General features: G+C 43.5%; 40 protein-coding genes, 1 tRNA gene, 2 rRNA genes and 1 pseudogene. 22 read left to right on the top strand and 22 right to left on the bottom strand.

The window, feature by feature from the left end:
* From F6K37_RS03955 to F6K37_RS03945, 3 genes and pseudogenes are all read right to left on the bottom strand, one after another.
* Positions 1–180, bottom strand: a pseudogene (locus tag F6K37_RS03955) (GNAT family N-acetyltransferase); the annotation flags it as partial.
* A gap of 187 nt (positions 181–367) precedes the next feature.
* Positions 368–802 carry a response regulator gene (locus tag F6K37_RS03950; protein ID WP_008191647.1) on the bottom strand — a complete coding sequence of 145 codons (435 nt, stop codon included), beginning with the start codon at positions 800–802 and terminating at the stop codon, positions 368–370.
* Positions 803–893: 91 nt separating this feature from the next.
* Positions 894–2,021 carry a sensor histidine kinase gene (locus F6K37_RS03945; RefSeq protein ID WP_287248291.1) on the bottom strand — a complete coding sequence of 376 codons (1,128 nt, stop codon included), beginning with the start codon at positions 2,019–2,021 and terminating at the stop codon, positions 894–896.
* Between the two features lie 117 nt (positions 2,022–2,138).
* Between F6K37_RS03945 and F6K37_RS03940 the strand changes: the two genes are divergently transcribed.
* From F6K37_RS03940 to F6K37_RS03930, 3 genes are all read left to right on the top strand, one after another.
* Entirely contained in the window at positions 2,139–2,285 is a 147-nt protein-coding gene (locus tag F6K37_RS03940; RefSeq protein WP_008191642.1) for a hypothetical protein, read from the top strand.
* A 97-nt stretch (positions 2,286–2,382) separates the two neighbouring features.
* Positions 2,383–3,882: a sensor histidine kinase gene (locus tag F6K37_RS03935; protein ID WP_008191640.1), complete on the top strand. Its 1,500-nt coding sequence runs from the start codon at positions 2,383–2,385 to the stop codon at positions 3,880–3,882.
* 174 nt (positions 3,883–4,056) lie between these two features.
* Positions 4,057–4,620 (top strand): Uma2 family endonuclease, encoded by a 564-nt coding sequence (locus tag F6K37_RS03930; protein WP_008191638.1) that lies wholly within the window; start codon positions 4,057–4,059, stop codon positions 4,618–4,620.
* A 215-nt stretch (positions 4,621–4,835) separates the two neighbouring features.
* Here F6K37_RS03930 and rbsK read toward each other — a convergent pair whose 3' ends face one another.
* The 4 genes from rbsK to F6K37_RS03910 all read right to left on the bottom strand — a co-directional run bounded on the left by rbsK (position 4,836) and on the right by F6K37_RS03910 (position 8,248).
* Entirely contained in the window at positions 4,836–5,765 is a 930-nt protein-coding gene (gene rbsK / locus F6K37_RS03925; protein ID WP_008191635.1) for a ribokinase, read from the bottom strand.
* Between the two features lie 337 nt (positions 5,766–6,102).
* A complete protein-coding gene (locus F6K37_RS03920; RefSeq protein WP_287248288.1) occupies positions 6,103–7,194 on the bottom strand; it encodes a phosphotransacetylase family protein in 1,092 nt (363 codons plus the stop codon).
* A gap of 37 nt (positions 7,195–7,231) precedes the next feature.
* Positions 7,232–7,606, bottom strand: coding sequence for a type IV pilus biogenesis protein EbsA (gene ebsA, locus F6K37_RS03915; RefSeq protein ID WP_008191631.1), 375 nt, complete (start codon positions 7,604–7,606; stop codon positions 7,232–7,234).
* A gap of 234 nt (positions 7,607–7,840) precedes the next feature.
* Positions 7,841–8,248 (bottom strand): thiol-disulfide oxidoreductase DCC family protein, encoded by a 408-nt coding sequence (locus F6K37_RS03910; RefSeq protein ID WP_008191629.1) that lies wholly within the window; start codon positions 8,246–8,248, stop codon positions 7,841–7,843.
* Between the two features lie 1,421 nt (positions 8,249–9,669).
* Between F6K37_RS03910 and F6K37_RS03905 the strand changes: the two genes are divergently transcribed.
* Positions 9,670–11,358: a potassium channel family protein gene (locus F6K37_RS03905; protein WP_008191625.1), complete on the top strand. Its 1,689-nt coding sequence runs from the start codon at positions 9,670–9,672 to the stop codon at positions 11,356–11,358.
* A gap of 154 nt (positions 11,359–11,512) precedes the next feature.
* Here F6K37_RS03905 and F6K37_RS44470 read toward each other — a convergent pair whose 3' ends face one another.
* Complete coding sequence (locus tag F6K37_RS44470; protein WP_353736720.1) at positions 11,513–11,905, bottom strand: hypothetical protein; 393 nt, start codon at positions 11,903–11,905, stop codon at positions 11,513–11,515.
* 502 nt (positions 11,906–12,407) lie between these two features.
* Between F6K37_RS44470 and F6K37_RS03895 the strand changes: the two genes are divergently transcribed.
* Positions 12,408–12,791 (top strand): DUF2780 domain-containing protein, encoded by a 384-nt coding sequence (locus F6K37_RS03895; protein WP_008191623.1) that lies wholly within the window; start codon positions 12,408–12,410, stop codon positions 12,789–12,791.
* A gap of 208 nt (positions 12,792–12,999) precedes the next feature.
* Here F6K37_RS03895 and F6K37_RS03890 read toward each other — a convergent pair whose 3' ends face one another.
* Together F6K37_RS03890 and F6K37_RS03885 are read right to left on the bottom strand one after the other, a co-directional pair.
* A complete protein-coding gene (locus F6K37_RS03890) occupies positions 13,000–13,824 on the bottom strand; it encodes an MBL fold metallo-hydrolase (protein WP_287248284.1) in 825 nt (274 codons plus the stop codon).
* A 38-nt stretch (positions 13,825–13,862) separates the two neighbouring features.
* On the bottom strand, positions 13,863–14,087 hold the full coding sequence (locus F6K37_RS03885; protein WP_131827029.1) for a hypothetical protein: 225 nt from the start codon (positions 14,085–14,087) through the stop codon (positions 13,863–13,865).
* Between the two features lie 453 nt (positions 14,088–14,540).
* Here F6K37_RS03885 and F6K37_RS03880 point away from each other — a divergent pair, with 453 nt between their 5' ends.
* Together F6K37_RS03880 and ruvA are read left to right on the top strand one after the other, a co-directional pair.
* A complete protein-coding gene (locus F6K37_RS03880) occupies positions 14,541–15,308 on the top strand; it encodes a sucrose-phosphate phosphatase (RefSeq protein WP_287248282.1) in 768 nt (255 codons plus the stop codon).
* A gap of 415 nt (positions 15,309–15,723) precedes the next feature.
* Positions 15,724–16,359, top strand: coding sequence for a Holliday junction branch migration protein RuvA (gene ruvA / locus F6K37_RS03875; RefSeq protein ID WP_008191617.1), 636 nt, complete (start codon positions 15,724–15,726; stop codon positions 16,357–16,359).
* A 247-nt stretch (positions 16,360–16,606) separates the two neighbouring features.
* On the opposite strand, the gene F6K37_RS03870 is transcribed toward ruvA, so the two are convergent.
* Entirely contained in the window at positions 16,607–19,504 is a 2,898-nt protein-coding gene (locus tag F6K37_RS03870; protein ID WP_287248279.1) for a hybrid sensor histidine kinase/response regulator, read from the bottom strand.
* A 575-nt stretch (positions 19,505–20,079) separates the two neighbouring features.
* On the opposite strand from F6K37_RS03870, the gene F6K37_RS03865 reads away from it, so the two are divergent.
* The 3 genes from F6K37_RS03865 to F6K37_RS03855 all read left to right on the top strand — a co-directional run bounded on the left by F6K37_RS03865 (position 20,080) and on the right by F6K37_RS03855 (position 21,636).
* Complete coding sequence (locus tag F6K37_RS03865) at positions 20,080–20,298, top strand: hypothetical protein (RefSeq protein ID WP_008191613.1); 219 nt, start codon at positions 20,080–20,082, stop codon at positions 20,296–20,298.
* Positions 20,299–20,676: 378 nt separating this feature from the next.
* Positions 20,677–21,408, top strand: a complete 732-nt coding sequence (locus F6K37_RS03860) for a response regulator transcription factor (RefSeq protein WP_008191611.1) — start codon at positions 20,677–20,679, stop codon at positions 21,406–21,408.
* Between the two features lie 75 nt (positions 21,409–21,483).
* Positions 21,484–21,636 (top strand): hypothetical protein, encoded by a 153-nt coding sequence (locus F6K37_RS03855; protein ID WP_008191609.1) that lies wholly within the window; start codon positions 21,484–21,486, stop codon positions 21,634–21,636.
* Between the two features lie 311 nt (positions 21,637–21,947).
* Here the strand turns inward: F6K37_RS03855 and F6K37_RS03850 are convergent, their stop codons facing one another.
* Positions 21,948–23,873: a caspase family protein gene (locus F6K37_RS03850; RefSeq protein ID WP_008191607.1), complete on the bottom strand. Its 1,926-nt coding sequence runs from the start codon at positions 23,871–23,873 to the stop codon at positions 21,948–21,950.
* A gap of 293 nt (positions 23,874–24,166) precedes the next feature.
* Between F6K37_RS03850 and F6K37_RS03845 the strand changes: the two genes are divergently transcribed.
* From F6K37_RS03845 to F6K37_RS03835, 3 genes are all read left to right on the top strand, one after another.
* Positions 24,167–24,712 carry a hypothetical protein gene (locus tag F6K37_RS03845; RefSeq protein ID WP_008191605.1) on the top strand — a complete coding sequence of 182 codons (546 nt, stop codon included), beginning with the start codon at positions 24,167–24,169 and terminating at the stop codon, positions 24,710–24,712.
* Positions 24,713–24,756: 44 nt separating this feature from the next.
* Entirely contained in the window at positions 24,757–24,927 is a 171-nt protein-coding gene (gene rpmF, locus F6K37_RS03840; RefSeq protein ID WP_008191603.1) for a 50S ribosomal protein L32, read from the top strand.
* Positions 24,928–25,749: 822 nt separating this feature from the next.
* The gene (locus F6K37_RS03835; RefSeq protein ID WP_008191600.1) at positions 25,750–26,592 is read left to right on the top strand and encodes a universal stress protein; all 843 of its coding nucleotides are present in this window, start codon (positions 25,750–25,752) and stop codon (positions 26,590–26,592) included.
* Positions 26,593–27,179: 587 nt separating this feature from the next.
* On the opposite strand, the gene psbM is transcribed toward F6K37_RS03835, so the two are convergent.
* Positions 27,180–27,293: a photosystem II reaction center protein PsbM gene (psbM, locus tag F6K37_RS03830; protein ID WP_044495836.1), complete on the bottom strand. Its 114-nt coding sequence runs from the start codon at positions 27,291–27,293 to the stop codon at positions 27,180–27,182.
* A gap of 111 nt (positions 27,294–27,404) precedes the next feature.
* On the opposite strand from psbM, the gene F6K37_RS03825 reads away from it, so the two are divergent.
* Positions 27,405–27,545, top strand: coding sequence for a hypothetical protein (locus F6K37_RS03825; protein WP_154659991.1), 141 nt, complete (start codon positions 27,405–27,407; stop codon positions 27,543–27,545).
* A 92-nt stretch (positions 27,546–27,637) separates the two neighbouring features.
* Here the strand turns inward: F6K37_RS03825 and F6K37_RS03820 are convergent, their stop codons facing one another.
* Entirely contained in the window at positions 27,638–27,967 is a 330-nt protein-coding gene (locus F6K37_RS03820) for a 2Fe-2S iron-sulfur cluster-binding protein (RefSeq protein ID WP_008191595.1), read from the bottom strand.
* A gap of 325 nt (positions 27,968–28,292) precedes the next feature.
* Positions 28,293–30,188 carry a TolC family protein gene (locus F6K37_RS03815; protein ID WP_287248271.1) on the bottom strand — a complete coding sequence of 632 codons (1,896 nt, stop codon included), beginning with the start codon at positions 30,186–30,188 and terminating at the stop codon, positions 28,293–28,295.
* Positions 30,189–30,698: 510 nt separating this feature from the next.
* Here F6K37_RS03815 and F6K37_RS03810 point away from each other — a divergent pair.
* Entirely contained in the window at positions 30,699–30,887 is a 189-nt protein-coding gene (locus tag F6K37_RS03810; RefSeq protein ID WP_287248268.1) for a hypothetical protein, read from the top strand.
* Between the two features lie 1,064 nt (positions 30,888–31,951).
* Here F6K37_RS03810 and F6K37_RS03805 read toward each other — a convergent pair.
* Positions 31,952–33,013 (bottom strand): mannose-1-phosphate guanylyltransferase, encoded by a 1,062-nt coding sequence (locus F6K37_RS03805; RefSeq protein WP_008191588.1) that lies wholly within the window; start codon positions 33,011–33,013, stop codon positions 31,952–31,954.
* A 663-nt stretch (positions 33,014–33,676) separates the two neighbouring features.
* On the opposite strand from F6K37_RS03805, the gene F6K37_RS03800 reads away from it, so the two are divergent.
* On the top strand, positions 33,677–35,116 hold the full coding sequence (locus tag F6K37_RS03800; RefSeq protein WP_008191583.1) for an LCP family protein: 1,440 nt from the start codon (positions 33,677–33,679) through the stop codon (positions 35,114–35,116).
* Between the two features lie 81 nt (positions 35,117–35,197).
* A complete protein-coding gene (locus F6K37_RS03795; protein ID WP_081431989.1) occupies positions 35,198–35,656 on the top strand; it encodes a pentapeptide repeat-containing protein in 459 nt (152 codons plus the stop codon).
* On the opposite strand, the gene F6K37_RS03790 is transcribed toward F6K37_RS03795, so the two are convergent.
* A complete protein-coding gene (locus F6K37_RS03790; RefSeq protein WP_008191579.1) occupies positions 35,642–36,352 on the bottom strand; it encodes a GDSL-type esterase/lipase family protein in 711 nt (236 codons plus the stop codon). The genes F6K37_RS03795 and F6K37_RS03790 overlap by 15 nt on opposite strands.
* A gap of 530 nt (positions 36,353–36,882) precedes the next feature.
* Between F6K37_RS03790 and F6K37_RS03785 the strand changes: the two genes are divergently transcribed.
* From F6K37_RS03785 to F6K37_RS03770, 4 genes are all read left to right on the top strand, one after another.
* Positions 36,883–37,113: a DNA-directed RNA polymerase subunit omega gene (locus F6K37_RS03785; protein ID WP_008191578.1), complete on the top strand. Its 231-nt coding sequence runs from the start codon at positions 36,883–36,885 to the stop codon at positions 37,111–37,113.
* A 110-nt stretch (positions 37,114–37,223) separates the two neighbouring features.
* Positions 37,224–37,883, top strand: a complete 660-nt coding sequence (locus tag F6K37_RS03780) for a hypothetical protein (protein ID WP_008191576.1) — start codon at positions 37,224–37,226, stop codon at positions 37,881–37,883.
* A gap of 31 nt (positions 37,884–37,914) precedes the next feature.
* A complete protein-coding gene (locus tag F6K37_RS03775; protein WP_044495827.1) occupies positions 37,915–38,280 on the top strand; it encodes a DUF1818 family protein in 366 nt (121 codons plus the stop codon).
* Between the two features lie 48 nt (positions 38,281–38,328).
* Positions 38,329–38,402: transfer RNA gene (locus tag F6K37_RS03770), tRNA-Pro, on the top strand.
* A 640-nt stretch (positions 38,403–39,042) separates the two neighbouring features.
* Here the strand turns inward: F6K37_RS03770 and F6K37_RS03765 are convergent.
* A complete protein-coding gene (locus F6K37_RS03765) occupies positions 39,043–40,431 on the bottom strand; it encodes an SDR family NAD(P)-dependent oxidoreductase (RefSeq protein ID WP_287248262.1) in 1,389 nt (462 codons plus the stop codon).
* A gap of 177 nt (positions 40,432–40,608) precedes the next feature.
* Here F6K37_RS03765 and ccsB point away from each other — a divergent pair, with 177 nt between their 5' ends.
* Positions 40,609–41,385 carry a c-type cytochrome biogenesis protein CcsB gene (gene ccsB / locus F6K37_RS03760; protein WP_502887726.1) on the top strand — a complete coding sequence of 259 codons (777 nt, stop codon included), beginning with the start codon at positions 40,609–40,611 and terminating at the stop codon, positions 41,383–41,385.
* A 45-nt stretch (positions 41,386–41,430) separates the two neighbouring features.
* On the opposite strand, the gene psaC is transcribed toward ccsB, so the two are convergent.
* From psaC to F6K37_RS03745, 4 genes are all read right to left on the bottom strand, one after another.
* On the bottom strand, positions 41,431–41,676 hold the full coding sequence (gene psaC, locus F6K37_RS03755) for a photosystem I iron-sulfur center protein PsaC (protein ID WP_287248294.1): 246 nt from the start codon (positions 41,674–41,676) through the stop codon (positions 41,431–41,433).
* Between the two features lie 83 nt (positions 41,677–41,759).
* Entirely contained in the window at positions 41,760–41,876 is a 117-nt protein-coding gene (locus F6K37_RS03750; RefSeq protein WP_287248260.1) for a photosystem II protein Y, read from the bottom strand.
* A 72-nt stretch (positions 41,877–41,948) separates the two neighbouring features.
* Positions 41,949–42,067: ribosomal RNA gene (rrf, locus tag F6K37_RS45350) — 5S ribosomal RNA — on the bottom strand.
* A 106-nt stretch (positions 42,068–42,173) separates the two neighbouring features.
* Positions 42,174–42,637: ribosomal RNA gene (locus F6K37_RS03745) — 23S ribosomal RNA — on the bottom strand; the annotation flags it as partial.

Below are 42,637 nucleotides of genomic sequence, written 5' to 3'. Positions count from 1 at the left end.
GAATCGGGAATCGGGAATCGGGAATCGGGAATCGGGAATCGGGAATCGGGAATCGGGAATCGGGAATCGGGAATCGGGAATCGGGAATCGGGAATCGGGAATCGGGAATCGGGAATCGGGAATCGGGAATCGGGGGAAGACTGTGGGGAGAGGGGAGAGGGAAGAAGGGTAGTTGTACAAAAGTAGCGATTTTAGCTCCCGTTACCTTGACCAGACCGTAGCCAAACCACTAGATCTTTACCACTACCTAGACATGTAAAAATTTTGAATTTTGAATTTTGAATTTTGAATTCCGCTACATCTTTACCACTAGTTAAACATGTTTGAATTTTGAATTTTGAATTTTGAATTTTGAATTCCAGCTAGTTTATGGCGGCGGTAGTTTCACAACACTAAACCAGAAATCTTCTAGGGCTTCGATAATCTTGTCAAATTCTTTTAAGCTAATTGGTTTTTTAAGATAACAGTTAGCTCCCAAGTCATAGCTTTTTACAATATCTTCCTGAGCATCTGAAGTGGTCAGCATCACAACGGGTATTTGCTTGAGGTTATCATCACCTTTGATATGCTGGAGAATCTCTTGTCCATTCATCCCAGGCAGGTTTAGGTCTAGCAAAATTAAGTCAGGTTGCTGGGAATCAGCATACTCCCCCTCTCTGTACAGGTAAGCCAGGGCTTGAGTACCATCCATAACCACATGGAGGTTAATCGCCAGTTTCGCTTTGTTGAGTGCTTTCCTGGTGAGTTCTATATCTCCAGGATCGTCTTCTATTAGCAGAATTTCAGGGAATTTACTGTACATATCATAGTTATTTGAACTTGGGTTATTTGAAATTGGTTATAATATCGTTTATTATTGATTTTTTATCCACAAACCCATGAGTCATATTTGGCTACCAACTCTGATGAATTGGCAGGGTAAAATAGAATCTTGAGCCAACACCAGACTCGGATTCGACCCAAATATTTCCGCCGTGACACTGGACAATTTTCTGACAAATGGCTAAACCAATCCCGGTACCGGGATACTTGCTCCTACCATGTAGCCGTTGGAATATGGAAAAAATTCGTTCAGCATACTTGCTTGGAATACCAATACCATTATCTCGAACCCCTATTAACCATTGGGATTCCTGCAACTGAGCTTCAATGTGAATCTCAGGAGTTGCCTCGGAACGGAATTTGATGCCATTACTGATTAGATTCTGGAACAATTCCACCATGTGTTGAGGATTAGCTGGGATAGTTGGTAGTGGATCATGGGTGATGACAGCATGATTTTCTTTAATGGTAACACTCAAGTTTTCAAGAACCTGCTCAAGCACTTCAGCTATATCTGTGGGTTCAAAGGTCAGTTCAGACCTACCCAAACGGGAGTAGGCGAGCAGATCTTTAATCAGAGTCTGCATCCGGAAGACACCATCAACAATGTAAGCCATGTATTTGTCTGCTTCGCCATCCAATTTCCCCTGGTACTCTTCCACCAGCAATTCTGTGAAACTCTTGACTTTCCGCAGGGGTTCTTGTAAATCGTGGGAAGCCACATAAGCAAACTGTTCCAGTTCTCGGTTAGAATTCTGTAGTTGCTCAATCGACCTTGAAAATTCTGTATTGGTTATGCGATCGCTAATGTTACAGCTATACCCCAACACAAATTCTACTGAACCATGACTGGCCAACTCTGGTACCAGACAGGATTGATAAAACTGTCGCCCATTCTCTGTGATCCACTGGAATTCAATCCTCTTTTCTTGACCTGTGGCAAACACCTTTTCCATCGCTCTATCCCATAAGTGGATAAAGTCTTCTGGCATCTGGAGGTCATGATGGGTTTTGCCGATTAATTCTGACTGGGCTATCCCAAATGCCTGTGACAAGGCCGGATTAGCATAGACATAACGAAATTCCCGGTCAAATACCGCTATACACTCGGGAGAATTTTCGACTAGGGACTCCAAGAGGTCTTCCCGAGAGCTTAGAAATAGTTTTGCTGGTTTGCGATCGCTTTTTTGAAGGCTCATTCTTTTGGCAGACAAGTCGGAGAAGGAACAATCAATCAAACCTTCTGTGTAGAGACGTTGCAGACCAAGTCTCTACAAACAAGAACGATTTAACCGGAGACGATATCAATTTTAGCTTTGACCTCAGTTATTACTCTACACTGGCAGCAACTGGTTCGCTTCTCAGTTGTGCTCAATCCGATCCTACTGGAATTGATAGTAGCCATTACCCATGACCCGATCCTAGATATGATCATTAGTCAACCGGATTTGATCAGGACTTAGGCACCTCATAAATCAAAGGCTGGAATCGGTGTAATTATTTTAATAAACCGGCTTGGCGGCGTAAGTCCTGTTGATCTTTGATGTCTGTTAAATTATCATGTTTCAAACTACTCGCCGACGCCTTGCTCTGTGGTATACTACGGTCACAGCAGTCTTACTGTTACTATTTGCAACTGGTGTCTATCTTTATGTCCGCCACACCCTGATTGAACGGGTTGATGACACCCTCAAACATGTCGTAGAAGTGGTAGAGCGATCACTGGTGATTCAACCTGTGGATGATGGCGAGAGTCCCTACCAATTCAACATTGAAGCCAGTTTTCGAGACAATAGTGATGGGGTAGAAGATGACCACATTGACCTGGAGTGGTTTAGTCCGAAGGGGGATTTGCTGTGGTCAACCTTCTCAGAACCCTTAACTATTCCGTTAAAGGCCAACACCACTAGGGCAACAGTTCATTTATCAGCAGAGCATCTCCTGCGACAGTTAACCCAACCGGTGCAAATCGAGGATTATATCTTGGGTTATTTACGGGTTAGCCACCCATGGTTTGAAGTCACCAAACCCAGCCACCAACTGATATTTGATCTGACTCTAGGTACAGTGGTGATGATTATCTCTACTGGTGCTATTGGTTGGTTACTATCTGGTATGGCTATGAAGCCAGTACGGGAGTCGTACCAACGGCTCAAACAATTCACTGCTGATGCCTCCCACGAACTCAGAAACCCAATTGCGACGATTCAGACTAACGTGCAAGTTGCTCTGGGGGATCCCGATTTAGCATCTGAGTTGCAACGGCACCAACTCGAAGTGATAGAGCGATTAACCCAGCGCTTAGGAAGACTGGTGAATGACCTGCTGTTTTTGGCTCGTGCTGATAGCGGTATGGTAAAACCCCAGTGGCAATTAGTCCACCTGGATGCTTTGCTGATGGAAGTGATCGAGGAGCAACAGCCGATTGCTACAGAAAAACGCATTTCCCTTTACTTGATTGAAATCCCCAATCCCGATCAGGAAAAGAGCACAGAGTTAACAGAGGGAACAAAGGAGACAGAGCAGACAGAGGAAGAGATGGGGGCTGATCAGGTATTTCTGCCACCCTGCCCTAGTAAAGGGTTCCAAAATCCAACATTGGACGAAGATGCCTTTACCCTTGAGGGGGATTGGAATCAATTGGCACGTTTATTTACCAATCTAGTGAATAACGCTGTCCAATACACACCAGCCTCTACCAAAACTCCAGGGGAAGCATTTATTCAAGTGGAATTACAACAGTTAGAACCTCCCAGCAAACGTAGGGCAAGAAACCTGCAATTCCTGCTTCAAGTCAAGGTAACTGATTCCGGTCAAGGCATCTGTGCATCAGCATTACCTCATATTTTTGATCGCTTTTATCGAGCTGATCCAGCCAGACCCTATGATACAGCAAAAGGAGCAGGGCTAGGTTTAGCGATCGCTAAAACAATAGTTGAGAATCACCACGGTCAAATCGAAGTTGAAAGCACTCTCAACCAAGGGACAACCTTTACAGTTACAATACCCGTTTTTAGAAAAAGCAAGGCTGAAAGCCCTGTCGAAAGCGAGCAGGTATGAAAGCAAAAATATTTTGTATAATCATGTGTCTGCCAAAATTGACAATGCGATCGCGTAGCGCTTCCAAAGGAACATCCCTCTGTAGTCAGAGGTAGTTTCGCGCTATAGTTGAAAATAAGCTCAACTAGCTCCAAAACAGGACATAAAAGACATCACTCAATAAGTGAGGTGGTTATGGTTGCTTCTTATCAGGGAGAATACATGACTCCCGAAGCTTATCTAGACTGGGAGGAAAAGCAAGAACTCAACTATGAATACATCGACGGCGAAGTCTATGCTATGACTGGGGGAACTATTCCCCACGGAACCATTGCTCTGAATCTTGCGACTGCCTTAAAAAGCCATCTACGGGGAGGTTCGTGTCGTCCTTTTATCTTTAGTGTCAAAGTGGGTGTATCAGAAAAAGGACCTTTTCACTACCCGGATGTCATGGTAACCTGCGATCAACGAGACAGCAATCGGCTCAAAGTCATTTATCATCCCTGTCTGATTGCGGAAGTACTCTCTCCCTCCACTGAAGCCTTTGACCGAGGTCGCAAATTTGCTAACTATCGCCGCATCAAAACCTTACAAGAATACCTTTTGATTGATACTCAACAGATCACTATCGAGTGCTTCCGGCGCAATCCACAAGGGAAATGGGAACTCAATCCCTACACAGAAGGAGACGAAATTCACTTGACCAGCATTGATTTTAGTTGTCCCATCTCCTTAATTTATGAGGATGTTACTGTATAGTAGTGAGTGCTTAAGGGCTGATTTTTTAGATAAACGTACTACCAAACCTCAATAATTTGCTCAAACTGGATTAATTAGTAATAATGTTTAGATCCACAATCAGGATTTACAATACTAGCCAACTCCGGGTAAATGATCTATTACCAATCACTAATATCTAAAAATTAATATCTAATATGTAATATCTCAGACTATCATGCTATCATAGCTATTACCTAATACCTAATACCTACTTCTGTGAGAAAGGCATTGAATGTCTCTTGATCAGGCAAAGAGGGCTGAGCCCCAGCCTTAGTAACAGCAAGCGCCCCAGCTGCAGCTCCCCATACTACCGCTTGCCGCAAGGGTAACCCTTTGGCTATTGCCACAGCCATTGCACCATTAAACGCATCTCCAGCCGCCACAGTATCCACAGCATCAACAGAAAAAGCAGGGACGAAGAACGATTCAGAACCAGTGGCACAGAAAACCCCCTGCTCTCCTAAGGTCACAATCACCGTATCCACACTTCGTTGCAACAGTACTTCCGATGCGTTCTTGGCTGACTCTATGGTATCCACAGGAAAATCCACTAGTACAGAGGCTTCCAACTGATTCGGTGTCATAATATTCACCATGCCATACAGTTCCTCTGGCAACTCCTGAGCTGGTGCTGGGTCAAGAATCACTGGACAACCCACTTTCTGAGCTGCCGCTGCTGCTAAGAGCACCACGGACATGGGAATCTCCAACTGCATCAATAAAACAGCGGCTTCTGGCAACAAACTACTGAGGCGTTCCACATCAGTTTCATTAACATGCCCATTAGCACCAGCCAAGAAAATAATGGTATTCTCCCCAGCCTGATCCACGGAAATCACTGCAATCCCAGAACTGACCCCCTCCTCAACCAAAACGCTATCAGTGTCAACACCCGTTACCCCTAGACTGTGGTGTAGCTGAGTTCCAAAATCATCACTACCGATGCGGGCCACCATTTTAGTGGGGATACCCAACCGTGCCACCGCCACAGCTTGATTAGCCCCTTTCCCACCAGGAGCAGTAAAAAATTCATGGCCTTGTAGTGTTTCACCTGGAACTGGTAACCGGGGAGTTTTGGCTACCAAATCCATATTGATACTACCGAAAACAATAACTGGTTTCATAGTTAACAGAATTACAACTTAGCAAGTTTAAAGTTGAAAAGAGTTACAAGGCAAGCAAGTTGAACGTTGAACGTTGAACGTTTTAACCTTCAACATTATAACCTGACCACCTTCAAGATTAATGGTAACAACAACCATAATTGGTTTCCTATTTAATTTAATAGAGTTACCTTAAACAGAGTTACAATTTGTTGAGTAAGGTTAAAATTGAACGTTTTAAACTTAAAAATGACAACCTTTAACCTGAAAAACTGACAAGTTTAAAACCTGCCAACCTCCCCTAATCTAATCCAAATTGCGAACAACATTATAACCTTTCAACCTTAAAATAATGCATTTATAAATCTGGTTTATATGGTTTCAATTCAAGGAGCTTTATCAACTGCTCAATATCGAAATATTCATTCATCATCTGTTGCATACACTCCACCTTAATTGCTTCATGGAGATGTACTTGACCAAAAGAATTGTCAATAATCTCAACAGTAGTGAGGGTGTCTAAATCAACGGAAAGTACTGGAATTTCAAACTCTTCAGCACGTCTGAGAATAACTGATTGAGGCTGAACTTGACCGGTAAGGATTAAACAGTGGGTTGAGGTTTCTAGAGCAGCCATCTGAAGGTCTGGGCGATCGCCTCCGGTCACCACCGCCATATTAACGCCCTTGCGTAGATACTTCAGAGCAGCATTGACATTCATCGCCCCAATGGTCAAGTTTTCCACCATCAAATCCAAACGGTCAGGGCAGCATAGCACATTAGCTTGCAACTGACGTACCAGTTCCCGAACACTAACACTGCGCAACAGATTATTTCTAGGCATCATTCCCAATACTGGGATTCCTTGCCGTTCCAGAAACGGTTTCAATGTTGTTTTTACCCTTGATAGCTTGTTTTGGGGAATATCATTAATTAAAACTCCCAGTAAGCTTTCTCCCAGACGTTGCTTAGCAAATAACAACGCATCTGCTAGTAAAACCGAGTGAAAACGAGCCACCAACAAGACAGCAGCATCAATTGTCTGAGCAACTTTTGGTAATGATAAGTTAAACAGAGTCCCCGCACTCAAGGTTCCTGCTCCTTCCACCAAAATTACATCACTACTTAGTGGTTGGAGATAGTCTTGAAGAGACTGACGGTAATCTGTTGAGTCTTGTCCTCCCAAGCGTTTTTCAATGGTTTGAGCATCCATAAACAGCAAAGGCGATCGCACCATGTTCTCCGGCAACTTAAGTATCTCAGTGATAAACTGGACATCTTCCTCTATCGTTGACCCTTGATTGCTACTCAAAAAGGTACCCAGTGGTTTACAGTAGGCAATCGTTATCCCTTTTGCTTGGAGTTGATCGGCAATTCCCAGGATCGTTGCTGACTTACCGCTGTAAGCTTCTGTTGACCCAATTAGTAAATACTTAGCGGATTTTGACACCCCTTATTTACACTCCTATAACTATAAAACTGGTTGTTTATTCATCAATGCGTAGCAGTTTGCGGTAGAATGCCTTGGAAAAATCCGTTATGCGCGATCGCTTAAAGTTCATAATCACTTCGATTAAGTAATTCACAAACTCAGAATTTTGCATAGTAAGTTCGTAACTGAGATCCGCGTTACCATCAAACTGTAATCGGCAACGAGTTAATTCCGAAGGAAGATTAGATACAAACCAAGTAGCAACGAAGGGAATACTATCACCACCTTCTATGTGGCGACGACCTTCCAAAGACCCTTGTTGGTAGAGGCTAATTGCTATAGGTAAAAGATTCCGTTTATTACCCTGGTAGTAGGGCACATAAATCCCGACAGCTCCTTTGTCGGCAGGCTTAAGTTTTTCGATCGACATGGCTGAATATCACTCAATTGCCGTTGATGGTATTGATGTAACTATTCCTATGGGACAATCTCCGTGATGGAAAACCCATCACGATCAGATGATCAGTCCAGGAAAATAAATATTCTAATACATTACATTGAACTTTCCTATAGGTTAAGCTTATCCCCACAGTTTATAATAGGGGCTTATGTGTTTATAATTAATTGTTAGCTGATAAAAGTTGATTGAGTCTCTAGTCTAGCCTCAACTGGGATTAGCCTTGCAACCTACTGGATAAACCGATTTATACGTAGTAGAACGCTTACCAAACCAACTGTAACGATTATCCCGAATCTGCTCGTAAACCTGATCGCCTACCGACTTCACCCCAGGCATTGCCCGATAAGCGGATACAAAGATATTACCCAATGGCAATAGACGCCCAATCTCTTCAGCGGCATCACTTCCTTGCCATCGGCAATCATCAGAAGAAGCATCGATCAAAATCATACCCATCTCACACTCGAGAGGTGTTACCTGTAATTTGCCGCAAGCTTCTTTATCCTGCATCGGTATGTAATCAAATAGCTTGCCCTGATCCAGATTTTCTAGTAGCTGTACCAGAGTGACACAAAGATTACAATCGCCATCGTAAATAACGTGATATCCCATTCAGCTTCTTTCCTAAATCCTAGTTTATCTGCCCCAAAGTAGCTTATAACCGTATTTAGGACTACTACAGTAGTCCTAAACATTGCGGCTAGTGCCCTGTCAAGTTTGAATTTAAGCTTTCACCAAGCGGTGCGACCCGAAGGCGCGACCAAAGGCCGGGTTCCCCGACCATTGGAAAACGCACAAATAGCGAATTTAATTCGACAACTGTAAGCGCACCGGGCAGGATTTAGGCATGATAGCACGCTTGGATGAAGGGCGCGATCGCACGCTTGGATCAGGTATGAAGACTTTTGAGCTAACACCGTGCCACCTAACATCGTCCCACCATTACCCTCAAAACTAAATTGACAGACTACTAGCTCATAAACATAAATTTTACATTTTGCCAACACAATTACCCACATCAGTATTTGACACTGTAACTAGCTTCCTCAGGTTTTTCGGCAAAATGCAGTAGGGGGAAGTAAACGGTCAAGTTATCTCGGGCAGCGGTGCGACCTGTGGCAAATTAAATTCGACGACTGTAAGCGCACCGGGACGGAATTGCTGGTTTCGGTCGCATAAAAGACAAAATTGAGGCTGATAACTAAATTGAACAGATTATCACAACCATAAACCTAACCTCCCTCACCTATAGTCAGGAGGTCTGATGCAATGATAATACGATGGCGGCAGTTATTGGTTAGAATAGCGATTTGGCTAGCAGCTGAGATCATCCTCAACTTTCTGGGGCTGGACAATCTAGCTGACTACAGCGAGTTCATATACGAGCAGGAGGTTGCCCTATTAAGTCAATACACGCTTCCAGCCATTGAGAGGCTGCCCCATTCCTAGTACACCTTGGTAGATATTTGTAGCCAGTTCCTTTGAAAATGAAGGGATCAGGGGGTGAGGGGGTGAGGGAGTGATCAGCTGTGAGGCATCTACATCTAATTTATAGATCTATATATTTAATTTTATTTTATATATTGAATCGGCAAGGGGGCAGGGAACCAGAGCAGCAGGGCATAGGGTTAATCAGTTTTTCGAGCTTACTCAAAGCTATACAATTTAAATCCGCGACAGCTTAGAACTATATTGATTTTGTGCTTAATAAATCAATATATCATAATGTCTAAGTCCTATTCAACTAATGCCTATTCAAATTACAGGCTTTCCGGCACCCCCATGCCCTTATCCCCCCATCCGTTACATCTGTTAACCCATCCGTTGCCCCATCTCCTGATCACCCTACTGAAATAGGCAAATTAGAGGGTCAGCAGCTTACCGGAATGGCTTAAGCGGGGAGATTTTACCCTTTCTAACTAGCAGCAGTGTCTTCCGCTACATTTCTTTGAGCTATCTTGGATAAGAATTGTAAAAGAACACTTAGCTAGATGCAAAACGACAAAAATTATTTCGGTCAACAAGCTTGACACATGAAACCCCGCATCATTATCTGTGGCTTGGGTCGCACTGGATACAAAATATTCCGCTTACTGAAGCAGCAGGGAGTAGCTGTTGTTGGCATCAGCAACAGAATAATGCCTGGTGACGAAAACAATATTATTATTGGAGACTTGCGGGCTATTTCTACCCTACTTGCAGCTGGACTCGAACATGCCCAAACCCTGGTTCTGGCCTGTAATGACGATGCTCTCAATCTGGCAATCCTGACTCAGGCACGAGTGATTAATCCCCGGATTCGGATCGTTAACCGATTGTTTAATACCAGCCTGGGTACTCGTTTAGATCAGACCCTACCCGATCATGTCAGCATGAGTGTTTCTTCTCTAGCAGCACCGGTATTTGCCTTCGCAGCAATGGGGAATCGAGCCATTGGGCAACTCAAGCTATACAATCAAACCTGGCCGATACACGAAGAAATTATCACCGAAAGCCACCCTTGGATGGGAACACAGTTGAGTGACCTGTGGGATGAGCGATCACGAATGTTGATCTACTACCTACCGATGGACTCGAACTTAGATTTAGTTTCCGCAGTAGCTCAGGGCAAACAGTTACAACCTGGCGATCGCTTAATTATTGGTACTCAGCCTCGGTTTCGTCCTAAACGCCAATCCTGGCTACAGAAACTGCTGAAAGTCTTCACAAACTTACAACAGTTTCAGCATCATGCTCAACCAATGTTAGTAGTGACCCTTTTCCTACTCCTGATAATTTTTACGGCCACATTGACTTATGTGTGTGTCAACTTAGAAACCTCTATTGTTGATGCTCTATATTTTTCTGTGGGTATGATTACCGGTGCTGGTGGTCAAGAAGAAGTAGCAGAAAAGTCCCCGGACACTATTAAGGTATTTACTGCTGTGATGATGTTAGTAGGGGCTGGTGTGATTGGCATTTGCTATGCTCTACTAAACGATTTTGTTTTAGGTACCCGACTCAAACAGTTTTGGGATGCGGCGAGAGTTCCCTACAGAAATCACTATGTTGTATGTGGACTGGGAAATGTAGGAGTCCAAATCCTCTACCAACTTCATGCCCAAGGCCATGAATTGGTGGTGATTGAAAGTAACCCCAACAATCGTTTCCTGAACATTGTTCGTTCTCTAGGTATTGCAGTCATTCACGGAGATGCCAGTTTACCTGCTACACTCACAGCAGCACACATCCAACGAGCAGAAGCCCTTTTAGCAGTTACGAGTGATGATACAGCCAATTTAGAAATTGCTCTAAGTGCCAAAAGTCTAGCTTCTAAATTGTCAGTGGTTGTCCGCAATCAAGACCCCCACTTTTCCCACATGGTACAGCAAGTATTTGAATTTGAAGCAGTATTCTCTCCCACAGAATTAGCCACTCCTTCTTTTGCAGCTGCAGCATTAGGTGGACAAGTGTTAGGCAATGGTATGATTGGTGATACGCTTTGGGTTGCCTTAGCCACTAAGATTACCACCGATCATCCCTTCTGTGGACGCCGTGTTAAAGATGCTGCCAGATCCGCTGACTTTGTGCCACTGTATCTTGAAACGAAGTATCAAACGATTCATGGCTGGGATTTATTGGAAATTAACCTAGCCGCTGGTGATCTTTTGTATCTAACTATGCCAGCAGTTGGTTTAGAGCAATTGTGGCGCACAACACCGCCTCAAATGATGGTGATGTGAGTTAAAAATGGAAGCCATGGGATCTAAATCGAAGCCATGGGATCTAATCTGGAAATTATCGACGATGAAGGATGAATGATAAAACCCTAGCTATAGTCTAAGGTTGATCATTCATCACTCATTATCCATGATTACTCGTGCAGGATTAGGGTAGCTAGAAAATACCGACTAGGACAATGGAAGTGATTAAGAAACCAGCCAATATCAGAAGCATACCAGGTAAGTTTAACCAATGTTTAACTTCCTCTGATTCTTGAGGCCACTCTTTTTGCTGCAGTTGCATTTGCCGAATCACATCGGAAATTGCTTCAGCATCCTTCACATGGTGTAGTGCCTTGGTTTCACCATCAGGGTATTTCACGACAAAGTAAGTGGGAACTTTGATGTGATCCCCTGTAATATCAATCGTATCCACAGCAACCTGCTTCGCTTTTTCCTCAATAGTTTGGGGTTCAGTGGCAATCCTATCCCCTGGGTTAGCTGTTAACTTAACTCCCATTCCCATTGGTGATGCGTAGCTGACCATAGAAACCTCCAGATAGGTCAAAGTCTTTTATCTGGATTTTATTTTACGTAACTTGGAAAACAATTATTCAGCTTAAGAGCGATATTTTATTTATATTATCAATACTTTATATTTTTTAGTAATTTAGTTAAGATTGCAGCGGTTTCCTGTAATCAAATGTAATCTAACAAATGTAATCTAGCAATTTTTTCTTGAAAATCGCCCTGAGTCGGATCGTTCCTGAATCCTGAGTAAAACCTGTTACTGTTCACGAATCCGATCCCATTGCTATAGATTAATAATTAATTTTTTGTTAATTTCCTTAACCCTTAAATTCACCTAGCTTATAGCCCAAAAAGGAACTTACTACTCTAAGTTACTAGTTGTGTATAAATGTTATAAATTGTTATGGATTGTGTTCAAAAAGATAAAATATAAATAGTGATAGATAACTATGTTAAAAAAATGTAAATAAATGATTATTTTTGCTATCCGATGTTAAATTAAGGCGGCAACGATATAGCAATCGAATAAGAGAGCATCTATGGAACTGATTCAACTGTTAACCGAAAACCTGGGAGTGCAAGAGAATCAAGCCCAAGGCGGAGCTGGACTTATTTTCCAACTGGCCAAGGACAAGCTGGGAGATGAGAGTTTTGCCCCAGTACTGCAATCTATTCCAGGAATAAATGATTTGCTCCAAGCAGCACCAAAAAGTGGTGGCATGATGGGAGCCTTGGGAGGATTAGCGGCATCAATGGGTGGTGGCGTTGGACAATTAGGCACTCTAGCTACCCTGGCAGCAGGTTTTTCTCAACTAGGCATGGATAGTGGGATGATTTCCAAATTTCTACCGATAGTCCTCTCTTTCGTTCAAAACCAAGGTGGGGACGAGATCAAAAACCTTTTGGCAAAAGTGTTGAGCTAGAGCGATTGATTGGATGGCTGATATGTGATGGTAATGAGGGATCAACCCAAGACTTGGGTATGTTTTCCCAAAGTCAGGTCATCAAAGAGACATCTCCATAAACTCGGTTTTGACCCAGGCAGTGCAAGGGTTTGAGGTTAATTTTTGGAGATGTCTAAGGGATGAGGGAGAATGTTTTAGGTGGTCACTTAATTTCATCCTTGATGCTTCATCCTTGATGCTTCATCCAGACAAGACACTGGTTCAGCTGATCTTGCATAGTCTGAGCATCAGTATGATACCGGCGTCCATGTCCTGGTAATACCCACTCGAACAAGTAGTTGGTTAACCTCTCCATTGACTTGATTAATTCCTTCCAGGAGTAGAAGCAGTAGCGACGAAAGGCAATCAGTTGCTGAAGTTGATCAGACCAAGCAAGATGGTCACCCGTGAAGAGAAATTTGTTATTGTACAGTAGAACCGTGTGACCTTTGGTGTGACCAGGAACGGGGATAATCAACAGATCCTTGTCTAAGGGATAAGGCTTAGAAGTAGTGAGCTGAATTTCCACATCACGGGTATCAGTGGTAATGTCATCTCTATGCAAAATGCGTTCGCACTGGAAATGCTGTCTGTACTTGTGATGATCTGCCACATCATCCCGATGGGTCAGGAACATGTAACGAATCCCACCCATTGCCTCTAGACGTTTGACTAGTGGTGGTGTAAAGCAAGGAGAATCGATTAAAATATTGCCTTGGGGGCGTTGGATAAGGTAGCTAGCAGCACCGTAGGAGTTTTCTGAATGGTAGCCGCAATGGTAGACATTTTCTGCTACTGGGATGGGGAAACTATGCTGAGCGTCTTTAATGTCTTTAGGTTTCTCAACAGTACCAATAGAAGAGGTGGGACAAGATAATAGGGCTTGAAGAGCTCTCAAGCGTTCTGTATCATTAGCAGGTTGATGATAAACTGCAGACTGGTGATCAGCACGATGAAACACTTCCGGAGTCATCCAACGGCAGGCATCACAATCAATACAGCTGCTATCCACTTGACACTCCCCGGCCTTTAGGCGCGGGGATTCCTAGATCAACGAGCCGCCTTAAACCATGGAGTTCTCATCTTTGACGCCGCCAAAAACAAGACAATACTCAACCGAGAATCCGTTAAGACTAAATTCCTAGTTAATTCACCATAGACCCAGAGGGCAGTTCTCCTTAGGCGTTTAACTACTCTTTGGAAGTGCCTTAAAAAGTCTGTTTCTCTTCCTTTCGTTTGGTTCCGGTGTGCCCCACCGTACCGTTTTTTTTTCAAAGTGTGATTCTTCTGGGTTCACACACCAACTGTTAATTGATGATTGGGTTTTTAAGGAGGAGATTCCCTACCCTCCGGGCATTACTACTTTAAGGTCGATAAGTTACGGGTCTCTCTCCCGGCTCAGCCTACGGTTTTTCAGCCTGTACCCTATATTTTAATTATAACCTGGCGCTAGATAAGCGTCAACTTAAAAGCCGTCCTAGAAGGACGGGGCGCGATTACCCATTTTTTTGGTAAAAGTCACCAGTGATATTTTGAGCGCGGCGTTGGTTGAGATGAGCCATAACTGTCTAACTCTCGTTCGTCATAGGGATTGCGCTTGCTACCAGGGGATATAGCTAATTCAATTGTAGCTAAAGCGCGATTAACCAAAGCGCATTTTTAACCCAACTATGTTTTAACCCAACTTATGTAGGACAATAAGGCAATACCCGAACCTCTTAGCATCTCGTGACTAAATTTCTGTTTGTAACTGACCTTGACAATACTCTAGTAGGGGATGATGAGGCTCTGCTTAAACTGAACCCTCTGCTAAGTCAGCATCGCCAAGAACATGGTACAAGAATCGTTTATGCTACAGGGCGATCCCATAGTTCCTACCACCAGCTGAAAGCCGAGAAGCCACTTCTTGATCCAGATGCTCTGATCACCTCTGTGGGTACAGAAATTTATGATAATGATGGCCAAGATACACCCAATCCAGACTGGTCGTCCAAGTTATCTGAAGGCTGGGATCGGGAAATGATTGTGGAAACGGCTGCCCAATATCCTGACTTAATTCCTCAAGTAGAATCAGAACAACGTCCCTTTAAAGTCAGCTATCACCTGACGGAAGAAGCAGCTTTGAGGGTGCTACCTCAACTGGAATCTCAGCTTCAAGGAAGGGGTCTTAATTTCAAGTTGATCTATAGTGGTGGGAAAGACTTAGACATTCTACCCAGCAATAGCGATAAAGGTCTAGCGGTAGAATTTTTACGGCAACAGTGGGGAATTGAGCCGGAACGGACAGTGGTTTGTGGCGACTCAGGAAATGACATTGCCTTATTTAGCGTTGGCTTTTCCCGAGGAATTATAGTGGGTAACGCCCGACCAGAACTTCGCAAGTGGTACGAAAACAACTCAGCAGATTACCATTACCTGGCTCAAGATCACTGTGCAGGTGGTATAATAGAAGGTTTAAGTTATTTTAGCTTTTTTGTCAGTAATGATCGCCAATAAATAAGAAATAGTTAATAGTTAAAAGTTGCAGGTTAATCGAGTTACAACTTGCAGGTTAGTAGGTTGCAGGTTAATCGAGTTAAAAGTTGCAGGTTGGTAGGTTGCAGGTTAATCGAGTTACAAGTTGCAGGTTAATCGAGTTACAAGTTGTAGGTTAATCGAGTTACAAGTTGTAGGTTAATCGAGTTACAAGTTGTAGGTTAATCGAGTTACAAGTTGTAGGTTAATCGAGTTACAAGTTGCAGGTTGGTAAGTTGCAAGTTATGCTCTCAACTATCCTTCACTATTTTCGTGGTGGAGTACAACCTTAAACCAAGCTTAAACCAACCTTCAACCTTTAACCAACCTTTAAGCAAGCTTCAACCTTAAACCTTCAACCTTAAACCTTAAACCTTAAACCTTAAACCTTCAACTAATGATCAGCTATCTCAAGGGGACAGTAGCTAGCATTCAAAAAAGCACTGGTAATCGGGTCACTCTGATTTTAGATGTCAACTACATTGGCTATGAAATACAAATTACTCGCCGTTTGTCCCAGGAGTTGCCCGTAGCTTTATCGGAAAAAACCGTGCAAATCTTCACCCATTTGCAAATCCGGGAGGAGCAACAGGTGCTATACGGTTTTGCCTCAGCCGCTGAGCGGGATTTGTTTCGTCAATTAGTTAGTGTCAACGGTATTGGTGCTCAATTAGCGATCGCACTACTGGACACCTTGGGATTGCCAAATTTAGTCCAAGCGATTGTTACAGGTAATATTCGTGCCTTATCCAAAACCCCTGGTGTGGGTAGCAAAACTGCTGAACGCATTGCTCTAGAACTGAAAACAAAGTTGGCTCAATGGCATAAGGTATCGGAGGTAGAGTCCCCACTATCTGCTAATGGACTCTCACCAGGGATTCAGGAAGATGTGGAGATGACCCTGTTAGCTTTGGGATATGAAAATGATGAAATCGCTCAAGCACTCCATGCTATTAGTGAGGATACTCAGGTCGCTAAAAGTAAGAATGCGGAAGATTGGATTCGAGAAGCGATCGCTTGGTTGAGTCGCTGATGATATTCCTGATCGTACCCATAAATATAGCGTTTCTAAATATAGCGGTTCCACGAGTGAGCTACATCTGGATCAGCGCTACTAGGGGGAGAGTGGCAATAGGGGGAGGAGATTGAAGAAATTTGGGTTTACCTCATCCCACAACAGAACCGCTATAATCTGACTGAAACCTGAAACCTGCAACCTGCAACCTCCAACCTGCAACCTGCAACCTGCAACCTCCAACCTCCAACCTCCAACCTCCAACCTAATAAATTACCCTTCGAGCACGAAATCCTTGAAGAGTCTGGGGCAAAAACGAACAACCTAGGGTTTTAGATTGTGGTAGATCGCAATCATGACAATCGCCAGTAGAAGCTTTTACTCGTCTAGGAAACTTGACATGGAAGGTAGACCCCTTACCCAGCTTACTCTCTACCGTAATCGTTCCTTGCATCAACTTGACTAAAGATTCTGTAATGGCCAGTCCTAAGCCGGTACCCGAGTACTTGCGAGTTGTAGTTTGATCAATTTGTTGGAACTCCTCAAAAATATGCTCTAAGTCATTCTCGGCAATTCCAATTCCCGTATCCCTAACAGTGAGCATCAGCCAGTCGGTGGAAATTTCCTTGACTACCACCTCTACCCTGCCCATTTCGGTAAACTTAATCCCATTGGAAACCAGATTGACCAAAATCTGCCGCAGGCGGAGGCTATCATTGATTACGATCGGATTTTTTAAATTGGTTTGGATATACAACCCTAAGTCCTTCTGAGCGGCTAGACAACGGAATTCATTGATGGTTTCTTTGATCAACCTGTCCAAATGCAAACTTTCCAAGGTTAACTCCAGACAAACTGCCTCAATTTTGGACAGGTCAATCATATCCTTAATCAGAGTCAGTAGATGTTGAGCATTATTGACAATGCGCTCCATTATATCTGCTTGTTGGTGAGTCAAGGAGCCCTGACGCTGACGCAATAGAAGCTGGGAAAAGCCAATAATGGCATTCATGGGAGTTCGTAACTCATGGGATATCGTAGAAACAAACTGGGATTTCAACCGTGCTGCTTCCAACAATTGCAGGTTCTGTAGCTTGAGGGATGCATCTCTCCTTTCCAGTTCCAGATTCTGGCGAGCCAGCATACTGTTCTGACACTCTAAACGTGCTTCTTGCTCCTCTAAGGCTTTAATCATGCGAGCATTATCAATTGCGATCGCAGCTTGTTCATTAATCATGCGAGCATTATCAATTGCGATCGCAGCTTGTTCACCCACTGCTGCTAGCAGATTCCGACCTGATTGGTCTAATGCCTCTGGGTCTTCCCAATTGCCAATAGCTAGTACTCCCAAGGGTCCTGCTTGCACAGACTCAATCGCCACAGCGTAAATAGCTGTAGGTACTTCCTCTTCCGGATGCCGCGAATCCCAACCCTTGCGCTGAATTAACTCAGATGTTCCAGTTAAAAAGACTTGAGAGAGTAACCCTTGCTCAAGGGGCAAGATGTCTTCCCACTGGAACTTTTGTGTATCAATTCCCTCAATAACCCTTAAGACTTCAGAGTTACCAAGAGAATTATTGAGAATGATGAAACAAAATTCAACCCCAGCAATCGCTTTAACTACCTCCGATACCATCTCTTGCAACAGATTTGGAAGGTTAGTCAGCCGTTGATTGAGGAGATTAGTCAACTGGTGTAGGGTTCTCAATTGCTTTTGCTGTTCATTGAGAATGGTAATTACCTGCCTGAGATCATCACTCGCCTGGTTTGCCTCTCGGTATAACCGCGCATTTTCAGTGGCTAGGGCAGCGCGACTAGCTAAATCCTCAGCCAACTTGACATCGATCTCATTGTAGCGGCGACCTGAATCACTCCTGACAAACCAAATTGAGCCCAAGATTTGTGAACCCATTCGTAAAGGTACACAAATGTAACACTTAATTTTCAGTGCCTGTAACATTCTGAGATGGTCAGGATCATCAGCAGCAGCACTTAGGAATTGATCAGAAACCTCAAAATAGGCATCCGTACAACCTGTACGTAAAACCTTGCCGTTGCCATAGTCTTCATCCCCCTGGGCAGGGTAGCAACGGTGCAGTTCCCAAATCAACTGCTCTTGCTCTGGGTTAACATGGGCAACGGCAAGGCGCTGGTAAGACTGGGGAGTATCATAGCTATCAACTCCCGATACCACATCAATAGCACACCAATCAGCAAAGCGAGGGATTACCAGCTGCACTAGGTTGTCCAATGTAGTCTGGTAATCGAGGGAAGCTGAAAGTACAGCAGAAGCCTCCGCCAGAAATCGCTGGGATTCTTCTGCTCGCTTCTGCTCAGTAATATCAGTAATTACACCAGACATCCGGAATGGTACTCCTTGATCATTCAACTGGGCTTTGCCACGAGCAGTACAGTAGCGATCTTCTCCAAAAGCACAGGGTAGGTTAAATTCTACATCCAGTTCAAGGTAATCTTGTTGGTAACTAGCCACCGCCTTAGTAACTTTGAGTAGATCTGAGCAATTTAGTAAATTAAATAACACATCAGGGGAAAAGTTATGGTGGTACTTCCCTATCTGTTCAGGCGACAAGCCAGTAAGTTCATAGAAGCGGTCATTACAATACAGTTGTTTAGTGATCAGGTTCCAGTCCCAGATCCCGTCATTGGAACCTTCTAGCACCAAGCGGTAGCGTTCTTCGCTTTCTTTGAGCCGCTGATGAGCTACAGCTGCTTCCCGTTCTGCGCGGTAGAGGCGAACTGCATTAGAGAGGCTACGTAAGAGATTTTCTGATGAGATTTGGCTTTTGGTCAGATAGTCCGATGCTCCAGATTTCATCAGCTCAACCGCAATTTGCTCATTAATTTGCTCGTTCCCTTGGTCACTCAACACAATCACAGGGACTTCAATGCCAGCATCACGGATTTCTTTAACCAGAGTCAATCCGTCCCCATCCGGTAAGTGATAGTCCAATAGAATGCAGTCCAAACTCGGTTGGGTAAGGCTAGAGTTAGCGCAGCGTGATGCGATGATCGACCTAGCGCTTTTGCTGTCAACTGCAACAGCTATTTTTACGGGTATACCCCCTCTGTTAAGAGCTTTAATTATGGCTTTGCAGTTAACTTGATCATCCTCTACGATCAGTAGTCTGATAATCTCGTCCATGATTTAGCGGTTGAGCTTTTGTCATTGGTTATGGGCTAATAGACCTCTTGCAAAAGTTTTTCGTGGTATAATCAGTAGTTTGGGAATTTTCGAGTTAGCGATCGCTTAAGACTAACAAACTTACTTTGTACTTTGTTTGTGTATAAGCCTAGTACACACAATCTACATAATTTTTACCAAAACTATTATTCTAACTCAAAATATTTTTGCAAGAGGTGTAATGATTAGTGGATAGTGGGTAGTAGCAGTTCTTGACTGACAACCGACACCTGAGGAGGCTAATGAATTATATTGAGCATACTCTATTGGTTCAGTTTAGGTATCGCCCCAATTTAGTCAACCTTACGGACTTGACAATCTCTCCACATCGCTGATTGTAGGCTTCTACCTTACCTCGGTACTAGTCAGAGAGCTTCAGTAAAAATACCAATCTGACTAGGTAGAGGAAATCCCATGGTTGTGTAGTATCACCGAAACATTTGCCAAATTGATGAGTAGGCATGAGTATACTTGTCGAAAAACTCCCTTGATTAGTAATCTCACCCATCTAGGGAATCAACCAATCGGATTGGCCGTTGGCCAAGCTACGCGAACGCAATCAACCCATGCTAATTTTCCAGTGGTATTTCCTGAGAAACAAACTCCCTGAGATAGATTTTTTAGGGGGTTTTACCCCCTATTATATCCTGCTGTTGGCTCAGGAAGGGTGGGACGATCAGCAGATGAGCAGAAAGAGTAGGATTTATCGGAATTGGTCATTTCGTGCTGGTGAGGCTACCTTAGTTACTCAATAAGCCCATCCCATGTCAATCCTGTTGAGAATCTCCTCTAACTGTTGGAATGGAAAATCGTGCCAACCCCTCTGACAAGTACTTTTGGCACGACTCACCCCTTATACTCATAAATAAATTGTAAAGATTATAATAAGTAACTACCCCCTGTAATTTCTCAATAACTTTATATGTGATACTGTAATAGCTTTTGACAAATGCTTTCATTCCAGCTAACTTTAAGTGATTGTTGCCAAAATCTGGTCTTTTGGAAACTCTATCCCAAAGTCATAAATATCTACAACTACCAATAGGTGGAGATCATGATGATTTTTACCAAAACTTTACAAATTTACTCTAAAAATCAATAAACTATAAATCTCACCCCCCTAGACGTTAATGATGGGTAAAATTCGTGTGGCTCTCATTGAAGACCATGATCTGACTCGGATGGGTCTGCGAACAGCCCTCCAACAAAACGGTGAAATTGAATTGGTGGGCGAAGCGGCCAATGCTGCTGAAGGACTAAAGTTACTCGCGGAATCTAGACCAGATATCGGGATTGTCGATATTGGTCTTCCTGACATGGATGGAACTGAATTAACTAGACAATTCAAAGAGTTTCAAGCTAAACAGGATGATTCTAAACAGGATGATTTCCCCACCAAGATTATGGTACTGACCTTGCAGGATGATGAAGAAGCGGTACTAGCTGCTTTCGCCGCTGGAGCTGACTCTTACTGCATGAAAAATATAACTTTTGATCAATTGGTAGAAGCTCTGAAAGTGACCTATGAAGGTAATGCTTGGATTGATCCAGCCATTGCCAGGATTGTACTTGAGCAGATCAAACCAAGCCAAGAAACTCAGCCTACTGAAGCTAGTGAAACGAGAGCTATCCATGCTGCTCCCAATGAATACAATCAAATGATTGAAGCTTATCCTTTAACGGAAAGGGAATTAGAGGTTTTGCGGTTGATTGTAGAAGGTTGCAGCAATGCTCTGATTGCCGAAAGGTTATATATCACTGTGGGAACTGTCAAAACTCATGTCCGAAATATCTTGAATAAACTCTGTGCGGATGACCGTACCCAAGCAGCTGTCCGTGCCCTCCGGTCTGGCTTAGTTATTTAACGATGATACCATAGAGTAACCTTTTACAATTAAACGGCTGTTCGCGTAGCGTGGCCTTTTGGCCAAGGTTGAAGGTTGAAGGTTAGTTGGTTGAAGGTTAGTTGGTTGAAGGTTAGTTGGTTGAAGGTTAGTTGGTTGAAGGTTAGATGGTTGAAGGTTAGATGGTTGAAGGTTAGTTGGTTGAAGGTTAGTTGGTTGAAGGTTAGTTGGTTGAAGGTTAAAGATTGAAGGTTAGATGGTTGAAGGTTAGATGGTTGAAGGTTAGTTGGTTGAAGGTTAGTTGGTTGAAGGTTAGTTGGTTGAAGGTTAGTTGGTTGTTCGCCTTTGGCGTCCGAAGTAGGGTAGGTTGAAAATTAGAGCCTTAACAACTGAAAGCCGGATGTATAATTGGGAACCTGTAACTGGCAACTTGTAACCTTCAACCTGTAACCTTCAACCTGTAACTGCCAACCTATAACCTTCAACCTGTAACCTGTAACCTGTAACCTGTAACCTGTAACCTGTAACCTGTAACCTGTAACCTGTAACCCAAATCACTATCAAGGTCTACCTTGCTCCCATCTAGCGATCGCTTCTTGGGCAGCCTCATAGTAAGGGGTATCTTGTGGGACTAATTTTGCTGTGTTAATCGCGGAGAGAAACTTGCCTCGCGAGGCACGGGACTTAGCAATCCGATAAATCTTATCGCTAGCTTGAGCAATTAACGCTTGTGCTGTGGCATACTTCGGTTGACCCGGTGGAATCTTACGGAGGGTTGCGATCGCACGATTATAACTAGATGCTTGATTGCGTTGGACTTGTTTGATGGCTGTTTGGATAATCTGTTGATTCTGCGACTTCTGTTGGGAGAGAATCTGCCACTGTTTAATGGCATCCTGAGCCAAAGGATAAACAGAAGGGTTATCTTTAGGAACTAGTTGGGCAGCTGCGATCGCTCCTTCAAAATCACTTTTTTTTGCCCGTTTGTTGGCTAGAGCCAGAATTGACTGACTCCAACCAGTGATATATTGTTGTGTCTGCTCATAAAGAGGATCCCCAGGTTTCACCTGACGGGCAATTGCGATCGCATCGCTATACACAGATGCCTGCTTCGGTTCAACTAACTGTCTTGCCTCGTCCAAAGCTGCTTGATTCGCCTTAATCCCACTCGGTTCCCGGGATTTCTGTGGTTTAGTTTCCAGGGATTTACTCTTGGAATTTGGCAAGGGAGCTGGAGTTGCCTGGGATGTTGACCCTGCAGGTAATGTTACTGGGGAATTCCTGACCTTGGTAGTTTCTGGTAATGTGGTAGTTAATGTGGTCGTCTGTGTGTTTTTAATCATCTGTTGACTAATTAAGCCTTCCTGGTTACGGACAACAGTTAGGCTTACTAGTCCTAACAACAAAGCTATACCACTACCCCAAAACAACCATTCTCGCCATGACGATAACTCTTCTGTATCAGTTTGAGGCTGGCTGTCTGAATAAGAAACTAAAGCTACTGAGTTAGATGACTCCTGGTTTGAGCTGTCAGTGTTAGTGGGTAAAGACCGATTCGGGTTTTGCTTTACCACCGATAAAGGTTTTTTCGTAAATTCACTCTCAAGGTGCGCTTTCCAATGGCCGGGGAACCCGGCCTTGGGTCGCACCTCAAGATTATTCCCATCTTCAGAAAGAACTACCTCGGTAGCTTCTGAGTCAGTGCTTGGGTTAGCCCATTGATTTTCTGGTGGTGAGCTTGCCCCTTCAGGCCAAATTTGTTGTTGTCGATACTCCTGTAAAGGAATCACCGTCAGAGGAATCTGAACTGGTCGCCAATGGTGTTGGCTCAACTCCGGTAGCCGCTCCTTGAGATACTCGTCAAGATTCTCAAGGGTAATGTCAGTATGATAGTAACCCAGTGCTTCTAGAAGTGCTGAGGTGAATAAGCCATTCCCTAGAGCCGCAGCTTCGTGAGAAAACTGGTTGAGTTGACTAGAAAGTACCAGGGAAATATCCATTTTGTAGGCTAATTCCACTGTTTCAGCACCAACCGGTTCACCAGATGGCATTCCCGGTGAGCGGTTTATGTCTAACAATACCAGGATTTTATTGCCCCCCATAGTCTTGAGAGAGGAAAACAGGCATTCTATTGGTATACCTGTTCCTGGAATGTCATCTGGGTTGCCATCAATCGGCATGAGGTAGTCAACTTTATCCCAACTGACCCCGCAGCCACTGAACAAGAACCAACGCCAACTTTCTGGAGAACCTGGACTCTGGCGAATCCTGTCGAGACATCTTAAAATATTTTCTCGGTTGGGGTAGGTTAAAAAATCATCAATCGGTGGTGAATTATCAGTTAATAACAGAAACTCATTGGGTTGCAGATGAGCTTGGTCTACAAAAAACCCTTGTAGTCTTTGAGCGTCTGCTTGACCATAGTTCAGAGGTTGTAAGAACTGATAGCGGTTGATGCCAATTGCTATACCAGCGTAATTTGCCATTTACCCCATACCCTAGCGGCTGAAACTAGTATATTTTATGCCTAATATATATGCCTAATTTTATTACTATTGCTGTAGTTTCCCCTTACACTTAAATTCTAATTCAACCTTGTTTAGCTTAAGCTAACAGCTTAAATTTATTAATTAATTAATCTAACACCATCGAAGATAGTCCACCTCTAAAGGCTCTCGAACTAGGCTTTCCAACTAATTTATGTCAATCTAGCTTCTGTCAAGATTTTCCTTCATTATAAGAGTTAACCTTTTTTGGCCTAATCAGAGGATATAATAGTATGCTGTCCAAAGTAATCCGGCTATTGGTGTTACCCGGCTTAGTAGGGGTTAGTTGGTTGACTACAGTTGCCATTGTTCCCCAAAGCGCCGAAGCCAAGACAGCTCGTATTAATGTTACCCTGAATCGTGAGCCTGACGAAACTTACCAAGGCTTTATGCGCCGTGCTGAAGTAGTTGCTAGAGCAGCAGCTCAACGGAGCTTCGATAGTGACATATTGACTACAAAGGTAGCGATTACTATTCTAGGGCAAAATCAAGGAGAAATTGCCCCAGTCTTGTTGTTAAAAGTCAGCCGTCCATCCTGGAAAAGACGACCGGATGCCAAGTATTGGGCAACTTACTTTCCCAATACCCAGTTCCTACTGCGAGTTGAGGAACCTGATTTTTCTGCTCAAACTCAGCCACAGTCACTGGAACCAGCTTCCCCAAGTCCTCAGGCACCGCCAGCAAACAACCAGGCTCCTGAGTCATCATCACCTGACAACCAGGCTCCTGAGTCATCATCACCTGACAACCAGATAGAAGACCGAGATACAAGACAATGAAATAAGATAGAAAAGCTGTCTAACAATTTAAATAATTTACACTTATGGCTGTTCCTAAGAAGAAAACCTCAAAATCCAAACGGGATAAACGTAAAGCTAACTGGAAGCGCAAAGCGCATCTGGAAGCACAAAAAGCCCTCTCTCTCGGTAAAGCAGTCCTGAGTGGGCGTTCTAGCTTTGTTTATCCAACAACGGAAGAAGAAGACGAAGACTAGGTTTACTCCTCCCCACCGGGCTTCGGACGGCGTATCGCTGATTTTTACCATGGTTCCGGTGGGTTACGTATCACTTAGAAGGCGTTATACGGCTTGCTGCTCTAAAACCTAGATCCGACTTTCGGGTCTCCAAGCTACTGATCTGCCTTAATAAATCGGAAGCTAATACTGAAGCTAGGCGTGAGAGTCTTGACTGATCAAGGAGTACTGTCTTCTCACCGGCGTTAATAAATTTTAAAAATTTTCTAGCCTCATTATCAGTATCCTGGTCTTTATATACCAGGGAAAGTCCAACCCTCAACCCCTACCGGAAAACTATCTGAGGTTCCCATAGGTTGCTGGGGATTGAACTGGCATATCTAAAATTAATTTCTGTTCGTTAACTGTTGGTGGTTAACAATTAACAGAAACTGATTAGTTGGGCTGTGGTAATTAGATGTATCACAGCTTAATACCATTGAGTTAAGTTTCAAGTCAATGCCAGACAATTTACCAAACATTTTGAAGGGTCAATTGTTAAGTTTGGTAACTAAATTTGGGAACTCAATGATCAGTAACCAAGGATAATTTAGCTAATACCGCGATTGATTGTTTTGAAATCGTCTATACTGAAAATAGTAGGGAAAACAAATTAAGAGCTAACCGCCACCTACGTGCTTTAAAATCGAACTTTTCTGTATTGTTCCGGTGCGGAGGGGCATCCCGTATCGTTAATAAAGCTTGCCGAGTATCCGAACCGATAGGTGGAGTTGGCAAGAAGCCCACACTGACTCGTTGAGTTCAGTGTGGGAGTATGTCACTAACTCCAGCAATAATTGCCCAATGATAAGAAAAATTTTAATATCTGTAGCTGGTCGGGGACTGTGTGAAGAAATGTTCAACATGTTGGCCGAAATCCCTGCCATACAACAGGCATCGGTCACAGTTCTACATGTCGTGCGTCCTCAAGTCACAGCTGAAGCCATGTCAGCTAAGTTAGAAGAGGGGGGTAAGATTTTAGCAGATGCGGTCAAGTCGTTAAAAGTTGACCCCAGCAAAATCACTCCCAGACTCAAACAGGGAGACCCTAAAAATATCGTTACCCAAGTGGCAGACGAAGAGGAAACCGACCTGATTATTATGGGTTCGAGAGGACTAACTCGCCTAGAAGCGATTTTGGAAAACTCCGTTAGCCAATATGTGTTCCAATTGTCCTCCCGCCCGATGTTGTTGGTCAAAGACGATGTCTACGTCAAACAAATCAGACGGGTTATGGTCGCAATGGATAAATCTGATGCTGCTCAAAATTCCTTCGAGTTGGCTCTATCTCTAGTGCGAGACATGAAGAATGCTCAACTATATCTAGCTCGTGTCATCCCCGAAGCCAAACCTGATCAACTGATGAGCAATGCTGAAGCAGACCCAGTGCTTGCAGAAGCAGCAGCAAAAGCCAAAAGGCAAGGTGTTTCTTACCGTTGTGTTCTAAGTGGCGGTAAACCCGGACCAGGAATCTGCCAGTTAGCAGAGGACAAGAACATCGACTTGCTGATTCTCGGTTCTCCTGACCGTCGTCCTTCTATCGCCAAGAGTTTAGTAGATTTAGATCGATTACTGGGTAATTCTTTATCAGACTACGTCAGAGTCAAAGCCAATTGCCCAGTGTTGTTATCACGCACAACTACTTGAAGCAGTCAGTTATTAGCCATTAGCCATTAGTCATTTGTCATGTAAGCATTCAGCCGTCAGCTATCAGCTATCAGCTATTAGCGAGTAGGCGCTTTAACTGCACGGAGTCGGATGAGTAAACGAGCAGGGATTTTCAACCAGCCATACTAGTTCGTAAGCTTGTTTACTACCGCCCGTTGATTAGTTAATTAGCTGACGGCTGACGGCTGATAGCTGAATGCTTACTTTGTCATTAGTATTGCCAGTAAACCTCTTGTTGCTTACAAGTTGCTTAAAAAGGGTTTATGATCAAGGCTTAATGAGAAAAAGTTAATGACTAACTATTTAAACTTCCACGTACTTTAGCTTCCATGCACTTTAGTCGTGGGAGATATACTCGTAAATCCGGTAACCATCACTTACAATCCCGCCTAGTTTAGTGGCGGGAAAAGTTAAATTAACCGTTGTTTAATTCTAATTAATTAAACAACCTTATACAAAAAATACCTTAGACTTTTATCCTGGGAAGAATCCCACCCTGACCTTTAGCTAAGGAGCAATGCTTGCGCTTTTGGTACAGGCGTGGGGATTATCACCAGATCAGCTAACTAGTTTCCTGAGCCTTCACGGCTCGCGGTTTGGATATAAAGAATTAGCAGGAAAACCGCCGGAACCAGCACAAACAGGATGCTGGCAACAAACCCTAGATCGTTAACTTGCATGATTATTAGTTCCTCTAAATCGTTTTTAACCCACCAGCTATAGGATACCATTAACACGGCTGGTAGAAATAGAAGATAGAAATCGAAGCCTGGCAGGAGGAAATCCGGCTAATGGTAGATAAGCGCGTTGATAATACTGGTGAGATACAGTCAATTATCTTAGCTCTACTCCCTACTCCCTACTCCCTACTCCCTGGCCTTTGGGCCACGCTACGCGAACAAACCCAGGACGAAAGCACCTCATCCAATTGATAAATCCTACAAACCCTATGTACACCTCTATATAACGAGCGGTATTCAGCTGACAATCCCTCGCCAGCTAGCCCTTAAAATCCCTTGGTAGGTTAGATGGCAGCAGATGGGGATTTGCTCTTAAGGGTTGGTTTAGTTTTCACACTCACCGGTCCATTCACCAAGACTTGACAGGCTAATCGGTAAGTATCTGGCTTTTTCTTGAGTTTCCGATTTTCCACCTCAGTTCTAGGGGATAGATTTTCTATGCCTGCCACAATTTCCACAATACAGGTCCCACATTGACCATAACCGCCACAATTCACCAGCTTGCCCCGAAACGTGTAGAGATCTATGCGATTTTGCAGCATTTTCTCCCGTAAGTTCGCTCCATTGGCAGCAATGACTTCTTGGTCTTCCTTGACAAATTTGATATTAGCCATGATTTGTCCCAAGTCTGATCTTATTTTCTGATAGTATTACTATTTTATTAAGGAATGTTAAAAAAATAAGCATCCCTGGTTAATGGTTCATGGCTAAGTTAGCCATAAACCGTTAACCATAAACCATAGGAGTTACTCTGTCAATTTAGTTTTGAGAGTTAGGGCAAGGTTAATGGTATTAGATGTTAGGGGTTAGTTTTTAACGCCTAATACCTAGTGCCTAATACCTAGTGCCTAATACCTAGTGCCTAATACCTAGTGCCTAATACCTGGGGTCTAATTAGGACAAGTCTAGTTTACCCCTTCATTCAATTTTGATGGAATACTAGGGAATATCGCTAACTTTACTATCTGGTAAATTACTCACTGCCCGTTGCAGGTTGGCCAGAGCGCGGTTGTAGCCCAGAATTGCAGTAAGTTGGTTAATCCTAGCCCGGGTAAGAGCCGTTTGCTGGTTAATTACGTCGGTTTGGGTACCAACCCCTGCCTGAAATCGTAACCGAGCTAGCCGGAGACTCTCTTCTGCTACTTCTAGGGCAAAGGATGCCGTTTCAATACTCTCTTCATTGGAGTTTAATTGAGAATAAGCTTGTTCGATCTCAAAGCGTATTTGATCCCGTTGGTTAGCAAAACTGCTTTCAGCTAAGGCAACATCAATATCTTCCTGCCTAGCTCTGGCCATCGCTGCTCCGCCATCAAAGAAATTCCACTGGAATTGTGCCCCTACCGAGTAACCATCACCAAAACCCAACGTATCATTTAAGCTATCAGCTAGGTCGATTTGACCAAACACACTCAACTGGGGCCTTACTGGAGCCAGAGCAATGGTGCGCTGTTCCTTGTTGATCTTTCGTTGGACCAGTTGCTGTTCTAACTCAGATCGGTTTTTATAAGACAGGATCAGGCTCTGTTCTAGAGATAAATCCCAACTTCCAGCAATTTCGATGGGATCTGCTGCAGTAATTTCTGCGGATTGAGATAAGTTTAATAACTCCGCCAGCTGACGTCGAGCAATACGTTGGTCACTCAGAGCGTTGGTCAACCCTTGAGAGTCATTGGCTAGCTCAACCTGTTGTTGCAAAACCTCAAATCGGGTTCCTAAACCAGCTTGTTCCAGTAACTCCGTATCCCGTAGAATCTGAGCGGACTCGGTGACTGCCGCTTGGGAAATCTCAACTCGAGCATCAGCTTCTTGTAAATTGTAATAGGCAAGGGTGACCTGAAGTCGGATCTCTTCAGAGAGGCGTTCTACCTCTAGCTGTTGCAACTTTAGCTGTTCCTCAGCTACCCGGACTTGTGCTGGTCGTTGCCCACCAGTGTATAGGTTATATTCTAACCGTAGGGCTGCAGTGAAACTTCCTGACGGCTCATTGATTGGAAGTAATCCTTGCTGAGCCCTTAGTTCGTCTGTTACCTGGCCTGATGCACTATCGGCATAGTTAATGGCTGCACTTGTTGACAAACTGGGATACCAAGCGGTTAAGGCTTCTTGGAGAACAAACTGATTACGTTCCAAGGTCAGTTGCGCTTGCTGTAATTCCTGATTATTACGCTTTGCCAGTTCTATGGTTTGTTGCAGGGTAATGGGCTGTGTGATATCTATCTGGACTTCCTGGCTTTGGGTAGGAAATGATAAAGGATTGGGATCAGGATCAAGAAACTCTGGCGCTGAGGTTCCAGGGGTTGGTGAGCTTCCAGAAGTTTGTGACATTAACTCAGGGTTTTCCTCTGTGGCAGATTCAACCACCGTATCCTCACCAACGTCTACAGATTCCGATGGCGCTGCTAGCTCAGCCACAGCAGGAATCGACTCCTCTTGGTTTGGCTGATTAGTTGGCGCTGCTAGGAGTTCAGCCACAGCAGGAATCGACTCCTCCTGCTTTGGCTGGTCAGTAGGCAGGATGGTTTGATCAATAATTTCTTGGACTAATTCTTCTTGGACTAATTCTGCTTCTGAAGGTGAGGAATCTACAGAGGGAATAGACTCCTGTTGCTCTGGTTGCTTGGCAGCTGAGGTAGTGTTATTGATGACTTCTACCACTAGCTCCCCTACCTCTGAGTTTGGGGCTGCTTCTGTTAAGGATTCTTGGTTAGGTGTAGCTACTGAGTTATTCTGAGGCTTAGTAACTGATGGTAAATCTTCTGAGGCTCCGGATTCCATGCCGCTCAAGGCAATTGCCGTCCCCACACCTACAGCTAATATATAACGAAAAGTTGGCATAGATTTTACAGTTGATTTTTAGTCTTAGCAGAATTACTTCTCTTGCTCAATTTAGCAACCAATGGCAGGATAATGGCTTGCTATTGCGTTTAGCAAAGGAATATTCCCGGTTTGCATATCTAAATCAGGATTGAGCCTCAAATTGCCATTTTTTATAGGAGTTGCTCTTTAACAAGACTTTATTATAGTGGGCAATGGCTTCACAGTATCCTCATATTGGCAATTTTTTGTTGCAGGGAGAAAAGTGACTAGATGCGTTCGCTTTTAGCGGAAGCTGAGGCCTTTGGCCACGCTTTGCGAACGCTTCATCGCATAACCCCTAGAATAATCTGTCACACATTTCAATTGTGAATAGGGGCTGATCGCTTTTAGCGGAAGCTGAGGCCTTTGGCCACGCTTTGCGAACGCTTCATCGGGAGATGGGGAGATGGGGAGATGGAGACCTCACTTGGGTAGGTTTTTTACATTTGGGCGAGTACGTACTGGCATTGGGAATAAATTTCTCAAAATATGTCGGAAAATCTACAAGAATTTCCACCGATTACCGACCCATCTCCCCATTACCGATTAGCCATTACCCATTACCGATTAGCCATTACCCATTACCTATTACCTATTACCTATTACCTATTACCTATCTCCAAAGTAAAAAACCTACCCTTGTCAGGAGATGGAGACTGGGAGATGGGGAGATGGTAGACTCGCTTTTGCATAAGGGTCGCGATTGACCGTAGGTCACGCTACTTGAGGTGGAAATTTAAATGCATATTAACTGACTGCTTGCTGTGATCGTAAAACTGGGTTGACTAGGGATGGGAAGATAGGGAAATGCCAGGATGGAGAGATGGGAATCGAGCAACTTTTTGTCAATCCAGATATCGGGTTGATGGGTTAAATTCTATTACTGAGCCGATGCTCTAGTATCAGTAAGTGGCCTCAATTACGATAAAACTATTCTTTTTTGACCTTAGGTTAGATTGGGGTGGGGTTGAACAGCAGAACAGGTTTTCCTGTCTGCCACACTACCAAAACCTTATCCCTTTTGTGACGATTACTTGATGCTCAGGGTTAATTGTGTTCCAAGGGTTTTGCCATCGCTTTTAGCGGAAGCTGAGGCCTTTGGCCACGCTTTGCGAACGCTTCATCGCGTAGCGGCTCGTACCGAGCATCGCATTCTCTTGCTTACTATCTATTCGGCATTCACAAATTCACCAAATTGTGTCTGCCTAAGGTTTATGGCTAAGGATTAACAGTGGGATAACGTTCTTTCTTGAAACAAGGCGTTAGCAATCCGGCAATAGCAAGGCGTTAGCAATCCACCAATAGACCTTACGCCAGTCAAATTACCTAATTTTTTACAAAAATAAGCAGCAATAAAATTTAGTAAACCCTGGAGCAAAAATCCAGAAATAAACAGACTTTTAAATAATTATTTGTATTTATTAATTTCAGGGTATTATTTATTTAGCCTTAGGTATTTATATGACAACCTGTTAACTAGTGAATAAAAATCCATACATATTTTTTTTCCTGTGCTCTGTTCCCTGTTCCCTGTTTATACACTTGATCCATAGCCTAAGTTTTTATATTTTTTTTTATATTTTTTGATAGTTAAGATTATATAATTAATTCAGTAAATTAAGAGCACCACTGACTCATAAATCATAAATAATGATAAAACCATGAGCTATATATTCTGAATCACTCTGAGGTTAATCATAATTATAAGGGAGTTAAACCAAGAAATAATGAAAAGCGATTAATCACAAAAAATCTTGAAGTATTGAATTATTTTGTATAAGTTTTATAACTTTTTTTATGTCCTGAGTACGGTCTTTTTTTGCAATTAAGGTAGCATTGCGATCGCGTACCACCACCACATCGTCTAAACCAATAGTAACAATCACCTCATCTTCACTACTGGAGTAGACAATTGCTCCTTGAGTATCCAGTTCTACATGATTAGCCATTGCGACATTTTTAGCATCGCCATTATGCAGGCGTTCTAAGGCATTCCAATCTCCCAAATCATCCCAACCAAAGGAGGCTGGTAAAACATAAGCTAGTTGTGTTTTTTCCATCAAAGCATAGTCAATACTTTTCTTATCTAGCTCAGCATAAGCCGCCACACCTTTTTCTTCTAAAGGGGCAATAATTTCTGGTGCATGGGTGCGCAATTCATCTAAAACTACCCCAGCCCGGAAAATGAACATTCCACTGTTCCAGCTGAATCGACCAGTAGACAAAAATTCCTCAGCGGTCTCTTGGTTAGGCTTTTCGGTGAACCGACTGACCTGATACACTGGCAATCCTTCAAACGTGCCAGTCTTATCACCTTGCTCAATGTAACCGTAGCCTGTAGAAGGGTATTGGGGCGTGATGCCTAAGGTCACAATCGATGACTCAGCAGCAGCCAATTGAGCAGCCGCCTTGATAGTTTCCTGAAACCCTTGCTCATCTTCAATCCAGTGGTCAGCAGGGAAAAAGCCCACTACCGCATCTTCTCCGTAAGCCTTAGCAATCTCTAGAGTTGCCCAAGCCACCGCTGGTGCTGTATCCCGTCCTTCCGGTTCAGCTAATAGATGCTTCTGGGGTAACGATGGTAGTTGTTGAGTCACCCCCTCAGCTAACATAGCAGAAGTAATCACCCACAACTGTTCTGGCCCGACCGTCAGCTTAATCAATCGGTCAGCCGTTGCCTGTAAAAGACTCTTACCACTACCATCCAAACATAAAAACTGCTTGGGTCGTTGCTTACGGCTCAACGGCCAAAACCGTTCTCCTTTGCCACCAGCAAGAATCACAGGTATGAGAGAGTTATCCATGATGTAGCCTTAACTGTAGTTTTCTGCTACATACTAACCTCACTTTCCCTGATTCAGCTGGTATAGGCTGTAGATTATGAAAAATGGTTAAAGTACTTCTTTAGCCATGAGATTAGTCATGACTAATCTCATGACTAATCTCATTTGTCCACCAATTCCTTCATACCTGTTCAGGCATTCCTGTTGTGCATTGATCATAAACGATTAATCACTCATTGATGTTCCTCAAAGCGCTTTCCCCAGGAGCTTTAGCCGTGGGTAGCCAAAGCGCTTTTTTCAATTAAGCCACTTTGAAGGTAGGCACAATGGTTTATTGGCTTTGACTTCTAGACTTATAGACTAATAAATAACGTAAGCATTCAGTCGTCAGCCGTCAGCTAAAAGCTCACGCTACTTGAGGTGCCGTCAGGCGTCAGCCGTCAGCATTCAGCTGACGTAACAAAGATTAAACGAATGCTTACTTGTTTTATTTAAAAGCTCAAAGCTGAGAGCTGAGAGCTGAGAGCTGAGAGTTGATAGCTGAATGCTTACCAAAGAAGAATATCTTAAACTGTAGCCACAGGCTACAGTTTAATTGGATAGCCAACTATAGGCTTGGAACTTGAATGCTTGGCCTTTCGGCCAGGCTACGCGAACAACAGTCATCACAATTCATAGGTAGATTTGGATACAGGTGTGATTAATAATGCCTCAGCTTCAACACCACAACCATCACCCCAAGAGGGTGATACAGGAGTCTCTTACTCTCAGCTTGACCTGACTACAGACCTAGACGCTTCTGTCTCTGGATTAAGATTAACCTTTGCCCCCTATTTGCGGTGGGTATTTTGGAGTAGCGCTTTTGTCCTGACAGCAGTTATTTCTGCGGCTTTGGGAGCCACCTTAGCCCTAGTTACCCCATTGTCGCCCCTGATTAAATCCCATTCTCAACCGGAAAACTCCAAAATCCCCCAGAATCAACCAGCGGCTTCTGAGCACAAGTCTTGGCGTAAAAGCTTTCCCTATAACCTGTCACGACCGGTTAATATCCTGGTGATGGGAATAGACCGAGTCCCAGATGCGTTGCCAGGTTCCCCAGAGGTTTTTGGAGGTCGCAGTGATACCCTGTTGCTGTTGCGCTTAGACCCTAAAGACCACTCAGTGAATATGCTTTCAATTCCACGGGATACCAGAATAGAAATTCCCGGTGTTGGGATAATTAAAATTAACGATGCCAATGTCAAAGGTGGATCTACCTTAACCGCAGAAGTGGTTAGCCGTACCTTGAATGATGTGCCAATTGATAGGTATGTGCGCATTACCACTGATGCATTTCGGGAACTTGTGGACTTGGTCGGTGGCTTGGAAGTGTTTGTGCCTGAGAGGATGGAATATGTAGATGTCACTCAGAAACTGGAAATTGATTTAGAACCAGGGTGGCAAACTTTGAATGGAGACCAAGCCGAACAATTTGCTCGATTCCGAAAAGACAATGGTGATATTGCTCGGATACAGCGGCAGCAGATCTTACTCAAGGCCCTGCGCCAGCGTTTAGTTACTCCCAGTGTCTTGCCTCGTTTACCCAAAATCCTGCGAGTGATGCAGCAGTATATTGATACCAATCTCAGCTTAGAGGAAATCTTGGCACTGGTCGGTTTTGGTCTAGAGGTTGGTAAAGATAATATCAGAATGGTACTCTTGCCTGGTCGATTTAGCAAGGCTGATGAATACATTGCCAGTTACTGGCTGATGAATTCACGAGGGCGAGACCGAGTGATGAGTGAGTATTTCGAGCAAGAACCGAAATATAAGAGTTCATTAAAGCGCCGCCGTTCACCCCATCGGGTCAGAATTGCGGTTCAAAATGCTACCGATGACCCAGAACTTGGTCGCCGTGTTGCCCGCTATTTAGCCAGACATGACTTCTACAATGTCTATTATGTCTCAGATTGGCCTGACCGCTTGTCCCAGACTGAGATTATTGTTCAGCAAGGGGACATAAAAACAGCAGATATTGTCAAAAAAGTCCTGGGACTAGGTAGAGTAGAAGCATCCTCTACTGGTCATCTCAAATCTGAGCTGACGATTAGAGTCGGTGAAGATTGGTTAGAGAGGGAGTTTTAGGCTTTAAGTTTTAAGGAGTCAGGTTCACAAGTGATTAGGGTGATTTGGCGACGCTTATTGGGACTAATTTTAGTTCTTGTTATGGCTTGGCTATGGGTGCTTTTATCGGCTACTCCTGCCTATGCTCAGGAGAATACAGTAAATTATGCCCTTACGGATTTGAGTTATCGTGACTTTTCCCATGGCAATTTAGTTCGTGGCGTATTTGCAGGCGCTGAAATGCGAGGCACAAACTTCCAAGGTGCTGACCTGAGTGGATCTATCTTCACCAAGGGAAATTTATTGAAAGCCAATCTCGAAGGTGCAAACCTGACCGATTCTTTGGCAGATCGGGTAATTTTAGACCAAGCTAATTTGACCAATGCTATTTTGACCGATGCAATTATGAATAGCACCAGGTTTTACGATGCCGAGATAACTGGTGCTGATTTTACCGATGCCTTGATTGACCGCTATCAGGCTAAACTGATGTGTGGCCGTGCTACGGGGGTAAATCCTGTAACTGGGATCTCCACACGGGATAGTTTAGGCTGTCGCTAGGCTGAAGGAGTTGAGCTGGGCTAAGGGGTTCCAGAGCAGGATGTCTTGTAATAATTCCTGATAACCAGCCACATTGGGATGGAGACCATCTGGAGATAGGTGTTGAGAGCACCAATCATAACCACGGGACGTCCATAAATCAAAAACGTCTAGATAGGGAATTTGACGCCTCAGACAAGCAAGGCGAGTAGCTTCTTTGTAGCAGTACTGGTCAGCATGAGTGTAGTAAAAACAATCGAGAAAGGGCATTTTCCTTTCATCCACTGGTACCATGCCCACAAATAGCACTGGACAGAGTTGCTGGGCTAGCTCAAGCAGATTGGCTAGTTCTTCCTGGAAACTATCAAAATTAGTAAAATTCTTGCCATCGGGACGTCCCTTACGGGCTGAATCGTTAACGCCCACTGATAAAATAATGGCATCAGGTACACGGTTTCTGAGTTCACCACGACTGCGAAATTCATGCTCTAGTCGCTTGTGGACTTGGGTAACCCCATCACCCCGAACTCCTAAATTGTAGAGTACATGACCAGGACTATCGGGTAACATCCACTGACGTCGCAGTCGCTCTACCCAGCCGCCACCTTCTGGGTCTCCAAATCCATAGATCAGACTATCTCCGAGGACAACGAATTTCAGGGGAGTTCTTTGGCGCTGATGGAATGACTCAAAGCTAGGAGCGGCAAGTGTTTGCATAGACAAGATTTATTTAGTCAGATAATTGTTAACAACTCGACACACTCTTGATAGCTTAGCAATGGTATGATCTTTTGTATATGTAAAAGGTACATCTACCACAGGAGTCAATCCAAGTACTCTGACCCCTAAGGTAGCCCATCGATGCGATCGCATATACACTTCCCATATACACAACATAATCCCATATGCGCATCATCTTATTTACATACTTATTGACATATAAGTAGGCTGGGATAGTTTGGTAGAACTTCCCAGCCTGGGTTAGATATATAGTTTCGGTATAGTTAGTCGATTCGGTATAGTTAGTACAAATTGACTGTTCTTTCTTATTATTGTCATACATACCAAGCAATGTAAGTAGTAATCACGCAACTTCACAAATTCTTTCACTTTTTGATGGTATATTATTAACCTCAAGAAAAGTTTTATGACTTGTCTCAGGGGTAACCCCTAGTTTAGGAGTGAAGTATGCTAGGGTAGAGGGGGCGATACTGATTTTAACCAGAAAGCAACACATCATAAACCTTATGCTGCACAAAATCTATAACTTTGATTCAATGGACATTCTGCAACGGACGGAGCAGCTAGTAAGTGCAGCTTCTAATCGTTATCGGATAACTGTACAAGTGGCCAGCCGTGCTAAGCGCCGTCGCTTCGAAGATTTTGAAAGTCTAGATGAGCCATCAATGAAGCCAGTGCTGCGAGCAATTGTTGAGATGTCTGATGAACTGACGCAGCCAGAGATTATTGCGGACTAAGCTATAGTGCTGAGTGAGTCAGGGGGTTAGAGGGTCAGGGGCAAGAATAGTTCTTTCACCTAGTTTTATCCCAAGGTTGTGCAGGAATGTTCAATAGTCGTCTCTAAGCAATGTACAAGACTAATAGAATTAAACTAGCGCTAGGTTTAACTATTACTACTTTGACCAGTGGTTTACTATTGCTGTGGGAATCCTACGACCAAGCCCCCGGTGTCTTCCAGCTCCTAGGAGCACAGCCTGCTGTCGCCCAGTTTTTTATTCCCCCAGAGATTAGCAAGGTAGTATATCAGCGTTTACCGGATTTACCACAAGAGAACCAATACATTAGCAAAGAAAGCGGTGAAGTAGCTGCCAATAATACCCTGGTTAACCGCTTAATTCGGTATCACGTCTATGGTAAAAAACGGTTGCCCAATTACCGTTTTGATTGGAAATTGACCATGGCTGACTATCTAGGTGCACACGATTACCTAGTAGCATCCCAGTATCCCAGTGGGAATACCTTAACCGAAAATCCCATGAAAGGGGATATTGCAGCGATAGAACAATTAACTCGTGCCGAACGGGATGCACTAGTAAGCGTTTTGGTCAGCATATTCAATCCCAATCGCACCGAAACTGTTGCACCAGAGTCGAGCACACAACCATCACCTGGGACACCATCACCTGCCACAACCTCCAATCCTACATCACCTGCGACAACCTCCAATCCTAGAAGAGGACTATCCTTACCTAAACCAGGAGATGCTCAGTTACTCAAACCTAATTGACTTGTCTGGTGAATTGGGCAGAATCACGTTAATGGAACGTCTTGTTAAACATGGAGAAGGCTGGCGTATTGGTTGGGATCCGGAGGCTCCTAACTATAAAGGTTTAGTCGGTGGCGAGCACTGGGCATTTGAGCTAACGGAGTCGGAGTTGAACGACTTTTGTCGGTTGTTGCTGCAATTAGCTCAGACTATGAGTGAGATGGCAAGTGAGTTGATGGACGAAGAGAAAATTACTTGTGAAGCAGAAAGTGATTGGCTGTGGATGGAGGTAGAGGGCTATCCTTCCGCTTATACCCTACGCTTGATTTTGAATCAGGGACGCTGTTGTGAGGGGAGCTGGGTGGCAACAGCGGTTCCAGGGTTGCTAGCAGCAGCTAAGTCCCTAAAAGTATTTTAGTTTAGTTGTTCAAATCTCGAATAGTGTGGTATAATAGATAAAGTTTTCCGGGGCGTAGCGCAGCTTGGTAGCGCACCACTTTGGGGTAGTGGGGGTCGTGGGTTCAAATCCCGCCGCTCCGATTCGGTTTTAAAATTCGCTAGGGTAGTCAGTCCCAATTTGTCACTGTTGTCTGATTAATGTGATCTGGACAAAGTATCTGTGAAAAACTAAAAAAGCGGCGTTGCATCGGGTGCATCTCATATTTGTAAAAAAGATCGGGAGTGTGGGGAGTTTGGGGCCCCTCACAGGGGTAGGTTTTTTACATTAGGGTAAAACATGGGGCGACCCAGAGGGAGAGGAAAAGGAAAACAACTTAGGTGCGCTTGACCTATTAAGAATTAAATTCGCCACGGGTCGCACCTGAAGAAGCGATGCAGCTTCGGAACAGGGGGTTTCCCCCGGAGACGAAACCTAAGACAGGGGAGCCTTTATGGTTGGTAGGCTATGCAGATGCATGGTTAAAACTTGAGGCGCGACCCCGTAATTTAATTCTTCACGCGGAAAGCGCGCCTCCATTGATTAAGGCTCCCCTGTCTTACGGTAACTTCAAACCACTCGCTATTGCATCAAGACAATGATGATTTTGAAGGACAAATTAAGTACATTTTCTTATCCCCCACACCCCACGCCCCACACCCCACACCTGAGGTCTTTGTAAAAAACCTACCCTTATGAGGTTAGGGGGGATTCCTCTTGCCTTGCGCGTAGCGCTATATTACTTCACCAATCAAATGGTTTATAGTCTTTCAGGAACACCCCATAGAGGCGCTCCCCTGCTAACCCGCGCACAATGGGATCATAAACCCGTGCAGCGCCATCAATCACATCAAGTGGTGGACGGAATCCTTGCTGACGGAGGTATTCACGCACAGGATGAGGCTTCTCGTCCGTAATCCAACCCGTGTCAACACTGGTCATATAAATGCGATCGCAAACATAATCCATCCCCACCGTTCGGGTCATCATGTTCAGTGCAGCTTTAGCCATATTAGTGTGGGGATGATAGGGTGTCTTATTACCATAGGAGAATTGACCTTCTACAGCAGAGACATTGACAATATAACGATCCTCGAAAGGAGATGCCATCAGTGACGGCTTCAAGCGGGAATTAAATAAGTAAGGTGCCATAGTCGTTACCAACCAAGCCTCAACCATCTCGATCGGCTCAACCTGGTCAAGTAAGAGTCGCCAGCTATTAACATGCCTCAAATCTAAGGGCTGACCCTCAATGTCAAGGACTCCATCCGGAAAGTTTGGATCCTCCTTGCTGCTCAGACAGAGCTGGTAAAAAGCGTTAAGTGCTGACTTCTTTACCAGAGCCTCTGATTCAGCTTTCACCCATTGCCTGGTTTGTTGATCCAGACTCTCCATCTCCCCTTGGACAAGAGCTTTGAAGTATGCAGGTGGGCGGCGAATGGTTTGGGCAGCATTATTGATAATAATATTGAGTGGGGGAGATGCCAGCAACTGATCGATAAATGCCATCACCCCACGCAGATCACGAAAGTCTAGCCCGTAGATTTCCAATCGCTCACCCCATACCTGTGAATCTTTCTCAGCCAGGTATCGACGGGCGGCATCTTTCGGGAATCGGGTGGTTACAATCACATGAGCACCGTCCCGTAGCATTTTGAGTGCAATGTGATACCCAATCTTAATCCGTCCACCCGTGACTAGCACTCGCCGACCCTGTAAGTCAGTTCGGGCGTAGCGCCGACTATAGTGTTCCGGGGCACAGTTAGGACAAAACTGGTGGTAAAAGTGATGTACACGTTTGTAAGGCTGCTTGCACAGGTAGCATAGCTGGGGAGTATAGAGTTGATCATGCTCAAGGGATACCCCTGCAGCCAGCTGGCGTAATCGTTCCGGCAAGGCTTCGCCATGAATCTGGGCGCGAGCGAGCAAAGCCAAGTCATGCTGACGGCGAGCCTGCTTGCGCTGGTGGCGACGCTTTTGTTTGAGTCGCTTCATCAGTGCTGAGGCCGCCCGTTCAATAGTCAACAGCTGTGGATTGTCACTGGACATCCTACCCGCTGCCTCCAGCACCCTCAGGCAAATGGCTAACTCCTGCTCATTGAAACTTGGGTGATGGGGTTGGGTAATATCCATAGTTGTATGTACTACACAAGCTGTACTACACAGACAGAATTCGGCGGGGGCGATTCAGCAAAGCCGACTTGTTCACAGCTTAGAAGGCTGGTGTGACTGCCTCTGCACTACGNTATAAATAAATTAGAAATCATTTCTAAATTTGGTAAAATCGCCATACTACTCGCTATTACTATTTTGTTTTTAATTTTAGGTTCAAGGTGGATAGTCGCTGGCTATTTTCCATTAAGTAATTTATATGAATCTTTATTGTTTTTAACATGTCTTTTATTGATTCTTTATGTTTATATAGAGATACAAACGAAAAGTAAATTAATTGGTTCTGTTTTAATTCCGATTTCTTTGTTAATTAATGGATTTGCAAATTTGACTCTTTCACCTGATATGCAAAAATCTAGTCCATTAGTTCCTGCATTACAATCAAATTGGCTAATGATGCATGTTAGTATGATGCTATTAAGTTACGCAACATTAATTATTGGATCAGCCTTATGTTTATTATTCATAGTTTTATCAAAATTTCAAGAAATAAATTTACAAACTGCTAATAATTTATCACTTTTCAAAATTTTAGGCTATCATTATAAGACTGATTTAATTATTTCAAATAATGAATTTAATAAATTTGGGAAATTAAAATTACTTCAAAATTTAGATAATTGGAGTTATCGAATAATTGGTTTAGGATTTCCATTTTTAACTATTGGTATAATTTCCGGTGGTGTTTGGGCAAATGAAGCGTGGGGTTCATATTGGAGTTGGGATCCGAAGGAAACCTGGGCATTAATTACTTGGTTAATATTTGCAATATATTTACATGCTCGTATTACAAAAGGATGGGAAGGAAAAAAAACAGCATTTTTAGGTAGTTTAGGGTTTTTTATAATATGGATTTGCTATTTGGGTGTTAATTTTTTAGGAAAAGGATTACATAGTTATGGTTGGATTGTATAAAAAATAGAAATCTATCTAGATTTCTATTTTTTATAATTTTAAGTTTTAATAAGAAAGTCCTAAACTTCTTGTCGTTTCAGCACCTAAATATACTCTCACACTTAAAAAATCTGTTGGACATGCTGTTTCACAACGTTTACAACCAACACAATCTTCAACTCTTGGTGAAGAAGCAATTTGCCCAGCTTTACAACCAGTCCATGGTACCATTTCTAAAACATCTGTTGGACATGCACGAACACACTGTGTACATCCAATGCATGTATCATAAATTTTAACTGTATGTGACATAATTTTATAATTTAAAAAATTTATATACTTAGATAAGGTCGTATTAGTATAAATAATTTTATAAGTCAATTAGAATAAGTAATTTATAACGAACGTAATAATCTTTGCAATTGTTGAATAGCTAATCTACCAATATTAAAAAGTGCCCAAGATGCGGCAATAAGAACAGGCGTAGCAATTACTAATAAACGAGTATCCATAATTAAAAATTCTTAAAAAATAATAGAAAATAATAGTCATGTGTAACTATATGGTATAATTATATATAAAAACTTTGGCATCGAGCTATTTTCCCAATAGATGTCTCTTTTAGTATTTTCACTGATTTATAATGTTTCACAACTGAATTCGAGATGGATCAGTGTGGTTCCATATACACTAAGACACCAAAGCAAAAATTTATCAATTTGCAATTTTATATTAGACTACTTTTTTTAATTATTTTATAATTATTTATAGACTGTCTTTCTAGAAAGACAGTCTATAAATAATTATAAAAATTCAAGTCTTCGGCCTGTTAGCATATCTCAGCTCATATATTACTACATTTACACTTGATACCTAATAAACGGTTAGTCTTACCGTGGCCTTATTCTTACATATGATAAGAATATTAATCTTAAGGTCAGCTTCCCACTTAGATGCTTTCAGCGGTTATCTATTCCATACATAGCTACTCAGCGTTTACTGTTGGTACAATAACTGATACACCAGAGGTATGTTCTTCTCGGTCCTCTCGTACTAGAGAAGAATCCTTTCAATATTCTAACGCCTACACCGGATATGGACCGAACTGTCTCACGACGTTCTGAACCCAGCTCGCGTACCGCTTTAATGGGCGAACAGCCCAACCCTTGGGACGTACTACCGCCCCAGGATGCGATGAGCCGACATCGAGGTGCCAAACCTCCCCGTCGATGTGAACTCTTGGGGGAGATCAGCCTGTTATCCCTAGAGTAAC

The sequence above is a fragment of the Moorena sp. SIO4E2 genome, from assembly GCF_010671945.1.
Classification (GTDB): domain Bacteria; phylum Cyanobacteriota; class Cyanobacteriia; order Cyanobacteriales; family Coleofasciculaceae; genus Moorena; species Moorena producens.
This window is presented reverse-complemented; position numbering and strand designations above follow the sequence as displayed.

Coding starts and splice junctions, on each gene's coding strand:
- F6K37_RS03950 (WP_008191647.1), bottom strand. CDS start 802: ATGTACAGTAAATTCCCTGAAATTCTGCTAATAGAAGACGATCCTGGA.
- F6K37_RS03945 (WP_287248291.1), bottom strand. CDS start 2,021: ATGAGCCTTCAAAAAAGCGATCGCAAACCAGCAAAACTATTTCTAAGC.
- F6K37_RS03935 (WP_008191640.1), top strand. CDS start 2,383: ATGTTTCAAACTACTCGCCGACGCCTTGCTCTGTGGTATACTACGGTC.
- F6K37_RS03930 (WP_008191638.1), top strand. CDS start 4,057: ATGGTTGCTTCTTATCAGGGAGAATACATGACTCCCGAAGCTTATCTA.
- rbsK (WP_008191635.1), bottom strand. CDS start 5,765: ATGAAACCAGTTATTGTTTTCGGTAGTATCAATATGGATTTGGTAGCC.
- ebsA (WP_008191631.1), bottom strand. CDS start 7,606: ATGTCGATCGAAAAACTTAAGCCTGCCGACAAAGGAGCTGTCGGGATT.
- F6K37_RS03910 (WP_008191629.1), bottom strand. CDS start 8,248: ATGGGATATCACGTTATTTACGATGGCGATTGTAATCTTTGTGTCACT.
- F6K37_RS03905 (WP_008191625.1), top strand. CDS start 9,670: ATGAAACCCCGCATCATTATCTGTGGCTTGGGTCGCACTGGATACAAA.
- F6K37_RS03895 (WP_008191623.1), top strand. CDS start 12,408: ATGGAACTGATTCAACTGTTAACCGAAAACCTGGGAGTGCAAGAGAAT.
- ruvA (WP_008191617.1), top strand. CDS start 15,724: ATGATCAGCTATCTCAAGGGGACAGTAGCTAGCATTCAAAAAAGCACT.
- F6K37_RS03870 (WP_287248279.1), bottom strand. CDS start 19,504: ATGGACGAGATTATCAGACTACTGATCGTAGAGGATGATCAAGTTAAC.
- F6K37_RS03860 (WP_008191611.1), top strand. CDS start 20,677: ATGGGTAAAATTCGTGTGGCTCTCATTGAAGACCATGATCTGACTCGG.
- F6K37_RS03850 (WP_008191607.1), bottom strand. CDS start 23,873: ATGGCAAATTACGCTGGTATAGCAATTGGCATCAACCGCTATCAGTTC.
- F6K37_RS03845 (WP_008191605.1), top strand. CDS start 24,167: ATGCTGTCCAAAGTAATCCGGCTATTGGTGTTACCCGGCTTAGTAGGG.
- rpmF (WP_008191603.1), top strand. CDS start 24,757: ATGGCTGTTCCTAAGAAGAAAACCTCAAAATCCAAACGGGATAAACGT.
- F6K37_RS03835 (WP_008191600.1), top strand. CDS start 25,750: ATGATAAGAAAAATTTTAATATCTGTAGCTGGTCGGGGACTGTGTGAA.
- psbM (WP_044495836.1), bottom strand. CDS start 27,293: ATGCAAGTTAACGATCTAGGGTTTGTTGCCAGCATCCTGTTTGTGCTG.
- F6K37_RS03825 (WP_154659991.1), top strand. CDS start 27,405: ATGGTAGATAAGCGCGTTGATAATACTGGTGAGATACAGTCAATTATC.
- F6K37_RS03820 (WP_008191595.1), bottom strand. CDS start 27,967: ATGGCTAATATCAAATTTGTCAAGGAAGACCAAGAAGTCATTGCTGCC.
- F6K37_RS03815 (WP_287248271.1), bottom strand. CDS start 30,188: ATGCCAACTTTTCGTTATATATTAGCTGTAGGTGTGGGGACGGCAATT.
- F6K37_RS03810 (WP_287248268.1), top strand. CDS start 30,699: ATGTCGGAAAATCTACAAGAATTTCCACCGATTACCGACCCATCTCCC.
- F6K37_RS03805 (WP_008191588.1), bottom strand. CDS start 33,013: ATGGATAACTCTCTCATACCTGTGATTCTTGCTGGTGGCAAAGGAGAA.
- F6K37_RS03795 (WP_081431989.1), top strand. CDS start 35,198: ATGGCTTGGCTATGGGTGCTTTTATCGGCTACTCCTGCCTATGCTCAG.
- F6K37_RS03790 (WP_008191579.1), bottom strand. CDS start 36,352: ATGCAAACACTTGCCGCTCCTAGCTTTGAGTCATTCCATCAGCGCCAA.
- F6K37_RS03785 (WP_008191578.1), top strand. CDS start 36,883: ATGCTGCACAAAATCTATAACTTTGATTCAATGGACATTCTGCAACGG.
- F6K37_RS03780 (WP_008191576.1), top strand. CDS start 37,224: ATGTACAAGACTAATAGAATTAAACTAGCGCTAGGTTTAACTATTACT.
- F6K37_RS03775 (WP_044495827.1), top strand. CDS start 37,915: ATGGAACGTCTTGTTAAACATGGAGAAGGCTGGCGTATTGGTTGGGAT.
- F6K37_RS03765 (WP_287248262.1), bottom strand. CDS start 40,431: ATGGATATTACCCAACCCCATCACCCAAGTTTCAATGAGCAGGAGTTA.
- psaC (WP_287248294.1), bottom strand. CDS start 41,676: ATGTCACATACAGTTAAAATTTATGATACATGCATTGGATGTACACAG.
- F6K37_RS03750 (WP_287248260.1), bottom strand. CDS start 41,876: ATGGATACTCGTTTATTAGTAATTGCTACGCCTGTTCTTATTGCCGCA.